Annotated in this window: 53 protein-coding genes (2 of these 53 running past the window's edge); 21 read left to right on the forward strand and 32 right to left on the reverse strand. The window is 66.6% G+C overall.

Going from position 1 to position 55,966, the window contains the following annotated elements; all coding sequences use genetic code 11:
* From SriyCCGPB3_RS13610 to SriyCCGPB3_RS13625, 4 genes are all read right to left on the reverse strand, one after another.
* Positions 1–232: the 5' portion of a type II toxin-antitoxin system HicB family antitoxin gene (locus SriyCCGPB3_RS13610; protein WP_134951390.1), read on the reverse strand. The gene continues 161 nt to the left of window position 1, outside the view; only the first 232 of its 393 coding nucleotides appear in the window; its start codon is at positions 230–232; its stop codon lies off the left edge, out of view.
* Positions 233–245: 13 nt separating this feature from the next.
* On the reverse strand, positions 246–425 hold the full coding sequence (locus SriyCCGPB3_RS13615; RefSeq protein ID WP_258011666.1) for a type II toxin-antitoxin system HicA family toxin: 180 nt from the start codon (positions 423–425) through the stop codon (positions 246–248).
* Between the two features lie 73 nt (positions 426–498).
* Positions 499–1,227: a histidine utilization repressor gene (gene hutC / locus SriyCCGPB3_RS13620; protein ID WP_350259416.1), complete on the reverse strand. Its 729-nt coding sequence runs from the start codon at positions 1,225–1,227 to the stop codon at positions 499–501.
* Between the two features lie 28 nt (positions 1,228–1,255).
* Positions 1,256–2,626 carry a formimidoylglutamate deiminase gene (locus SriyCCGPB3_RS13625; protein ID WP_350259417.1) on the reverse strand — a complete coding sequence of 457 codons (1,371 nt, stop codon included), beginning with the start codon at positions 2,624–2,626 and terminating at the stop codon, positions 1,256–1,258.
* Between the two features lie 67 nt (positions 2,627–2,693).
* Between SriyCCGPB3_RS13625 and hutI the strand changes: the two genes are divergently transcribed.
* The 6 genes from hutI (at position 2,694) to SriyCCGPB3_RS13655 (ending at position 11,794) form a co-directional block, all read left to right on the forward strand.
* Complete coding sequence (gene hutI / locus SriyCCGPB3_RS13630) at positions 2,694–3,917, forward strand: imidazolonepropionase (protein WP_180855554.1); 1,224 nt, start codon at positions 2,694–2,696, stop codon at positions 3,915–3,917.
* Positions 3,914–5,455, forward strand: a complete 1,542-nt coding sequence (hutH, locus tag SriyCCGPB3_RS13635; RefSeq protein ID WP_180855553.1) for a histidine ammonia-lyase — start codon at positions 3,914–3,916, stop codon at positions 5,453–5,455. Before hutI ends, hutH begins: the two co-directional genes overlap by 4 nt.
* Positions 5,452–6,306: an N-formylglutamate deformylase gene (gene hutG, locus SriyCCGPB3_RS13640; RefSeq protein WP_153856019.1), complete on the forward strand. Its 855-nt coding sequence runs from the start codon at positions 5,452–5,454 to the stop codon at positions 6,304–6,306. Before hutH ends, hutG begins: the two co-directional genes overlap by 4 nt.
* Positions 6,303–7,970 carry a urocanate hydratase gene (gene hutU / locus SriyCCGPB3_RS13645; RefSeq protein WP_350259418.1) on the forward strand — a complete coding sequence of 556 codons (1,668 nt, stop codon included), beginning with the start codon at positions 6,303–6,305 and terminating at the stop codon, positions 7,968–7,970. The genes hutG and hutU overlap by 4 nt, the downstream gene beginning before the upstream one ends.
* Before the next feature lie 149 nt (positions 7,971–8,119).
* Positions 8,120–9,556: a serine hydrolase domain-containing protein gene (locus tag SriyCCGPB3_RS13650; protein ID WP_350259419.1), complete on the forward strand. Its 1,437-nt coding sequence runs from the start codon at positions 8,120–8,122 to the stop codon at positions 9,554–9,556.
* Positions 9,557–9,682: 126 nt separating this feature from the next.
* Positions 9,683–11,794 carry a TonB-dependent receptor family protein gene (locus SriyCCGPB3_RS13655; protein WP_350259420.1) on the forward strand — a complete coding sequence of 704 codons (2,112 nt, stop codon included), beginning with the start codon at positions 9,683–9,685 and terminating at the stop codon, positions 11,792–11,794.
* 48 nt (positions 11,795–11,842) lie between these two features.
* Here SriyCCGPB3_RS13655 and SriyCCGPB3_RS13660 read toward each other — a convergent pair whose 3' ends face one another.
* From SriyCCGPB3_RS13660 to SriyCCGPB3_RS13680, 5 genes are all read right to left on the reverse strand, one after another.
* Complete coding sequence (locus tag SriyCCGPB3_RS13660) at positions 11,843–12,715, reverse strand: hypothetical protein (protein ID WP_180867141.1); 873 nt, start codon at positions 12,713–12,715, stop codon at positions 11,843–11,845.
* Positions 12,715–13,560: an energy transducer TonB gene (locus SriyCCGPB3_RS13665; protein ID WP_350259421.1), complete on the reverse strand. Its 846-nt coding sequence runs from the start codon at positions 13,558–13,560 to the stop codon at positions 12,715–12,717. The genes SriyCCGPB3_RS13660 and SriyCCGPB3_RS13665 overlap by 1 nt, the downstream gene beginning before the upstream one ends.
* A gap of 52 nt (positions 13,561–13,612) precedes the next feature.
* Positions 13,613–14,392: a hypothetical protein gene (locus SriyCCGPB3_RS13670; RefSeq protein ID WP_350259422.1), complete on the reverse strand. Its 780-nt coding sequence runs from the start codon at positions 14,390–14,392 to the stop codon at positions 13,613–13,615.
* Positions 14,393–14,545: 153 nt separating this feature from the next.
* Positions 14,546–14,929, reverse strand: coding sequence for a nuclear transport factor 2 family protein (locus SriyCCGPB3_RS13675; protein WP_153856014.1), 384 nt, complete (start codon positions 14,927–14,929; stop codon positions 14,546–14,548).
* Between the two features lie 52 nt (positions 14,930–14,981).
* Positions 14,982–15,557 carry a TetR/AcrR family transcriptional regulator gene (locus SriyCCGPB3_RS13680; RefSeq protein WP_110712785.1) on the reverse strand — a complete coding sequence of 192 codons (576 nt, stop codon included), beginning with the start codon at positions 15,555–15,557 and terminating at the stop codon, positions 14,982–14,984.
* Between the two features lie 69 nt (positions 15,558–15,626).
* On the opposite strand from SriyCCGPB3_RS13680, the gene SriyCCGPB3_RS13685 reads away from it, so the two are divergent.
* The gene (locus SriyCCGPB3_RS13685) at positions 15,627–16,172 is read left to right on the forward strand and encodes a thioesterase family protein (RefSeq protein ID WP_012511531.1); all 546 of its coding nucleotides are present in this window, start codon (positions 15,627–15,629) and stop codon (positions 16,170–16,172) included.
* 6 nt (positions 16,173–16,178) lie between these two features.
* On the opposite strand, the gene SriyCCGPB3_RS13690 is transcribed toward SriyCCGPB3_RS13685, so the two are convergent.
* The gene (locus SriyCCGPB3_RS13690) at positions 16,179–17,312 is read right to left on the reverse strand and encodes an agmatine deiminase family protein (protein ID WP_248858000.1); all 1,134 of its coding nucleotides are present in this window, start codon (positions 17,310–17,312) and stop codon (positions 16,179–16,181) included.
* Positions 17,313–17,416: 104 nt separating this feature from the next.
* Here SriyCCGPB3_RS13690 and SriyCCGPB3_RS13695 point away from each other — a divergent pair, with 104 nt between their 5' ends.
* Complete coding sequence (locus tag SriyCCGPB3_RS13695; protein ID WP_248858001.1) at positions 17,417–18,301, forward strand: LysR family transcriptional regulator; 885 nt, start codon at positions 17,417–17,419, stop codon at positions 18,299–18,301.
* Here the strand turns inward: SriyCCGPB3_RS13695 and SriyCCGPB3_RS13700 are convergent.
* Together SriyCCGPB3_RS13700 and SriyCCGPB3_RS13705 are read right to left on the reverse strand one after the other, a co-directional pair.
* The gene (locus SriyCCGPB3_RS13700; protein WP_248858002.1) at positions 18,276–19,058 is read right to left on the reverse strand and encodes an SGNH/GDSL hydrolase family protein; all 783 of its coding nucleotides are present in this window, start codon (positions 19,056–19,058) and stop codon (positions 18,276–18,278) included. The two genes, SriyCCGPB3_RS13695 and SriyCCGPB3_RS13700, sit on opposite strands and share 26 nt — an antisense overlap.
* 49 nt (positions 19,059–19,107) lie before the next feature.
* A complete protein-coding gene (locus tag SriyCCGPB3_RS13705) occupies positions 19,108–20,073 on the reverse strand; it encodes a DUF2268 domain-containing putative Zn-dependent protease (RefSeq protein ID WP_248858003.1) in 966 nt (321 codons plus the stop codon).
* A 138-nt stretch (positions 20,074–20,211) separates the two neighbouring features.
* Between SriyCCGPB3_RS13705 and SriyCCGPB3_RS13710 the strand changes: the two genes are divergently transcribed.
* Positions 20,212–21,195 (forward strand): hypothetical protein, encoded by a 984-nt coding sequence (locus SriyCCGPB3_RS13710; RefSeq protein WP_343236004.1) that lies wholly within the window; start codon positions 20,212–20,214, stop codon positions 21,193–21,195.
* Positions 21,196–21,208: 13 nt separating this feature from the next.
* Here the strand turns inward: SriyCCGPB3_RS13710 and SriyCCGPB3_RS13715 are convergent, their stop codons facing one another.
* The 3 genes from SriyCCGPB3_RS13715 to SriyCCGPB3_RS13725 all read right to left on the reverse strand — a co-directional run bounded on the left by SriyCCGPB3_RS13715 (position 21,209) and on the right by SriyCCGPB3_RS13725 (position 24,690).
* Entirely contained in the window at positions 21,209–21,529 is a 321-nt protein-coding gene (locus SriyCCGPB3_RS13715; protein ID WP_110712790.1) for a hypothetical protein, read from the reverse strand.
* A 199-nt stretch (positions 21,530–21,728) separates the two neighbouring features.
* Positions 21,729–24,191 (reverse strand): S9 family peptidase, encoded by a 2,463-nt coding sequence (locus SriyCCGPB3_RS13720; protein ID WP_153856007.1) that lies wholly within the window; start codon positions 24,189–24,191, stop codon positions 21,729–21,731.
* 169 nt (positions 24,192–24,360) lie between these two features.
* Positions 24,361–24,690, reverse strand: a complete 330-nt coding sequence (locus SriyCCGPB3_RS13725; RefSeq protein ID WP_153856006.1) for a hypothetical protein — start codon at positions 24,688–24,690, stop codon at positions 24,361–24,363.
* Positions 24,691–25,146: 456 nt separating this feature from the next.
* Here SriyCCGPB3_RS13725 and SriyCCGPB3_RS13730 point away from each other — a divergent pair, with 456 nt between their 5' ends.
* Complete coding sequence (locus SriyCCGPB3_RS13730) at positions 25,147–25,923, forward strand: HipA family kinase (RefSeq protein ID WP_180854831.1); 777 nt, start codon at positions 25,147–25,149, stop codon at positions 25,921–25,923.
* The gene (locus SriyCCGPB3_RS13735) at positions 25,901–26,293 is read left to right on the forward strand and encodes a DUF3037 domain-containing protein (protein WP_005417377.1); all 393 of its coding nucleotides are present in this window, start codon (positions 25,901–25,903) and stop codon (positions 26,291–26,293) included. Before SriyCCGPB3_RS13730 ends, SriyCCGPB3_RS13735 begins: the two co-directional genes overlap by 23 nt.
* 16 nt (positions 26,294–26,309) lie before the next feature.
* Here the strand turns inward: SriyCCGPB3_RS13735 and SriyCCGPB3_RS13740 are convergent, their stop codons facing one another.
* The 3 genes from SriyCCGPB3_RS13740 to SriyCCGPB3_RS13750 all read right to left on the reverse strand — a co-directional run bounded on the left by SriyCCGPB3_RS13740 (position 26,310) and on the right by SriyCCGPB3_RS13750 (position 29,271).
* The gene (locus SriyCCGPB3_RS13740) at positions 26,310–27,740 is read right to left on the reverse strand and encodes a serine hydrolase domain-containing protein (protein ID WP_197611382.1); all 1,431 of its coding nucleotides are present in this window, start codon (positions 27,738–27,740) and stop codon (positions 26,310–26,312) included.
* A 64-nt stretch (positions 27,741–27,804) separates the two neighbouring features.
* Complete coding sequence (locus SriyCCGPB3_RS13745) at positions 27,805–28,314, reverse strand: DUF4952 domain-containing protein (protein ID WP_350259423.1); 510 nt, start codon at positions 28,312–28,314, stop codon at positions 27,805–27,807.
* A 51-nt stretch (positions 28,315–28,365) separates the two neighbouring features.
* Entirely contained in the window at positions 28,366–29,271 is a 906-nt protein-coding gene (locus SriyCCGPB3_RS13750) for a LysR substrate-binding domain-containing protein (protein ID WP_350259424.1), read from the reverse strand.
* 118 nt (positions 29,272–29,389) lie between these two features.
* Between SriyCCGPB3_RS13750 and SriyCCGPB3_RS13755 the strand changes: the two genes are divergently transcribed.
* A complete protein-coding gene (locus SriyCCGPB3_RS13755) occupies positions 29,390–30,379 on the forward strand; it encodes a zinc-dependent alcohol dehydrogenase family protein (protein ID WP_350259425.1) in 990 nt (329 codons plus the stop codon).
* A 43-nt stretch (positions 30,380–30,422) separates the two neighbouring features.
* Here the strand turns inward: SriyCCGPB3_RS13755 and SriyCCGPB3_RS13760 are convergent, their stop codons facing one another.
* From SriyCCGPB3_RS13760 to ligA, 7 genes are all read right to left on the reverse strand, one after another.
* A complete protein-coding gene (locus tag SriyCCGPB3_RS13760; protein ID WP_248858007.1) occupies positions 30,423–32,951 on the reverse strand; it encodes a membrane-bound PQQ-dependent dehydrogenase, glucose/quinate/shikimate family in 2,529 nt (842 codons plus the stop codon).
* 131 nt (positions 32,952–33,082) lie between these two features.
* Entirely contained in the window at positions 33,083–35,797 is a 2,715-nt protein-coding gene (gene gyrA / locus SriyCCGPB3_RS13765; RefSeq protein WP_153856000.1) for a DNA gyrase subunit A, read from the reverse strand.
* A gap of 218 nt (positions 35,798–36,015) precedes the next feature.
* Positions 36,016–37,080, reverse strand: a complete 1,065-nt coding sequence (gene mtnA, locus SriyCCGPB3_RS13770) for an S-methyl-5-thioribose-1-phosphate isomerase (protein WP_088026485.1) — start codon at positions 37,078–37,080, stop codon at positions 36,016–36,018.
* Positions 37,081–37,127: 47 nt separating this feature from the next.
* A complete protein-coding gene (locus SriyCCGPB3_RS13775) occupies positions 37,128–37,856 on the reverse strand; it encodes a DUF3011 domain-containing protein (protein ID WP_110712801.1) in 729 nt (242 codons plus the stop codon).
* A gap of 139 nt (positions 37,857–37,995) precedes the next feature.
* A complete protein-coding gene (gene epmA, locus SriyCCGPB3_RS13780; protein ID WP_350259426.1) occupies positions 37,996–38,952 on the reverse strand; it encodes an EF-P lysine aminoacylase EpmA in 957 nt (318 codons plus the stop codon).
* Positions 38,949–39,434, reverse strand: coding sequence for a GNAT family N-acetyltransferase (locus SriyCCGPB3_RS13785; protein ID WP_153855999.1), 486 nt, complete (start codon positions 39,432–39,434; stop codon positions 38,949–38,951). The genes epmA and SriyCCGPB3_RS13785 overlap by 4 nt, the downstream gene beginning before the upstream one ends.
* A gap of 49 nt (positions 39,435–39,483) precedes the next feature.
* Entirely contained in the window at positions 39,484–41,955 is a 2,472-nt protein-coding gene (gene ligA / locus SriyCCGPB3_RS13790; RefSeq protein WP_180854843.1) for an NAD-dependent DNA ligase LigA, read from the reverse strand.
* 310 nt (positions 41,956–42,265) lie between these two features.
* On the opposite strand from ligA, the gene SriyCCGPB3_RS13795 reads away from it, so the two are divergent.
* The gene (locus SriyCCGPB3_RS13795) at positions 42,266–43,390 is read left to right on the forward strand and encodes a pyridoxal phosphate-dependent aminotransferase (protein WP_350259427.1); all 1,125 of its coding nucleotides are present in this window, start codon (positions 42,266–42,268) and stop codon (positions 43,388–43,390) included.
* 175 nt (positions 43,391–43,565) lie between these two features.
* Positions 43,566–44,012 (forward strand): REP-associated tyrosine transposase, encoded by a 447-nt coding sequence (locus SriyCCGPB3_RS13800; RefSeq protein WP_110712805.1) that lies wholly within the window; start codon positions 43,566–43,568, stop codon positions 44,010–44,012.
* Between the two features lie 187 nt (positions 44,013–44,199).
* Here the strand turns inward: SriyCCGPB3_RS13800 and zipA are convergent, their stop codons facing one another.
* The 7 genes from zipA to SriyCCGPB3_RS13835 form a co-directional block, all read right to left on the reverse strand.
* Entirely contained in the window at positions 44,200–44,937 is a 738-nt protein-coding gene (zipA, locus tag SriyCCGPB3_RS13805) for a cell division protein ZipA (RefSeq protein WP_197611386.1), read from the reverse strand.
* Between the two features lie 46 nt (positions 44,938–44,983).
* Positions 44,984–48,487: a chromosome segregation protein SMC gene (gene smc / locus SriyCCGPB3_RS13810; RefSeq protein WP_350259428.1), complete on the reverse strand. Its 3,504-nt coding sequence runs from the start codon at positions 48,485–48,487 to the stop codon at positions 44,984–44,986.
* 259 nt (positions 48,488–48,746) lie between these two features.
* Positions 48,747–49,196: a 50S ribosomal protein L9 gene (gene rplI / locus SriyCCGPB3_RS13815; protein ID WP_350259429.1), complete on the reverse strand. Its 450-nt coding sequence runs from the start codon at positions 49,194–49,196 to the stop codon at positions 48,747–48,749.
* A 104-nt stretch (positions 49,197–49,300) separates the two neighbouring features.
* On the reverse strand, positions 49,301–49,531 hold the full coding sequence (gene rpsR / locus SriyCCGPB3_RS13820; RefSeq protein WP_002804494.1) for a 30S ribosomal protein S18: 231 nt from the start codon (positions 49,529–49,531) through the stop codon (positions 49,301–49,303).
* Positions 49,532–49,542: 11 nt separating this feature from the next.
* Positions 49,543–49,980 carry a 30S ribosomal protein S6 gene (gene rpsF / locus SriyCCGPB3_RS13825; protein ID WP_049445625.1) on the reverse strand — a complete coding sequence of 146 codons (438 nt, stop codon included), beginning with the start codon at positions 49,978–49,980 and terminating at the stop codon, positions 49,543–49,545.
* A 160-nt stretch (positions 49,981–50,140) separates the two neighbouring features.
* Complete coding sequence (locus SriyCCGPB3_RS13830; RefSeq protein ID WP_350259430.1) at positions 50,141–50,683, reverse strand: CbrC family protein; 543 nt, start codon at positions 50,681–50,683, stop codon at positions 50,141–50,143.
* Positions 50,684–50,781: 98 nt separating this feature from the next.
* The gene (locus tag SriyCCGPB3_RS13835; protein ID WP_006376495.1) at positions 50,782–51,120 is read right to left on the reverse strand and encodes a HesB/IscA family protein; all 339 of its coding nucleotides are present in this window, start codon (positions 51,118–51,120) and stop codon (positions 50,782–50,784) included.
* A gap of 128 nt (positions 51,121–51,248) precedes the next feature.
* Here SriyCCGPB3_RS13835 and asnS point away from each other — a divergent pair, with 128 nt between their 5' ends.
* The 7 genes from asnS to kynU form a co-directional block, all read left to right on the forward strand.
* A complete protein-coding gene (asnS, locus tag SriyCCGPB3_RS13840; protein WP_153855995.1) occupies positions 51,249–52,643 on the forward strand; it encodes an asparagine--tRNA ligase in 1,395 nt (464 codons plus the stop codon).
* 30 nt (positions 52,644–52,673) lie between these two features.
* The gene (locus SriyCCGPB3_RS13845) at positions 52,674–52,973 is read left to right on the forward strand and encodes a hypothetical protein (RefSeq protein WP_005417403.1); all 300 of its coding nucleotides are present in this window, start codon (positions 52,674–52,676) and stop codon (positions 52,971–52,973) included.
* A 7-nt stretch (positions 52,974–52,980) separates the two neighbouring features.
* Entirely contained in the window at positions 52,981–53,295 is a 315-nt protein-coding gene (locus tag SriyCCGPB3_RS13850) for a hypothetical protein (RefSeq protein ID WP_006453002.1), read from the forward strand.
* 6 nt (positions 53,296–53,301) lie between these two features.
* Complete coding sequence (locus SriyCCGPB3_RS13855) at positions 53,302–53,940, forward strand: FMN-binding negative transcriptional regulator (protein WP_180854822.1); 639 nt, start codon at positions 53,302–53,304, stop codon at positions 53,938–53,940.
* A gap of 72 nt (positions 53,941–54,012) precedes the next feature.
* Positions 54,013–54,675, forward strand: coding sequence for a carbonate dehydratase (gene can / locus SriyCCGPB3_RS13860; RefSeq protein ID WP_014037740.1), 663 nt, complete (start codon positions 54,013–54,015; stop codon positions 54,673–54,675).
* A gap of 19 nt (positions 54,676–54,694) precedes the next feature.
* The gene (locus SriyCCGPB3_RS13865; protein WP_350259431.1) at positions 54,695–55,216 is read left to right on the forward strand and encodes a 3-hydroxyanthranilate 3,4-dioxygenase; all 522 of its coding nucleotides are present in this window, start codon (positions 54,695–54,697) and stop codon (positions 55,214–55,216) included.
* A gap of 162 nt (positions 55,217–55,378) precedes the next feature.
* A protein-coding gene (gene kynU, locus SriyCCGPB3_RS13870) for a kynureninase (protein ID WP_110712811.1) crosses the window boundary here: on the forward strand, positions 55,379–55,966 show its beginning. 687 nt of this gene lie beyond the right edge of the window; 588 of the gene's 1,275 nt are visible here — the first part of the coding sequence; it begins with the start codon at positions 55,379–55,381; its stop codon lies off the right edge, out of view.

The raw sequence follows: 55,966 nt of genomic DNA on the forward strand, positions 1-55,966 counted from the left end.
TCCAACGGATGTCCTTGGATGCCTCGGCGGCGATTTTCTGCGGTGCCGAAGGTGTCGGAATCGAGCGTCCCTCATCCAGGGCCGCATCAATCCAGGCGAGCGCGGCCTCTTCCGCCGCAGTGAGCGCATCATCAAGCGTGTCGGCCGCCGAGAAGCACCCCGGCAGATCCGGAACGACCACACCCCACGCGGTGCGCTCATCACCTGCCTCGATCAAGACTGGATATCGCATGGGCCCTCCTACGTCAGTCCTGCGAGCTTCCGCAACGCCTGCACCAGCCCCCTTTGCCCAGATCCTTCCTTGGGTGAGGCACGGTGATGATGTGAGGGTGCTGCGGGTGCACGAATACATGATGGGATCCGCGAATCCGGCGACAGGTCCAATCTGCTGCCTCCAGATCCCGGATGAGGTCCCTGCTCTTCATGCGGGGACGATACACATCGTACACACGCCCCGACAGAGTTCAAGGCGACAGCGTGTCCCGAGCGGGGTCGACCCTACCTTGCCCCAGGCGCGAAGCGCGCCACCAGGTCCCAGGCGTCGCCGAGGAACACCTGACGCACACGGGTGATCGGCTGCTCACCGCGCCAGGTCAGGCGCTCGATCACCAGACAGGCGGTGCCCGGCTTCACCTCCAGCAGCTTGGCGGTGGCGGTGTCCGCGCCCCAGGCACTGATGCGGTGCTGGGCACGGGTCCACGAGACGTTCTGCAGCAGCCAGCTGCCCGGTGCAGTGGTGCTGAAATCGACCTCCAGTACCTCGGGCACGCCCACCGGGCTGATCAGGCGGTGCTCCAGCGCCAACGGACGGCCATCGGCCAGGTGCAGGCAGCGCATCGCCAGCAGCGTCTTCTGGCCGGCCAGCTCCACTTCACCGGCATTGCCAGCGTCGGCCAGGCGCAGGTCGCGCTGCAGCAGACGATAGGCGTACTGATGGCCGCGCGAGCCGACCTCCATCGCGATATCGGGAATCTCCAGCGCCACCTGCTCCAGGTGCGGGGGCTGCCGCGCCACGAACGAACCGGCGCGGCGGCGCCGCTCGATCATGCCGCTCTCGGCCAGCGCGGTCAGCACCTTGTTCACCGTCATCCGCGAGCAGCCGTACTGCTCCATCAGCTCGTGCTCGTACGGAATACGGAAGCCCGGCGCCCACTCTCCGCTGAGGATGCGGCTTTCCAGATCGCTGCGGATACGCTGGTTGAGCGTGGCGGACTTGCTGGCCTTCACGTGATGGGATCTCGGTAGCGGGATGCGATCAGCCCAGCACGCCGCGCAGGGCGGCAGCGAAGGCGCTGGTGATCGCCTCGCGCTGCAGGTGGCGGCCGTCGGCCACGCACTGGCGGCCATGGCGCCAGACCGATCGCAGCGCGCCATTACGTGCGGCGAACACCCAGCTGTCAAGCCATGCGTCGTCCTGTCGCGCCTGCAACGCGGGGTGCGAAGCATCCAGCTCGACCAGGTCGGCACTGGCGCCGACCTGCAGGCCGGCGGCCACACCCAGGGCCTGTGCACCGCCGTGCAGTGCGCCCTCGAACAGGAAGCGGCCGGTGCTGCGGGTGGCATCCGATGCCAGCACATTGCGCCCGCGCAGGGTCAGGCGTTGGCCGTATTCAAGCAGGCGCAGTTCTTCGGCCGCATCAATCAGCACATTGGAATCGGAACCGACACCGAAGCGACCGCCCTCGCGTGCGAACGCCTGCATCGGGAACAGGCCATCGCCCAGATTGGCCTCGGTGATTGGGCACAGGCCGGCCACGGCCTGGCTGGCCACAATGGACGCACGCTCGTCGTCGGTGATGTGAGTGGCATGCACCAGGCACCAGCGCGCATCCACCGGCGCATGGTTATACAGCCACTGCACCGGGCGCTGGCCGCTCCAGGCCAGGCAGGCCTCCACTTCGCGTACCTGTTCGGCGATGTGGATGTGCACCGGGCCGTCGGTAAGCGGCAGCAACGCACTCAATTCCTCGCCGGTGACTGCACGCAGGCTGTGCGGGGCAATGCCGAGCACCGCATCGGGCAGCGCGGCCAAAGACGGCTTGGCGGCGTCCAGCAGCTGCGCAAATCCCTCTACGTCATGGATCAGGCGTCGCTGCGCGGGGTTCGGTGCCGCCCCGCCGAAATCGGCATGCGCATAGAACACCGGCAGCAGGGTCAGGCCGATGCCGGTCTGGTCGGCCGCCGCCGCAATCCGCGCGCTCATCTCGGCACGGTTGGCATACGGCCGGCCGTCAGCATCGTGGTGCAGGTAGTGGAATTCACCGACGCGAGTGAAGCCGCTTTCCAGCATTTCCATGTAGGCCTGGGCGGCGATGGCCTGCACCGCGTCCGGGCGCAGATGGGCCAGGAAGCGATACATCAGCTCGCGCCAGCTCCAGAAGCTGTCACCGTCGCCGCCGCCGATCTCGGTCAGCCCAGCCATGCCGCGCTGGAAGGCGTGGCTGTGCAGGTTGGGCAGGCCCGGCACCAGGATGCCGACGCGGGTGTCGCCGTGCTGGGCGCCCTGCCCCGTGTGGATCGCCGTGATGCGACCGTCCTGCACCTGCAGGCGGACATCACGGGCCCAACCCTCGACCAGCAGGGCGTGGGCGGCATGGAAACTGTGCGGGGAACGCGAATCGGACATGGCTGGACAACCCGAAATGGACACCTATATTGTATAGACATATAAGCACAGCCGCGTTGTGGATGCCATGCACGTCGATACCCTCTGGTCCAACGTTCACCTGATCACCCTCGATGGCGAGGGGCTGGGTGTCATCCGCGATGGCGTACTGGCCTGCGCCGACGGTCGCATCGTCCATGTGGGTACCACCGGCAGCGATGCCCAGCTGCAGCCGACCACCCGCATCGACGGTGAAGGCCGCTGGATCTCGCCGGGCCTGATCGACTGCCACACCCATCTGGTCTACGCCGGCAACCGCGCCAACGAATTCGAGCAGCGCCTGCAGGGCGTCAGCTATGCCGACATCGCCCGTGCCGGCGGCGGCATCGTCTCCACCGTGCGCGCCACCCGCGCCGCCACGCCGGAACAGCTGGCCAGCGAAAGCCGGCCACGCCTGCTGGCGATGCGCGCCGAAGGCGTGACCACCCTCGAGATCAAGTCCGGCTACGGCCTGACCCTGCCCGACGAACGCAAGCAGCTGCAGGTCGCGCGCGCGCTGGGCGAGGAATGCCGGGTCAACGTGGTGACCACCTTCCTCGGCGCGCACGCGATTCCGCCGGGCCGCGAAGCACAGGAGTACACCGACGAGGTGTGCAACGTGATGATCCCGGCCATCGCCGCCGAAGGCCTGGCCGAAGCTGTGGATGTGTTCTGCGAGAACATCGCCTTCTCGCCGGCGCAGGCGCGGCAGGTCTTCGAAGCAGCGCGCGCCAACGGGCTGGCGGTGAAGATCCACGCCGAGCAGCTGAGCAACCAGCATGGCGCCGAACTGGCCGCCAGCTTCGGCGCACTCTCGGCCGACCATATCGAACACCTGGACGATGCCGGCATCGCCGCGATGGCGGCGGCCGGCACCGTCGCCGTGCTGCTGCCCGGCGCCTTCTATTTCACCCGCGATACCACCCTGCCGCCGATCGCGGCGCTGCGTGCGGCCGGCGTGCCGCTGGCGCTGGCCACCGACAGCAACCCGGGCACCTCGCCGCTGACCAGTCCGCTGCTGGCGATGAACATGGGCGCCACCCTGTTCCGCCTGACCGTGGACGAGTGCATCGCCGGCTTCACCCGTGAAGCGGCGCGCGCGCTGGGCCATGGCAACCGCATCGGCCGCCTGGCCGTGGGCCTGGACTGCGACCTGGCGATCTGGGACATCGACGCCCCCGCCGACCTGGTCTATCGCATTGGATTCAACCCGCTGCACGCGCGCGTGGTGCGCGGACAGCCCGACCTGCCTGCCTCCTGGAGCAACACATGAGCAACACCCTGGTTCTTCGCCCCGGCCATGTCACTCTCGCCCAGTGGCGGCAGGTCTATCGCGGTGCGCCGCTTGCACTGGACCCGGCCGCGCTGCCGGTGGTGCGCGCCAGTGCGGCGGCCGTCGCCGCCATCGTCGCCAAGGGCGCGCCGGTGTATGGCATCAACACCGGCTTCGGCAAGCTGGCCAGCGTGCGCATCGAGCGCGAAGACCTGGCTACCCTGCAGCGGAACATCGTGCTTTCGCATGCGGCCGGTGTGGGCGAGCCGATGCCGGCCAGCGTGGTGCGTCTGATGATGGCGCTGAAGCTGGTAAGTCTTGCCCAGGGCGCTTCGGGCGTGCGCGAGGAAACCCTGCTGCTGCTGGAAGCGATGCTGGTCAAAGGCGTGCTGCCGGTGGTGCCCGCACAGGGCTCGGTGGGTGCCTCGGGTGACCTGGCACCGCTCTCGCACCTGGCCAGCGTGATGCTGGGCGTGGGTGAAGCCTTCGTCGGTGACGAACGCCTGCCGTCGGTCGATGCACTGGCACGCGCCGGTTTGCAGCCGATCGAACTGGGCGCGAAGGAAGGCCTGGCCCTGCTCAACGGCACCCAGTTCTCCACCGCCTATGCGCTGGCCGGCCTGTTCGAGATCGAGACCGTGTTCCAGGCCGCGCTGGTCACCGGCGCGCTGTCGGTGGAAGCGGCCAAGGGTTCCGACACGCCGTTCGACCCGCGCATCCATGCCATCCGCGGCCAGCGCGGACAGATCGCCACTGCGGCCACGCTGCGCACGCTGATGCAGGGCTCGGACATCCGCGAATCGCACCGCGACAACGACGTGCGCGTGCAGGACCCGTACTGCCTGCGCTGCCAGCCGCAGGTGATGGGCGCAGCGCTGGACATCCTGCGCCAGGCCGCAACCACGCTGGAAATCGAAGCCAACGGCGTGTCCGACAATCCGCTGGTGTTCACCGACACCGGCGAAGCACTGTCCGGCGGCAACTTCCACGCCGAGCCGGTCGCCTTCGCCGCCGACATGCTGGCGATGGCGGTGTGCGAGATCGGTTCGATCAGCGAGCGCCGCCTGGCGATGCTGGTCGACCCGGCGCTGTCCGGCCTGCCGGCGTTCCTGACCCCGCGCCCGGGCCTGAATTCCGGCTTCATGATTCCGCAGGTGACCGCCGCCGCGCTGGTATCGGAAAACAAGCAGCGCGCCTACCCGGCCAGCGTCGATTCGATCCCGACCTCCGCCAACCAGGAAGACCATGTGTCGATGGCCGCGCACGGTGCGCGCCGCCTGATGCAGATGGCCGAGAACGCCGCCAACGTGATCGGCATCGAGCTGCTGGCCGCTGCGCAGGGCTGCGACTTCCACGCGCCGCTGCGCTCCAGTGCCGCGCTGGAAAGCGTGCGTGCCACCCTGCGTGCGCAGGTGCCGACGCTGGAAGAAGACCGCTACTTCCACCCGGACATGGTGACCGCCACGAACCTGGTGCGCAGCGGCGCGCTGGCACAGGGCTTGGCGGAGCTGCTGCCGACCGTGGAACCGCAGGCATGAATGTCCATCCCGAATGGCTGACGGTGCACGAAGGCGATGCCCCGCTGATCGTCAGCTTCCCGCATACCGGCAGCGAGCTGCCGCACGACCTGATCGGCGACTACCACTCGCCGTGGCTGGCCCGTCGCGACGCCGACTGGTGGGTGCACGAACTGTACGACTTCGTGCGCGGCATGGGCGCAACCACGGTGCGCTCGGCGATCTCGCGTTCGGTGATCGACCTCAACCGCGATCCCAGCGGTGCGTCGCTGTACCCGGGTCAGAACACCACCGGCCTGTGTCCGCTGACCACCTTCGACAACCAGCCGCTGTACCACGCCGGGCGCGAACCGGATGACGCGGAAATCGCCCGTCGCCGCGACACGTATTTCCTGCCTTACCACGATGCGCTGGCCGCACAGATCACGCGCCTGCGTGCGAGGTTCGGCACTGTCGTGGTGTATGACGCACACTCGATCCGCTCACATATCCCGCACCTGTTCGAAGGCGAGCTGCCGCAGTTCAACCTCGGCACCGCCGGCCCGTCCGGCGCACCGGACACGTCCTGCGACAACGCCTTGAGCGATGTGGTGGAGAACCTGCTGAAGATCAGTGGCATGAGCCAGGTGCGCAACGGCCGCTTCAAGGGCGGCTGGATCACCCGCCACTACAGCAACATCGCCGGCGGCGTGCACAGCCTGCAGATGGAACTGGCCTGCCGCGGCTACATGCACGAACCCCTGCCGGACCAGGTGGACGAACACAGCTGGCCCACCCCGCTCGACCCCGATCACGCCGCACCGCTGCGCCACACCTTGGCGCAGGTGCTCAACGCCTGCCTTGAATTCGCTACGAACCGGAGCGCCGCATGACCCGCAACGACCCGACCCGCACCATTGCCGCGCCGACAGGCACCACGCTCAACGCCAAGAGCTGGCTGACCGAAGCGCCGCTGCGCATGCTGATGAACAACCTGCACCCGGACGTGGCCGAACGGCCACAGGAGCTGGTGGTGTACGGCGGCATCGGCCGCGCCGCGCGCGACTGGGAGAGCTTCGATGCGATCGTCGAGACGCTCAAGCGCCTGGACGACGACCAGACTCTGCTGGTGCAGTCGGGCAAGCCGGTGGGCGTGTTCCGCACCCACGCCGATGCGCCGCGCGTGCTGATCGCCAATTCCAACCTGGTGCCGCGCTGGGCCAACTGGGACCACTTCAACGAGCTGGATAAGAAAGGCCTGGCCATGTACGGCCAGATGACCGCCGGCAGCTGGATCTACATCGGCGCGCAGGGCATCGTACAGGGCACCTACGAGACCTTCGTGGAAATGGGACGCCAGCACTTCGGTGGCGACCTGACCGGGAAGTGGCTGTTCACCGGCGGCCTGGGCGGCATGGGTGGCGCGCAGCCGCTGGCTGCCGTAATGGCCGGCGCCTCCTGCCTGGCCGTCGAGTGCCGCAAGAGCAGCATCGACATGCGCCTGCGCACCGGCTACCTGGATACCTGGACCGACAACCTGGACGAAGCGCTGCGCCTGATCGACGAGTCGTGCAAGGCGGGCACGCCGAAGTCGGTGGGCCTGCTCGGCAATGTGGCCGACGTGCTGGCCGAACTGCTCAAGCGCGGCGTGAAGCCGGACCTGCTGACCGACCAGACCTCCGCGCACGACCCGGTGAACGGCTACCTGCCGCAGGGCTGGACGGTCGAGCAGTGGGATGAGAAGCGCGTTTCCGGCCCCAAGGAAGTGGAGAAGGCCGCGCGCGCATCGATGGCCAACCACATCCGCGCCATGCTCGGCTTCCACGCGCTGGGCGTGCCGACCGTGGACTACGGCAACAACCTGCGGCAGATGGCACTGGAAGAAGGTGTGGCCAATGCCTTCGACTTCCCGGGTTTCGTGCCGGCCTACATCCGCCCGCTGTTCTGCCGCGGCATCGGCCCGTTCCGCTGGGCCGCACTGAGCGGCGACCCGGAAGACATCGCCAAGACCGATGCCAAGGTGAAGGAACTGATTCCGGACAACCCGCACCTGCACCGCTGGCTGGACATGGCTGCCGAGAAGATCAAGTTCCAGGGCCTGCCGGCACGCATCTGCTGGGTGGGCCTGGGTGACCGCGATCGCCTCGGTCTGGCCTTCAACGAAATGGTCGCCAACGGTGAACTGAAGGCACCGGTGGTGATTGGTCGTGACCACCTGGACAGCGGCAGCGTGGCGTCGCCAAACCGCGAAACCGAAGCGATGGCCGACGGCTCCGATGCGGTGTCCGACTGGCCGCTGCTGAACGCCCTGCTCAACACCGCCAGCGGCGCGACCTGGGTATCGCTGCACCACGGCGGTGGCGTCGGCATGGGCTTCTCGCAGCACGCCGGCATGGTGATCGTCTGCGACGGCACCGAGGCCGCGGCCAAGCGGATTGGCCGCGTGCTGTGGAACGACCCGGCCACAGGCGTGATGCGCCATGCCGATGCAGGCTATGAGATCGCGATTGATTGCGCGAAGGAAAAGGGACTGGATCTGCCGGGCATCCTGGGCTGATCGCAGGGGTGCCGGCCAGCGGCCGGCACTACCGCAAACGTAGGGTAGTGCCGGCCGCTGGCCGGCTCTCCCTGATGCAGGAATCGGTGCCCTTGACCCGCTCTCCCGCCGTGACCAACATGCGCCATCACCGCTGACGGATCACCGCGATGTACCGCACCCTTGCTGCCGCATTGCTCTGTGCCCTCTTCGCCGTTCCGATCGCTTCTGCACGTGGCGCTCCCGGCACTCTCTCTGCTCAGCTCGACACCCAACTGCAGGCCAACCGCGAGCGCTACGGCATCGCCGGCCAGGCGGTACTGGTCGCACACAACGGCCAGGTGCTTTATCAGGGCGCCAGCGGCGAACGCGATCCCGCTGCCCATGCGCCTGCCACTGTCGATACCATCTTCGCCGCGCAATCGATGGCCAAGCTGCTGACCAGCACACTGGTGATGCAGCTGGTCGACCAGGGCAAGGTGGATCTGGACGCGCCGGCCAGCCGTTATGTTCCGGACCTTCCGGCTGCTTGGCAGGCAATCCGCATACGCGATTTCATCAACCACAGTTCCGGTATCGGCGAGTACTACGATCGGGTGGACAACCGCTGGGTGAGCAAAGGCTACACCGGTGTGGCGCCTAACCTTGGCGCTGCACTGAACGTGGCCGGCGCGGCGCCGATGCAGTTCGCCACCGGCAGCCGCGTGCAGTACACGCAGGCCAACTACCTGGTACTGACGGCGTTGCTGGAAGCACATTACCGCAAGCCCTACCCGGCCATCGCGCGCGAACGCATCCTGCAGCCGCTGAAGATGACCCGCACTTCATGGGGAGCAGCCAGCGTGCCGGCGCAGCGCGCAGCGGTGCCGTACATCGGCAAGGACGGTCAGCTGCAGCCAGCAAACGAAGACCCCTGGCCGGACTACGGTTGGGGCCACGCCGACCTGCAGACCACCGTGGGCGACATGAACCGATTCCTGCAGGCGCTGGCGACCGGCAAGCTGCTGCGCACGGCGACCCTGGAAAAACTCTGGCAGCCGCAGAAACTGGCCGGCGGCGGCAGCAATTTCTTCTCCACGGGCTGGGACACCACCCGCAGCGACGGCTACACCCAGGTCGGCCACGATGGCGGCACCCGTGTACGTGCGCGGCTGGCCTACAAGGGCACCCTGGCCAGCGGCTACTGGGTGTTCGTGTACCTGACCAACGGCAGCGCCCGCAATGTCTGGTCGAGCACGCTGGTCGAGAGCACGATGGCGGTGGCCGCGCCGGAGGAGTTTCCGCATGCGGTATTGTCCGAGCGACTGATCGCGTATGCGCTGGATGACAGCGCCGGCGCGGCCGAAGCAGTGCATCGCTGGCTGCGCGACAGCAACAAGGTTGCTGCCAGTGAATTGGAACGCGCGATCAATGCCGATGGTTACGCGATCCGCGAAAGCCTCGGTGCACGCAAGGCAGTGAAGGTGTTCGCGCTCAACACCGAGCTGTATCCGGATTCGGCCAATGCTTGGGACAGCCTGGCCGAGTGCCATGCGGCGCTGGGTGAGAAGGAAACGGCTGATCGGCTGTATGCAAAGGCCAAGGCGCTGGCGAAGCCTGCTCCGTAGAGAAAAGCAGTCGAGCATGGCTCGACTCTACATGGATGCCACGTCACCCATACGCGAGCGGTGGGTGACGCGGGGCCGCCGACCTGTTAACTTGCGCGCCACTTTCGTGGTTTACAGCATTTCCGCATGTCGCTCTCGTCGTACCGCCCCACCCCGTCGCTGTTGTTCCTGGCCGTTTCCCTTGGCCTCTCCACCACCGCCGCTGCTGCGCCGCAGGCCACCACGCTGGATGCCGTGCAGGTCACCGCTGCTGCCGATGCCAGCGCCCAGGCGCGCGAGGCGCTGAAGCGCGTACCCGGCGCGAGCAACGTCATCGACGTGGCCAAGGCCGACAGCCGACTGTCCAGCAGTGCCGATGTGCTGGCCTACCAACCGGGCATCAGCGCGCAGTCGCCGGGTAATGAGGGCACCAAGATTTCGATCCGTGGCTCGGGCATCAACCGGGGCCCCGGCGCGCATGCCTCGGGTATTGCGGTGTCGATCGACGGCCTGCCACTGACCGGCCCGGGCGGCACGCCCTACGAGCTGCTGGAACCTCTGTGGCTGTCCCGCGTGGAAGTACTGCGCGGCGCCAACGGCTTCGAGCGCGGCGCGCTGGCGCTGGGCGGTGCCATCGACTACGTCAGCCGCAGCGGTCGTGATTCGGCGGGCGTACAGCTGCACTACGAAGCCGGCAGCCGTGGCTACCAGAAGCGCGGCATCAGCTGGGGCGGCGTCAGTGGTGATGTCGACTACTTCCTGGCCTACACCGATACCGAATTCGACGGTTACCAGCGCCATGCGCGCGGCGATGGCAAGGGCGCGATGGCCAACATCGGCTGGCAGATCACCCCCGACCTGCAGACGCGCTTCTTCGTGCGTTACCGCGAAACCAATCACGAAACACCCGGTCGCCTGACCCGCGACCAGATCCGCAACGACCCGCATGCGGTCAACCCGGCCAATCTGGCCATCGATGCGCGTCGCCCGCAGCCGGGCAGCACGTGGCTGGGCAACGTCACCACGCTGCAGATCGATGAGGATTCCTCGCTGCAGGCCGGGCTGGTCTACCACACGTACCCGATGGACTTGAACGAGAGCCTGTACCGCCAGCAGCTGGACTACGCCAACCTCAACGCCACGCTGGACTATCGCCACCGCCATCGGCTGTTCGGCCTGGACAGCGAAACCACGGTGGGCCTTCGCGTCACCCACGATCTGGACGCCGATGTGCGCGAGTCGCTGCGCTTTGCCAGCAACGGCTACGCCGCCGGTACGCGCACGCGTGACTTCCGCCACCACGGCACCGACAGCACGCTGCACGTCGGCAATTCCCTCACCTTGAACGACCGCCTGCGCATGCAGACCGGGCTGGCACTGATCAACACCCGCCGCGATGTGCAGGTGACCTGGCCGAGCAGCGGCGGCCGCCTGCGCGACCGCGACTGGGACTACGCGCCGCGACTGGGCTTCACCTGGCAGCACAGCGCGCAGACCCAGTGGTTCGGCAACCTCAGCCGCTCGGTGGAAGCACCGCATCCGTGGTCGATGATCTGGGGTTCCAAGCAGTACTTCGGGCCGGGCAATGGCCCGTCCACCGGCCGCCAGCGCGCGCCGGTACCGATGCAGAACCAGACCGCCACCACGCTGGAACTGGGCGCGCGCGGTGACGCGGCGCTGGGCCGCTGGGAACTGACCGGTTACTACGCACACGTGAACCACGAACTGCTGAGCGTCGAGCTGCAGCCGGTGCCGAACCTGTTCATCGCCGAGAACAACGCCAGCCCCACCGTGCACCGCGGCATCGAAGCCGGATTGGACAGCACGCTGTGGCAGGCAGCACCGGGCCGCCTGTCCTTGCGCCAGGCGTACACCTTCAGCGACTTCCGCTATCGCCACGATGCGCGTTTCGGCAGCAACCGTCTGCCCGGCCTGCCGCGCCACGCCTACCAGGCCGAGCTGCGCTTCGATCACGCCTCCGGCCTGTACGCTGCGCTCAATACCGAATACGCCTCGCGCATCGCCGTCGACTACGCCAACAGCTACTGGGCCGACAGCCGTGTGATCTTCGGCAGCCGCATCGGCTACGACGCACCCGGTGGCCGCTGGCAGGCCTGGGCGGAGATGCGCAACATCGGCAACCGCCGCTACGCCGCCACGGTCACACCGGGCTACGACGATGCCGGCAAGGATGTCGCCCGCTCGACGCCGGGCGAAGGTCGTGGCGTCTATGCAGGCGTGCGCTTGCGCTTTGACTGATGACCGCAGGCGGCGCCGGGTGTGATCCGGCGCCCTCTGCCCCTCTCGTCAATGGGCGTACTTCCAGGGCCGCAGTACGCGGCCATCCCATACGCCGCCCAGACCTCGTTCCGGGGGTTCGCTCATCCAGCGTCCCTGTTCCCGATGCAGTACGACCAGCTCCCGGTAGACGAAATCGACGGAGCACGAATCCCAGGCGACGGCGATCATGGCCCACCGCCCATCGCCGCTGAAAACGGGCCGGGTCAGATGGACGAACTGATCATACGGATGGGACGGCTGCTGCGCCGTTGATGCGCAGCCGCGCTCCCGCAGCGCTCGAAGACCTTCGGCATCCATCCGCTGCGCACCGGCCAATGCGGCTGCGGGTACTGGCGCGGGACGGCGATTGGCAGGAACCAGATCCGCCTGCAGCTGCAACCGCAGCGCGTGGATCTGCGGCGGCCACCGGTCGTCCAGCGGCAGGACCAGATCATCCACCTCCTGGCAGGTGGAGGCACTGCTGCCCGGCCAGCAATAGGGCAACGTCTGCTCCATCACGTAGATGTCCTGCCCCACCGGGTCGGTCAACTGCGGCTGCTCCTGCGGGCGCCATCGATCGACGGGGGCGGACGGCGTCTGCGGTGCGGTGGGCACGCCGCTCGACGGCAATGGCAGAACCGGCGTCGGCTGCGGCACTGGCGGGGCTGGAAGACGGAATGGAGGACCCTGCCGAATCACCAGCGCCATCGCCTCAGCCTGCATCTGCGCGGTTCCCAGGTTGACCGGCGGCGGACCGGTTTCCTGCTGCCACCTCGGGCGCAGGCTGCAGATTCCGGCCATGAGAGCCAAAGCCGACAGCGCCGCCGCCAACGATGCAATGCGCCGCCAGGCGATCCGCTGTTGGCAGTCACGGTCTGGCTTGAACGAGGTATCTGTCATCACGACTCCGGTAACGCGGGCCACAGGCCGTGGCCAAAGCTCATATAGCGGACAGGCTCCACTCGAACACGCTCCCATCCGCCCTTGCTGCGGTGCAGAAGGTAGAGGACGCGCATCGCCGTTCCTCCACTGCACAGATCCGAGGCGATCGATGCCATTGCCCAGTTCCCGTCCAGGCTGAACACAGGACGCTGCAGATAGACAACGCCCAGATCCGGATTGCCCGGGCCACCCGTGCATCCCTCGACGCCGCGTGCGCGCCGTTGCTGAAGCTCGTCCCACGTCATCCGTTGCGCTCGCACATGCGCAAGCTCAAACGCGAGGTCGGGTACGCGTACAGCCCGGCGGTTCGCAACCTGCAGCATCGCCTCCAGATGCTGCTGAAGTTGAAAGGACGCCGCACTGTCATCATCGCGCCACTCGACGACGTTGTGACGAACCTGGCAGACCGGGGCGGGGTCTCCTTCACCGCAGGCAGGCGCAGTCCATTCCATCACAGCGAATGGCATGTCGGGCTCCCGGTCGCGCGGCTCGAAGTGTGCTGGCGCGACATCTGCCAGTGGCACCTCCGCGGTCGCGAACCCACTGTTGCCGGTCAGCATCGCGGAGGAGACTGCCTTCATTGGAATCGGCGGTACCGGCGGCGTTCCTGGCGGTGTCGGTCGCAGGTCGATGAGCTCTGCCATCACCTCGGCCTGCATCCGTGCCGTTCCCAGGTTGATCGGAGGCGGGCTGACATCCTGCCGCCACTGTGGGCGCACGCTGGCCATCAGCGCTGCGCCAGCAGCCACGAACAGGACGACCGCTGTCGTCAGGATGTGCTTCCGTGCAATGCGCTGTCGCATGAAGCTCCTCGAAGAAATGAAGCAGGTTGGGATATCAGCCGGGAACGTGGCGCTACAGCGCTTGAATGACCTGCAGCAGGTGGGTCGCTCCTGGCGCCAGCGCCTGCGCAAGCCAACCCAGCACAGCGAAGAACAGCAGCAGGCCGAGCAGCGGCCAGATCGTGTGCGTCACGCATACCCGCCACCATCCCTGCTCCTGCATGCCCTGCATGCGCCGGTACAGGCCACCGGCGATGGCGGCGTCCACCAGCAGCTCGGCCATCAGCACCGGCGCCGCCCACACCACCCACACGCTGGCCAGCAGGACGGTCGCCACCAGCGCGACGATGCCGAGGATCGCGAGCAACGGCAGGCCCGCTTCGTCTTCGGCCAGGCCGGTCAACGGCAGCTCACCGGCATCGCCGCCGCTGACCCGCGCCGACTCATTCCACGAAGCTGACGCGCCGCCACCTCCGGAACGGCCACCGATGCCGTTCCACGGTGATTCCACGGCACTTCCGCGAGGCGATGGGCTGCCACTACCCACATCCGGCGACAGGCCATCCAGCACGTTGTCCCAGCGCCAGCGGATCCAGATCCACATCAGCAGCAGGAACACGCCATAGGCCAACAGCACGGCCATCGGGTAGCGAAGCAGCATTGCGTCGATACCGGCCAGACGCAGCAGATGCGAGGCAAGGAAACCGGCCGCACCGGTCAGGGCCACGATCAATGCCATCTGCAGGCGCGGCCAGCCGCGTTGCTGCAGATGCTGCCGCGCGCGCACGACTTCACTGCCGCGGTTCATCGGCAACTTCAACGGGCTGCGTGAAAAGAAACGGGTGCGTTTCATCGGCGCCAACGGATGCCGCGGATCGTGCAGCGTGGAAGCTCGAAAACCTGATACTGCATGCGGACATCCTTGCCGGGCACGCGTAAGCGGTGGTGGGCGGATTCTACCGCGGGCAGGTCCGCTGTCCAGACGGCGGACCTGGGCGGCCGTTCCTCAGCTGCGGTCGATGATCCGCACGATGCGACCGTCCTCAAAAGCGAACTCGCTGCGTCCCTGCAGGGCCAGTTCCGTGCCCGCGCCCGGACCATCTGGAATGTCCTGCGCGAACACGCCACGCCAGCCGATGCTGGCCAGCGCCACATCATCCTCGAACGTCAGCTCAAGCAACCGCTGCTCGCGCTCGTGGAACATCTGGGCCGATTGCCGCGCCAGTTCGCCGAAGGCATCGATGCCTTCGGTGACCATCGTCAGCTGGCCACCGCTATGGTTTTCGAAGCGCACGTTGTGCGCCAGCACCGCCAGCATGGCATCGATGTCGAAGCGGTTGTAGGCCAGCAGGTAGTGCTCGATCAGGTAGCGGCAGTGCGATTCGTCCATGGCGGCGTCCAGTCAGGGCCTGCGCCGAGTCTCCCGCGACCGTGCAGCCGGATCAAGGCGGCGCAGCGGCTTTCAGCAACTGCGCGGCCACCTGGTCGAACGGGCCGATGTCCTGCAGCGCGCGGCACATCGCCACCGCACCTTCCACGCTGGCAATCACCAGGCTGGCCAGTCCGGCCGCCGCGGCCGGGTTGTGACCTTCGGCGACGAACGCCGCCGCCAGGTGGCCCTGCCAGCGCGCGAACACTTCGGCAGCAGCGGCACGCGGCTGGCTGGGCATGGCCTCCACCGGCTCCTCAACCGCAGCGGCCAGCACCGGGCAGCCAGCGCGGAAATCGGTGCGCAGCAGGCGCTCGCGCCACATCGCCAGGAACTGCTGCAGGCCCTGCACTGCGCCGCCCTTCAGCAGCTCCACCAGCAGCGCTTCGATCTTGTCGCCGGCCATATGAGTGGCGCGCGCCAGCAGCTCCTGCTTGCCGCCGGGAAAGTGGTGGTAGGTGGAACCCAGCGGCGCCTCGGCCAGCTTGGTCACCTCACGGATGCTGGTGGCATTGAGGCCCACACGCGCCAGCATCTGTGCCGCAGCATCAATCACGCGTTGTGGCGCATCAGAGGGGCGCGGGCTCACGGCAGGCTCCTTGCCAGGACAGTCGTCATAGATTAGCGTACCGGCGATTCTATAACAGTCGTCATAACCATGAATCTCTGGTTCCGCCTGCTCCATCTGCTGCTGTGCAGCCTGTTCCGGCCCAAGCTGGAGGCGCCGTTCGGGGTCTCGCGGCTGCAGTTCCGGGTACTGCCCAATGACCTGGACAGCAACCTGCACATGACCAACGGCCGCTACTGGAACATCTTCGACCTGGGCCGGCTGGACCTGATCCTGCGCATGGGCCTGGGCCGGGTGGCGCTACGCGAGAAGTGGGCACCGATCGTCGGTGCCGGCACCATCCAGTTCCGCCGCGAACTCAAGCCATTCCAGCGCTTCACCCTGGAAACGCGGCTGGTCGGCTGGGTCGGTTCGCGCGGCATCATGGAGCAACGCGTGCTGATCGGCGCCGAACAGAAGATCGCCACGCGCGCGCTGCTGGTCACCGGCATCTACGACCGCCGTGCGCGGCAGTTCCTCGGTATGCCGAAGATGATGGAAGCGATCGGCGTGGTCGCCCCGCCGTCGCCGCCGCTCAGTGCGGCCGCCGAGGCGCTGCTGGCGGCCGATGCCGCATTGAAGCAGGACGATGCCTGAGGCGCGTCAGCCCACCTTCGGCATGTTCTTGGTCACGCAATGGATACCGCCACCACCACCCGCGATGGCATCGATATCCACCTGTTCGATCACGCGGCCGGGATACATGTCTTCCAGTAGTTCACGGCAGAATCCATCGGCGTCGTCGTCTCCGAACTGCGGTGCGACCACGGCGCCGTTGATCGGCAGGTAGTTGATGTAGCCCATCGCCAGATCGTCGTTGTCGCGGGTATGCACGTTGTCGCGTCCGTCCAGCGGCGGCGGCAGCGTATGCACCTGCAGGCGACGGCCGTCGGCATCGGTGGCCCCGCGCAGGATCTGCAGGTGCTCGCGGGTCAGGTCGTAATCGTAGGACTCCGGATCGTTGTCCAGATTGGCGATCACCACGCCCGGGCGTACGAAGCGCGCATAGAAATCCACGTGCGCATCGGTGATGTCCTTGCCGGCGATACCGGGCAGCCAGATCACCTTGCGCAGGCCGAGGTGGTGCTTCAGCTCGGCCTCGATATCCGCGCGCGACCCGTCCGGATTGCGGTTGCGGTTGACCCAGCAGCTTTCGGTGAGGATGGCCGTGCCGTGGCCGTCGACTTCGATGCCACCGCCCTCGCCCACCAGATCGCTTTCCAGCAGCGTCGCACCGGTCACCTGTGCCAGCCACGGCGCCACCGCGCCATCGTTGCGCGCGCTCTGCTTGCCGCCCCAGCCGTTGAAGTTGAAGTCGACCAGGCCCAGCCCGCCCCGGTCATTGGTGACGAAGCAACCACCGTAATCGCGCACCCAGATGTCATCCAAGGGCACGTCCAGGAACTCGATGTTGTCGCGGCCGCAGCGGTCCTGCGCCTGCTTGAGCTGTGCAGGGCGGCACAGCACGCTGACCGGCTGGTGGCGTGCGATGGTGCGGGCCAGCCGCGCCACGGTGGTGTTCACCGCATCGGCCTGCGCGCCCCACACCCTCGGTTGCGCGGCGAAGGCCAGGAACACGCGTTCCTGCGGCCCGTGCTCGTCCGGCATGCGCCAAGTCCCCGCACCTGGCCCTGCTGCGGATACGCGACCCGGCAGCCCGGCCAGGCCCAGAGCGGCCAGGCCGCCAAGGCCGGCGGCGCCCGCCAGTTGGGTGAGGAAGTGACGACGGTTGCTCATGACGGGCTCCAGGGCCGGTGCGGGATGGGCGCTATGCTGCCCTTGCCGACACATAAGAACAAACGATAGATTCAGCCAACAATTGAACAGTTTTACTTATCAGAATGCTCAAGCACTGGCCACCGCTGAACGCCCTGCGGGGTTTCGAGGCCGCCGCCCGCCTGGGCAGCTTCCACCGTGCGGCTGAGGAACTGCACCTGACCCAGTCGGCCATCAGCCAGCAGATCCGGGGCCTGGAGGCATCGCTGCAACAACCACTGTTCTTCCGGCAAGGCCGCAGCGTCACCCTCACCGACGCCGGCATCGACCTGCTGGAAACAACGCAGGCACTGCTGCGGCAGCTGGCCAGCGGCATCCGCCGGCTCGATCAGTACCGCAAGCCCAATCAACTGATCGTCAACACCAGCCCGGCCTTCGCCCGCCATTGGCTGGTGCCGCGCCTGGCCGGGTTCCACTGCCTGCATCCCGACGCCGACCTCTGGCTGCTGACCAGCGAGGAAGCACCAGACATGACCACGCAGACGCTGGACGTGGCGGTACGCGATGACCTCGACTCACAGGCGCAGTGCCAGCATCGCGTGCTGCTGCAGGACCGCCTCTATCCGGCCTGCCATCCCGACCTGCTGGCCACGCCCGTGCACGAACGCCTCACCCTGCATGGCGAGCGCGAAATGGACTGGAGCCAGTGGCAGGTACAGGGCGGCGCCGATGTCGGACAGCGCCGCGAGGGCATGAACTTCTCCGAGCCCGGGCAACTGCTGGATGCCGCATGCCAGGGTCTCGGCATCGCCCTGGTCAGCGAACTGCTTGCCGCGCGCGCCTGCGAACAAGGCCTGCTGCAACCATTGGATGATGCAAGCGTGCGCGGCCCGCGCTGGAGCTGGCTGGTGCACGAGGACAGCACAGCCGATCCGCTGGTGATCAGCTTCTGTGACTGGCTGCTGGCGAGCCTGCCCGCTGACGCTACTTCTGCTGCAGCGCGCGCTTGACCGCCGCCTCGGCCAGCGGCGCCATCACCGCATAGCCCTTCGCCGTGGGATGCACGCCGTCGTCGGCCAGTTGCGGGTCGAGCCCGCCAGCCGCATTGGCCATCGGAGTGTAGTAGTCCAGATAGACCAGCTGCTTCGCATCGGCATAGCGCTTCAATGCCGTGTTCAATGCACGCACCTTGGGCGCAGGCATTGTGCCCGTCAGCCACGGGTAATCGCTGACCGGCAGCACCGATGCCAGCACCACACGAATGCCATGTGCGCGGGCCAGGTCCACCATCGCGTGCAGGTTGTCTTCGATCATCGACTGCGTGGAGGGGCCAGTGTTGCCGGCAATGTCGTTGGTGCCGGCCAGGATCACCACCACCTGTGGCTTCAGTGCCAGCACGTCCTGCGGGAAACGCACCAGCATCTGCGCCGTGGTCTGGCCGCTGATGCCGCGGTTGAGCCAACCCTTGCCGGGGAAAAACGCTTCGCTGCCTTCCCTACCCCAGCCTTCGGTGATCGAGTCACCGAAAAGCACCACGCGTGGTTGCCCCGGTACGGCGGCAGACAGTCGTGCGTTGGCGTCGCGGTAACGCTGCAGTTCCGGCCAATCGGCCAGGCGCTGCTGCATGAAGCGCACCTCATCCGGGCGCAGGCGATCGACAGGTTCCACCAACAACGGATTGATGGCGGGCGCATCGGCCGCCACCCCATGGGCGCTCAGCGCGATACCGAGGACAACCGCGGCCAGGCCGCCGGACACGGAACGCATCGGGTCTCTCCCTTGGATGTCCGGGCCAGTCTAGCGCGCGGCCCCGCGCTCAGCGTGCCGCCGACCGCGCCGCCACACCGGTCACCTTGGCCGGCATCCACATACCCGGCGTCCAGCCGCTGGCGGCCAGGATCGTCTTCGGGTTGTCCTGCTGGATCAGCGCGCGCACTGCGTCACGCTTGTCCTTGGCCTGCAGGTAATAGGCCTTGGCGATGCGGTAGCCCACCCAGTAGCCCAGATCATAGGGTTCCTGCGAACCGGGCTTGTAGTTGTACAGCCACGGCGACAGATCGGTGCTGTCCAGATCCAGTGCGAATGCGCTCTCGATATGCACTTCCCTGCCGCGCGTCCACGCCGCATGTCGCCCATTGCCGACGTTGCCGGAAATCAGTTCGGTGATGAACTCGGCGATGCCTTCGCCCAGCGACACGCGCAGCACTGTTGCCCGCGGTTCTCCCGGCTCGAAGTCGATCAGGCCGGTCTGCTGGATGTGCACGTACTCGTGTGCGATCACGTGCACGAAGCGGTCCTGCACATTGGGATTCATGAAGTCGGCCGCGCACAGCGCTTCCAGGCCGATGATCACGCCGCTTTTCGAGGTCAGCCCGACCGGCCGGCCGCGGCCCACCGCGATGGTCACCGGCGGGAACCGGGTCTGCGGGTAGATCGCCTGCAGGTTGGAAAACACCTGCGTCAGGCGTTGTTTCACCGCGGGCAGTTCGGCCAGGCAGTTTCGTCCCTGAGCATACAGCTCGGGCTGGCTGGCGATGGACTCGGCAATGCGTTCGGGCGTGACCCGGCGCGCCTTGGCCAACTCCGCCAGGCCAGCCGACCCTTCGGCCAGGTATCCACGCAGCTGCGCAACATTGGGCTTGCCGCCGGCGCTGTCATAAAGTGCATAGAAACGACTGACATCCTCGGTGAGGATCTGCGGCCCTGCCGGTACCGCCGCCGTGGCCACACCCACCGCCCCGGCACAGGCCAGGGCCAACAGGCCGCGCAGGATCGTGGACATCGCTCCGTCCTTGGTGGAGTGCATGCGAAGCGCGCAATCTATCACTCCACCCAGCCCGCCGCAGCAGTCGGATGCGGGCGCCCCGCCGCTGTGCCAGACTCGCTTCGGCACCTGCCATGGAAGATGGAGCACCGCACGATGATGATCGTTCCCGCATACTGGGCCGAAGCCCGTCTGCAGGCCCGCTTTCGCGGCCGGCCGGTGGTCGTGCGCCGCTTCGGCTGGTCCGACGAAAGCCCTGCCGAAGCTCAGGCGCACGCCGACCGCCGTGCCAACGAAGCGCTCAACGCCATCCTTGCAGGGCAGGCGCTGCCGCGCCGCGAAGTGCGCAGCAACTACGGCGTGGAGGGGGTGCCGATCCGCGAGCAGATCGTACGGCGCGACGGCGATGTCATCATCACCCGCAACAGCTACGGGGCGCTGTGCCTGAACACACCGGACGTACTGTTTGCCGACATCGACCATGCGCAACCACCCGCGGGTTGCGTGATGCCCGCTCTCATCGCCGCGGTGCTGCTGTTCGCTGGCGCCATCATCGGCACCCTGCTGTGGCACTGGCTGGCGGGACTGGTATTGGGTGTGGCGGCCGTGGTGCTGGTGAACATCGCGATGCTGATGCAGCGCAAGCGCCGCCTGGCCGCAGCCGGCGGCGCCGAAGGCGTGGCCCTGCAGCGGGTCGCGGCCTTCAGCGAACAGCATCCGGAGTGGCACCTGCGCACCTACCGCACGCCGGCTGGCCTGCGCGTGCTCGCCATGCATGCCACGTTCTCGCCCGAGGACGAGCAGTTGCAGGCGTTCTTCAAGGCACTGGGCACCGACCCCCTGTACGCACGCATGTGCCGGCTGCAGCACTGCTTCCGTGCGCGACTGACCCCGAAGCCGTGGCGCGTGGGCCTGAAGTACCGCATCCGCCCGCCGGTGGCCGCGTGGTCAGCCGAACAGGCCAACAACCCGGATCGACTGGCCTGGATTGCCGAGTACGAAAAGAAGAGCGCCGGCTTCGCGGCCTGCGCCTATCTGCGCAGTTTCGGTGATGCCACCCAGGTGCATGCCAAGGCCGAGCACGTGCGCGAGCTGCATGATCGTTTGGCGCACGCGCAGGACCGTTTACCGCTGGCGTGAGTGCGGCAGACGCTCAGTCAGCGCCCTGCACGAACGGCTGCCCTGCCAGGGTAGTGCCCAGCCGCACCGCGACCTGCTGTTCGCCCTTTTCAAACGTCGTTGCGCACTGCTTTCCGCCTTTCTGGCATCCGACTTCGGGAAAGCCTTCCAGTGACTCCGGCGCGCCCTGCGCCGGCTTCGCCTGCCAGCCGGCGGCGTCCAGCAGGCGCTTGGCCTTGGCGTAAGGCATGCCGGCGATGATCCCCAGCTGCGCCAGCTCGGCAGGCAGCGGCTGAGCACTTGCAGTTGAGACCAGGACCAACGACAACGCTGCAGCAAGAAGGATGGCTTTCATTGCATCGACCCGGGACGGACTTACACGATCAGACTAGACCATTTTCATGGCCCGCGAATGTGCCGGTAACACGTCGTTACCGAGTCTCCACAGTTGATTGCAGAGCACTTCAATCTGTTTACAGGCGAACAAGCAACCGAGCACGGGCTCGGCTCTACAGGATGCAGGAAGGCCGCCCTGAGGCGGCCTTCCTGTGCCCTTACTTTGCGTTCTTCACGTAGGTGTCGAACCAGTTAAGCATCTCCGACACCAGCTGCTCGTTGGACTCCAGCGCGGTGTACCAGTGCGGTTCGTTCGGCAGCATCACCAGGCGGGTGGTGCCGCCGTTGCCACGAATGGCCTGGTACAGCTTGCGTGACTGGAACGGCTCGGTGCCCGGGTTGGCGTCGTCCTCACCATGGACCAGCAGCAGCGGCAGCTTGATCTTGTCGGCGTAGAAGAACGGCGAGGCCTTCAGGTACACGTCCTGCGCCTGCCACACCGAGCGACGCTCGTTCTGGAAGCCGAACGGGGTGAAGGTCTTGTTGTACGAACCGCTGGTCGCCACGCCGGCCTTGAACAGGTTGGTGTGCGCGATCAGGTTGGCGGTCATCAGGCCGCCGTGGCTGTGACCGGTCACGCCAATGCGGTTGCGGTCGACCACGCCCATGTCCACGGCCTTGTCCACGGCCGCCTTGGCGTCGGCTTCCAGCTGCTCCAGGTAGGTGTCGTAGGCGTTCTTCGGGTCACCCACGATCGGGAACGAGGCGTTGTCGATGATCGCGTAGCCGGCCAGCAGCATCAGGCGGTACGGCTGCAGACGGGTGAAGGTCTGCTGCGAACCGGACACCTGCCCCGCCTGCGCGGCGTTGGCGAAGTCGGCCGGGTAGGCGTACAGGATCGCCGGCACGCGCTGGCCTTCCTTGTAGCCCGGCGGCGTGTACAGGGTGAACGACAGGTCCACGCCGTCGGCACGTTTGTAGGTCACCAACTGCTTCTTGATCTGGCGCACTTCCGGGGTCGGGTCGACCAGTTTGGTCAGCGCGGTCGTGGTCGACGCGAACTGCGCCTCGCCGGCCTTCGCATCGGCCACTGACTCACCCTGCTGACGGATGAAGGCGTTCGGCGGATCGATCACTGACTGGTGCCAGGTCAGGTAGCGGCCCGGCGTGTTGCTGAAACCGAGGAACTGTTCGTAGGCATCGGCACTGCTGCGGAACAGACGCTCGCTCTTCAGCGTGCCCAGGTCCAGGCGGTCCAGGAACGGGCGGTCGCCCTGCGGTGAGGCGCCACGGCCGCTGAGGAACACATGGTTGCCGTCCTGGCGCACGACCTGCGCGCCATTCGGCAAACGCGTGAAGACCAGATTGCCGGGGTTGCCGTACAGCTCATCGCTGGACATGTCCCACAGCAGGCGACCTTCCTTCTTCGGCTGGTCCACATCGACGACGCGGGTCTGCATCCAGTGACGGTTCTCGTCGTTCTCGTACTGGAAGGCCACGGCCGGATCGGCGGTCCACGCGAAACCCTCAAAACGCTGCGCGGTGCGCGTGATTTCGGTCGGCTTGCCGTTGAACGGTGCCTTCAGCATCAGCACGCGATCGCGATGCGGCACGCTGACCTTCCAGTCGCCCTTGTCCAGCGCTTCGGCATAGACCAGGGTGGCCGGATCGGTGGCACGCCAGTCGAAACCGCGCGGGCCTTCCGGCACGCCGTGCACCGGCACGCGGTCGGCCAGCGGCAGGCTGGCGATCGGTGTGCTGCGGCCGTTGCTGATATCCAGCACCGCCACATCATTGGCGAAGCGCTGGTAGGTCACGGCATGCGAGTACGGTGCCTTGATCGACTCGGTCAGCACATGCACGCCATCGGGCGCGGCGCTGACCTCGTTGAACAGCGCCGGCTGCCCCACCGGGCGCACGCTGCCCGCGGCGGTATCGACCACGGCCAGCTGCGAGGCACCGTAGTAGGCGAACAGCTTTTCGTCATGCACGCTGGTCAGCGTGTCGCGGGCCTCGTAGGTGCTGCTTTCGCCGCTGCTGCCCAGCGACTCCTGCGCATCCGGACCGGTCGGCACACCACCATTGGACGGCGCCGGGCCCTGGTTGGCCGGCACCAGTTTCACCAGCAGGTTGTGGCTGCCGCCCAGCCACTGCACGGTGTTGCCGAAGATCGGGTTCAGCTGCACGTTCGGCACCTGCTTCACCTGGCCGGTGGCGGCATCGCCGACCCACAGCTGCACGCTGGTATCGACCGCGTTCTGGAAGGCGAAATGGCTGCCGTCGGCCGACCACAGCGCGCCGGTGGCGCAGCCCTGCGGCAGGTTCACCTTGGTTTCCTTGCCGCTGCCGATATCAACCAGGGTGAAGTCGGCCACGCAGGCCGGAATGCCATAGCCACCGGGGGTGTCATGGCGGCTGCGGTTCTTCGGCTCCAGGCGCACGCCGGCCAGCTTCAGGTAGGGCTGGGCCACGCGGCTGATCGACGGGTAGGTCTGCGCGGTGGTCAGCAGCAGGCGTTGGCCGCCCGGGGCCACGTTCGGTGCCGGCGGCGGCGGTGCCTTCAGCACCTTGAGCAGGTGTTCCGGCGGCTTCGCGTAATCAGCGAAGGCCGGGCCAGCGGCCAGCAGGCCGACGGTGGCAACGGCAACAGCCGCCGCCAGAGAGGTTCGACGGATCAGCATCCTTATCCCCTGGGGTGTGAATGGGCGCCCGAGGACGGGCAAGGGCCCGAATCTAGCACCGCAGGAGGCAACGGGAATGGGCCGGAAGGACTAGTGGCCGGATGGGGCAAAGTGGGACGCACGCGGAGAGGCCGGCGATGGGCCGGCCCCTGCCAGGCGTGGCCTGTCATCACTGCTGGGCGTGCAGATCCCAGGCCGTCAGGTAATCGGGGTCGACCACGATCATGCCACTGTTGCGCATGCGGTACTCGCCGGGCTCGGCCCGCTGGTACTGGTCGAGCATGGGCGGCAGGTAACGCTCATGACCATCGCCTTCGTCGGCCAGTACCACGCCTTCGTCGGCACTGATGCGCAGCACGGTGCCCGCGTACTGCTCCAGACCCTGCACCTGGCCGTCGCCACCATAGCGGGTGACACCGACCAGCACGACCTTGCCGATCATTTCCTCGGCCTTGGCATCGTCCAGTGGGGGCAGCATGGGATTGAATTCGTCGCTCATCGGTGCACCTCCAAAGCCTGTGGGGATAGCGTGGATTCGGCGGCCCCACGTTGCCAGCGTCGATGGCAACGCAGGGATCTCTCTTGGGGCGCAAGTCCCTGGATCGCAGGACCAACCGGGCAACGCCGGGGCGCGATGGGTGAAAGGTGTCTGGGACTGCGGGGGACGGCCATCCGTACCGATGGCGTGACCGTGTCAGGTCAAGGTCAACACCACGCGTTGCGTTGCATACACGGTGAAGCGTGACAGCTGCACTGTAGCGGCATGAGGGCCTCCTGTTGAAGGTCACACGCGGGTGTGTTGCTCCGTTGGAACGAATGCTGCCACTCTGCGCGGAAGGAACAAGTGAAGATTGCGGGCGACCTGTAAAAGGTGGTTCGCGTGGTACCCGTTCATTAAGCTGGCGCCCCGCTCTGCTGAGGCACGCCTGCCCCGGCGCCACGCTAGAATGCGCCCATGCGCACCGTACATGCCCTCCGCTACATCACCCCCTTGCGGGAAGGTGGCTCTCTGCCCGCCGTGGTCGAGACCGATGACGACGGCATGGCCGTGCTGAAGTTCCGTGGCGCCGGCCAGGGCCCGAAGGCACTGATCGCCGAGCTGATTGCCGGCGAAATGGCACGTGCGCTGGGCCTGCCGATTCCGGAAATCCTGTTCGTCGAACTGGACCGCGAGTTCGCCCGCACCGAGCCGGACCCGGAAATCCAGGAACTGATCCGCGCCAGCGAAGGCCTGAACCTGGGCCTGGACTACCTGCCCGGTGCGATCAACTACGACCCGGCAGCAATGCCGGTGGACGCCGACCTGGCCTCGCGCATCGTCTGGTTCGATGCATTCACCAGTAATGTCGATCGCACCACGCGCAATCCCAATCTGATGGTGTGGCACCGCAGGCTGTACCTGATCGATCACGGCGCGGCGATGTACTTCCATCACGACTGGGCCAACGCCGGAGATGCCTGCGAGAAGCCCTTCGTACTGATCCGTGACCATGTGCTGCTGTCGTTCGCCAGCCGCATCGCCGAGGTGGATGCCGAACTGGCCGCCCGCCTGACCGATGCCGAGATCGAGCGGATCGTCGGCCTGGTGCCGGACAGCTGGCTGGTCAACGAGCCGGCATTCGACAGCCCGCAGGCCTATCGCCAAGGCTACATCGATTATCTCAAGCACCGCCTGAAGGTTCGTGCGGTGTTCGTGCAGGAGGCCATCCGTGCCCACGCTGCACACGTATGACTATGCAGTCATCCGCGTGGTACCGCGGGTGGAACGCGAAGAGTTCATCAACGTCGGGGTGATCGTCTCCTGCCCTGGCGCGCGTCATCTGGAGGCGGCCATCGAAATCGATCCGGCACGCCTGCACGCGTTCGCGCCGGCGCTGGACCAGGACGCGCTGCAACCGTGGCTGGATGCGATCGTGGCAATCTGCCGCGGCGATGCCAGCGCCGGGCCGATCGCGCAGCTGCCGGCGCGCGCGCGCTTCCATTTCCTCACCGCCAAGCGCAGCTCGGTCGTGCAGATGTCGAGCACGCATGTCGGTCGCACGGCAGACCCGGCGGGTGTGGTGGAACACCTGATGACGAAGATGGTGCGTGTGCCGGAATGACCGGCACGCATCGCGATCAAAGCGGCAGCCGTCGCGCGATGTAGTTGACCACGTTACCGATCGCATCCGGATCGACATTGGCCAGCCCAACGATCACATAGCCCTGTGCAGGCAGCACCACGATGGCACTGTTGGAGCCGGGCGCACCGCCTTCATGGCCGTACTGGTGCTCCCTGCCCTCGCCCTGCACCACGAAACCATAGCCGTACCAACGCTTGTGGTTCTGCGCCGTGGTGGCCTGCTGCAGCAATGCAGGTGAAACCAGCGTTCCGCTGCGCAGCGCCTCGGCGAACTTCAGCATGTCGGTGGCCGTGCTGTAACCGCCACCGGCGGACATGCCGCGCCAGGGCAGCGACTTCGTTTCACGGACCCATTGCCCATCCTTCTTCGTATAGGCGACGGCGCGCTGTGGCACCGTCACTGTTTCCGGTTCGAAGCCGGTGCCGGTCATGCCTGCCGGGCGCAGGATGTGTTGCTCCACATAGGCGTAGTACGACTGCCCGGAGACGGCCTCGATGATCCGCCCAAGCACGATGAAGCCATAGTTGGAATAGCTGTCCTGGCTGCCAGGCGTGAACTGCGGCGCATCCCTGGCGAAGCGCTGCACGTAGTCATCCAGCGTCTTCAGCGAGGCCGAATACTGATCGAAATCATCACCGAAGAAATCGCCCAGTCCGCTGGTGTGGGTCAACAGCTGGCGAACGGTCACCTCATCGGCAACGGCCTTGTTCGGATAGTCCGGCAGGTGCCTGCCGATCGTATCGTCCAGCCCCACCGTGCCGGCCTGCACCAGCTGCAGGAGGGCCACGGCGGTGAACATCTTGTTGGACGAGGCCAACCGGAAGCGTGTGCCCGCATCCACCGGAATCCCGCCTTCGCGATCCGCCTCGCCACCGCGCCAGTCCAGCAGCACCTCGCCGTTACGTGCCACCAGCAATGCGCCCGACAGCGCGTCCTGTACACGCAGTGCTTCCAGCTTCGTTTCGGCATCCGCCATCAGGGCAGGCAACGCAACACGCCCTGGCTTGTACTTGTCCGGCGTTTCAGTACCTTCGATCTGGAACTGCTTCAGGTGCGCCGGATTGTCCGGGTCCATGCTGGCCGTCACCCACATCGTGCGTTCGTTCAGCTGGCCCAGCACCAGCAGCTTCGCCTGGCCCGGCGTGCTTTCGATTGTTTCCAGCACGCGCAGTGGGCCGGTACTCCCGCGGAACTCGAGATAGTCATCGGGGCCGCTGCCTTCCTTCTTCGCATAGGCATCGGCGAACGCCTGCAGTTCCGCGAGGCTGCCAGCGTTGAAGGCTGCCAGCCAGTCGTCGATGGCGTCCTGCGCACGTGGATGTGCATGCTCGGAAGAGGTTGCGCCGACTGCCGGAAAAACCGGGGTAGCCAGCAGAACCGAACAGACCAGCGCATTGCAGAGAAACAGGCGTCCGACAACCCTCATTGCAGTTCCTTTGCGGGGATCCCAGGACGCATCCTAGACCAAGGATGCGCCCGCCGCATCGACGCTAGGGACTCTGCCGCAACACCTCAACCGTTACGTTGAATGCCTCGATGCGATGCCATTCGCTCCGCGCGTGCGGCAGCGATTCCACACCCATGCCAATCTGGTACCTCACCGCGTCCGGACCTTCGCGCCAGTAAAAAGGTTCACCGCTGCTCCAGCCACAGCAGACGTAACGCAACGCCGGCAGGCCGAACGTTGCGTGCAGGAAGGCTTCGATCTTCGCTGCCCCGGCACCCGCAACCCGGTAGTGGGCTTCCATCGGCTTGATGTAGGACGCATCGTCCTGACTGCAGCCGATGTATTCCAGTCCCTCTGGTTTCCGTCCCATTGCCTGCAGGAAGTCCTGACAGACCGTGTCAGGTCGGGCCAGGCCTTCAGTACGACCGCGTGCTTCCCACTCCGCCAGCGCCTGTGCTGGATGCTCGGCAGCTGGTAATCCGGTGGTGAGCAGCAATGCGGGCAGCACCAGGGGCAGAACGCGCGCGGCACGTTGTGGCCAATGAAACGACATGAGGGCGCGATCCTTCGCAGTTGATGGCAACCATGCTACCCGATGGCCTCGCTATCGCCGCGCCATGCTCTGTTCACTGAATCGCGCCACGCAGAAGTCCAGGAAGCTGCGCAGCTTGGGCGTCAGCTGGCGGTCGCGCGGATACACCAGGTTGATCCACGTCGATACCGGCACATGGTGCGGCAGCACTTCCACCAGTTCACCACGCGCCAGTGCGGCGGCAAGCATTTCGTAGGGCTGCAGGATCAATCCCAGCCCTCCCACGGCCGCAGTCAGCAGCGGCTCGGCCTGGTTGACCATGAAGCGGCTGGACACCGGCACGGTCAGCACGCTGCCATCGGCATCGCGGAAACTCCAGCGCGTGCGGATGACCGAATGCGCGAAGCCCAGGCACTCGTGCCGGCTCAGGTCATCGGGATGGGTAATGGCCGGGCGCGAGGCCAGATAGTCCGGCGAGGCACACAGGACCAGTGGATACGGCCCCAGCCGTCGTGCCACCAGCCCGCTGTCGGCCAGGTCACCGGTACGGAACACCAGGTCGTAGCCGTCCTCGACGATGTCCACCAGGCTGTTGGACAGGTTCAGATCGACCTGCACGTCCGGGTACTGTTGCATGTAAGCCACCACCGCCGGGCCCAGCGCGTGCACGCCGAAGGTGACCGGCGCACTGATGCGCAGGCGCCCCATCGGCCGCCCGCGCGCCACTTCAGCCAGCTGCTCGGCCCCCTCCACTTCCTCCAGGATCACCCGCGCCCGCGCCAGGTAGGCCTGGCCGAAGTCGGTCAGGCTCTGCTTGCGCGTGGTGCGGTTGAGCAGGCGCACGCCCAGGTGGAGTTCCAGCGACTGCACGTGTTTGCCGACCAGCTGCGGCGACAGGTCCAGCGCGTCGGCAGCAGCGGCGAAGGAGCCGACCTCGGCCACTTTCACGAAGGTACGCAGGGGAGCGATCAGGTCCATTGCAAACAATTGTTTTTCAATGAAACCCAAGATTACCCCTTATTCTGGATGCAGGCCACGCGCACAGTAGGCCTCACCTTTCCGCCGGCCTCAGCGCTGGCCTTGTCCAGGAGCCCCCATGAGCCAGATTGTCCGCATCCACGAATACGGTAACGCCGATGTACTGCGCATCGACAACATCGACGTTCCCGCCCCCGCCGCCGACGAAGTCCAGATCCGGGTCAAGGCCATCGGCCTGAACCGCGCCGAGGTGATGTTCCGCAACGGCGCCTACCTGCAGGAAGCGCAGTTCCCCAGTCGCCTCGGCTACGAAGCGGCCGGTGTGGTCGAAGCCGTCGGCAGTGCCGTGAGCGGATTCACCGCGGGCGATGCGGTCAGCGTGGTGCCGCCACTGGATATCGCGCGCTGGGGCACCTACGGCGAACTGGCCAACGTGCCGGCACGACTGGTGGTCAAGCATCCGCAGGCATTGGACTTTGAAACGGCCGCCGCAGTGTGGATGCAGTACGTCACCGCCTGGGGGGCGCTGTTGGAGCAGGCGCACTTGTCCGCCGGAGATTTCGTCATCATCACCGCTGCCAGCAGCAGCGTCGGACTGGCCGCGATCCAGATCGCCAACGCGGTGGGCGCCACGCCGATCGCGGTAACGCGAGGCCCGGGCAAGCGCCAGGCCCTGCTCGACGCCGGTGCCGCCCATGTCATCGCCACCCAGGAACAGGATCTGGTGGCCGAAGTCGCGCGCATCACCGGCGGTGCCGGCGCCCGCGTGGTGTTCGATCCGATCGGTGGCCCGCAGTTCGTACCGCTGACCGAAGCCATGGCGCGTGGCGGCATCCTGCTGGAGTACGGCGCGCTGAGCAGTGAACCCACCCCATTCCCGTTGTTCAACGTGCTGGGCAAGTCACTGACGCTGAAGGGTTACCTGTACTCGGAAATCGTCTCCGACGATGCCGCGCTGGCACGTGCCAAGGCCTTCATCGTCAACGGCCTGGACCAGGGCACGCTGGCGCCGAAGATCGCCAAGGTATTCCCGTTCACGCAGATCCAGGACGCACACCGTTACCTGGAATCGAACGAGCAGATCGGCAAGGTGGTAGTGACGGTGTGATCCAGCGTCATGCAACGGGGGCGGCCCACCGCCTCCCTTGCGGTTACCTCGGCAACGCAAACGCCATCACGTAATCGCCGTTCGGGGTTTCCATGAAATGGTGGCCGCCGGCCATGATCACCACGTACTGGCGCCCGCCCTGCTCGTACACCATCGGGTTGGCCTGGCCACCGGCAGGCAGCTTGGCGTGCCACAGTTCCTTGCCGGTCTTCAGGTCGATGGCACGCAGCAGATCATCGGTGGCGGCGGCGATGAAGATCAGGCCGCTGGCGGTCACCACCGAGCCGCCATTGTTCGGCGTGCCGATCTCGATCGGCAGGCCGGAGCGGATGCCGAAGGGTCCATTGCCACGTGCACTGCCGAACGGGCGGTCCCACAGCAGTTTGCCGGTGCGCAGGTCGATGGCACGGATGCCACCATAGGGCGGCTGCTTGCACAGCAGACCGGTGAACGGCAGGCGCCAACCGGCATTGACCTGGATGGCATAGGGCGTGCCCACCTGTGGGTCGCCCGCGCCCTCAGCGCCGCCCTTGTCGAACCGGATCTTTTCGCGCGGCAGCCAACCCAGGCGATCGGCCTCGGCACGCGGCACCAGCCGGTTGTAGTTGGGCATGTCGTTGTAGTTGGCCACGATCACGCCACGACGCGTATCGATGGACACGCTGCCCCAGTCCGAGCCGCCGTTGTAGCCGGGGTACTCGATGGAATGGCGGTCACTGCTCGGCGGCGTGTAGAAACCTTCGTAGTAGGCCTTGCGGAACTGGATGCGGCAGACCAGCTGGTCGATCGGGGTGATGCCCCACATGTCGCGCTCGGTCAGCTCATGCTCGCGGCGCAGTGTGTGGTACAGCGAGAACAGTTGCGTGGGCGAGCGCTGCTCGGGTTCAACACCACCGATGGGCACCTTGCGCTCCTCGGCAGCACTCAGCAACTGGCCGTTGCGGCGGTCGAGGATGTAGATGTCGCCCTGCTTGGTCGGCAACAGGATCGCCGGCACTTTGCCGGCAGCGGTCGGGTAGTCGATCAGGCTGGCCTGCGAACCCAGGTCGTAATCCCACACGTCCTTGCGCACCGCCTGGAAATGCCAGGCCGGCTTGCCGGTGGCCACGTCGATCGCCACCAGCGAGGTCGAGTAGCGATTCTGGTTTTCCGTGCGCGAGCCGCTCCAGTAGTCGCCTGCGGAGTTGCCCAGCGGCAGGTAGACCAGGCCCAGCGCCTCATCACCGGTGGCCGTGGTCCACATGTTCGGCGTGCCGCGCGTGTAGGTCTGCTCGCGCGGCGGCAGGCCGTTGCGCTCGGGCTGGTCCATGTCCCACGCCCAGCGTAGCTTGCCGGTGATCGCGTCGTAGGCCTGGATCACGCCCGACGGCGCGTCGCGGCGCTGACCATCCAGCACCTGGTGACCGGTGACGATCACCCCGCGCACGATCGCCGGTGGCGAGGTGATCGACACGTAGCCGGGCGGTACCTCCCCCATGCCCAGGGTGATGTCGACCTGGCCGTTGTTGCCGAAGTTGGCGCAGGGACGGCCGCTGTCCGCATCCACCGCGATGATGCGGCCGTCCAGCGTGCCTTCGATGATGCGCGCCCAGCAGGCCGGACGGGTGCCCGGCGCAGCACTGCGGGTGACGCTGGGCGGCGGTTCCGGCAACGCCAGATCGGCCGCGGCATCGGCCAGCGTGGCATCGGCAAGGACCGGCATGCTGGGCTGCTCGTAGTAGCTCACCCCACGGCAGGCGGCGGTGTACGGGATCGAAGCGTCCTTCACCTTGGGGTCGAAGCGCCACAGCTCCTTGCCACTGGCGGCATCGAGCGCGATCAGGCGGTTGCGCGCGGTGCACAGGTACAGGCGGTCGCCGATCTTCAGCGGCGTGGTTTCCGCGCCCCAGCGCTTCTTCGGCATATCCCCGGTGCGGAACTGCCAGGCCGGTTGCAACGTGGCCACATTGGCTGGCGTGATCTGCTGCAACGGCGAGTAGCGGGTGCCCGCATTGCTGCGTCCCCACGCAGGCCAGTCGCCATCCGCGGGCTGGTCGGCCGGCTGCAGGCCCGTGGTATCGCGCGTAGGTTCCAGTCCGGCACTGACTGCGCCTTCCGGGAACGGCTGGTGCCCGTCCACTTCGCCGTGCGGCGCGAACGCCAATCCGAAGGCGGCCACGAACACCAGCATCAGCACGCCCGCCGTGCTGCGCGACAGGCGTTTTGAAACCGGCTCGCGCAGGGTCGGCGCCAGCAGCGCCAGCACGATGCCGAGCGCGGTCACCAGCCCGAGCCGCGGTACCCAGCGCCAGTAGTCGCTGCCCGATTCCCACCAGGTCCACAGCAGCGTGCCGATGAACACCAGCGCGTACAGCAGCGCGCCGCTGCGGCGGTTGCCGAACAACAGGATGCCACTGACCAGCAGGCCGAGCCCGGCAATGGCGTAGTACGCCGATCCCCCCAGGCTGAGCAGCCACGCACCCAGGCCGCCGATGGCCAGGCCGAGCACGACCAGCAGCAGCGACAGCACGGTAACGAGGGGATGCCGGGAAGCGCGGACGGGGGCAGTAGCGGACTGCGGCGTGGCGGACATCGTCGATCTCCGGGGGCAGCATGCGCCGTTATCCCACCGCCGACGTGAAGCGCGCGCGTATGTGCGGCACCCGGATACGACGACGCCGGCACAGGGCCGGCGTCGTCGGGTACCTCAACCTGATGGCAGGATCACTCCTGCGCGGCGTCCTCGCTGCTGGCAGCAGCCGGGGTGCCGTCGGTCGCGGCCGGGGTGGCGACAGCCACCTCGTCCTCGTCCTCGTCGATCGAGGCATCCATGCGCTCCACCGCCTGCAGCTTCTCGTCCTTGGACAGGCGGATCAGGGTCACGCCCTGGGTGTTGCGGCCGACGCGGCTGATTTCCGAGCCACGCGTACGCACCAGGGTGCCGCCATCGGAGATCAGCAGGACTTCGTCGCCGGAGCCCATCAGCACCGCGGCGACCAGCTTGCCGTTGCGCTCGGTGGTCTGGATGCCGATCACGCCCTGCGTACCACGGCCCTTGCGCGGGTAGTCCGGCAGCGGGGTGCGCTTGCCGTAGCCGTTCTCGGTGGCGGTGAGGATGTACTGCACGCTGGCGTCATCGGCGCCGTCGATCACCGCATCGCCATTGGCGGCGGCTTCCTCGACACCGTTGTCGTCCTCGTTGTCGTCCTCGATGCCACCGGCACTTTCGGCCACGATCAGGCTGACCACTTCCTCGCCGGCCGGCATCTTGATGCCGCGCACGCCGGTGGCGGTACGGCCCATCGAGCGGACCTTGTCTTCACCGAAGCGCACGGTCTTGCCGTTGGAGGCAAACAGCAGGATGTCACGCTCGCCATCGGTCAGGCCGACGCCGACCAGGGCATCGCCCTCGTCCAGGTTGATCGCGATCTTGCCGCGGGCCAGACGGAAGGCAAACTCGCCCAGCGGGGTCTTCTTGACCGTACCGTTCTTGGTGGCGAAGAACACGAACTGGCCATCGGCGTATTCACGTACCGGCAGCACAGCCTGCACGCGTTCGCCCGGCTCCAGCGGGATCCAGTTGATGATCGGACGGCCGCGGGCATTCGAACCGGCTTCGGGCAGCTGGTACACCGGCAGCCAGAACACCTTGCCCGAGCTGGTGAAGGTCAGCAGCGTATCGTGCGTGTTGACCAGCCACAGCTGTTCGATGAAATCCTCTTCCTTGGTCGCTGCCGCACTGCGGCCACGGCCACCACGACGCTGTGCGCGGTACACGCTCACCGGCTGCCGCTTCACGTAACCGGCATGCGACACGGTGACCACCACGTCTTCCGGCGCGATCAGGTCGAGGATGTCCAGGTCTTCTTCGCTGTGGCGGATTTCGGTACGACGCTCGTCGCCGAACTCGGCCTTGACGTTGACCAGCTCCTCGCGGATCACCTGCAGCAGGCGGTCGGGATCTTCCAGGATGTGGATCAGCCCGGCGATCACTTCCAGCAGCTGCTTGTACTCGTCGGTCAGGCGGTCCTGCTCCAGCCCGGTCAGGCGGTGCAGGCGCATTTCCAGGATCTGGGTGGCCTGGATCTCGGTCAGCTGGTAGCCGCCCTCGATCAGGCCCACGCCCTTGGGCAGGTCTTCCGGACGCGAGGCTTCGGCACCGGCGGCACCCAGCATCGCACCGACCAGGCCCGGCTCCCACACGCGCGCCAGCATGCGCTCGCGTGCTTCATTCGGGTTCGGCGAGGTCTTGATCAGCTCGATCATCTCGTCGATGTTGGCCAGCGCAACGGTCAGGCCTTCCAGCACGTGGGCACGGGCGCGCGCCTTGCGCAGCTCGAACACGGTGCGGCGGGTGACCACTTCGCGACGGTGGCGGACGAACGCCTCGAGCATCTGCTTGAGGTTCATCAACTGCGGGCGGCCATCGACCAGCGCCACCATGTTGATGCCGAACACCGATTCCATCTGCGTCTGCTGGTACAGGTTGTTCAGCACAACCTCGGCAGATTCACCGCGCTTGATCTCGATGTAGATGCGCATGCCGTCCTTGTCGGACTCATCGCGCAGCTCGCTGATGCCTTCGATCTTCTTTTCCTTGACCAGCTCGGCGATCTTTTCGATCAGACGCGCCTTGTTCACCTGGTAAGGAATTTCAGTGACGATGATCGATTCGCGACCGTTGTCGGCCACTTCGATATCGGCCTTGGCACGGATGCGCACGCGGCCACGGCCGGTGCGGTAGCCGGCGACGATGCCGGCGGTACCATTGATGATGCCGGCGGTCGGGAAATCCGGGCCCGGGATGTACTCCATCAGGCCGTCGACATCGATTTCCGGGTTATCGATCAGCGCGATGCAGGCGTTGATCGATTCGCTCAGGTTGTGCGGCGGGATGTTGGTGGCCATGCCCACCGCGATACCGGCCGAACCATTGACCAGCAGGTTCGGGAACCGGGTCGGCATGACCGTCGGCTCCAGTTCCTTCTCGTCGTAGTTGGGCTGGAAATCGACGGTTTCCTTGTCGATGTCGGCCATCAGCTCATGCGCGAGGCGCGACATGCGCGCTTCGGTGTATCGCATCGCCGCGGCGGAGTCGCCATCGATCGAGCCGAAGTTACCCTGGCCATCGACCAGCATGTAACGCAGCGAGAACGGCTGTGCCAGGCGCACCAGCGTGTCGTACACCGACTGATCGCCATGCGGGTGGTACTTACCGATGACGTCACCGACGATACGCGCCGACTTGAAGTAGGGCTTGTTGCTGTGCGCGTTGAGTTCGTTCATCGCGAACAGCACGCGGCGATGCACCGGCTTGAGGCCATCGCGCGCATCCGGGAGCGCGCGGCCCACGATCACGCTCATCGCGTAATCGAGGTAGCTCTTGCGCATCTCGTCTTCCAGGTTGACCTGGATGATTTCCTTGGCGTTTTCTGCCATTCGGGTTCCGTTGTCTGGTAGCGGTCCAGTCCGGCGCAGCCCTCTGCGGGAGGGGGTCGTGCCGGAACCTCGATTCAACCTGTGGATACTACCACAACAGGCCGTTTCCCGCCTCCCTTTACGGAGATTTTACCGGCACAAATCAGGAACTTAGGGGGTTGCCGGCCAGCGGCCGGCACTACCGGGGGCGGAGGTCACGCTGCCCCTTCCCCTGTGCCTCAACCGCCGAAGGCGGCGCGCATGTTCTCGGTGGTCGGGTTCAGGATCACCCCGCGCTCGGTCACGATGGCGTCGATCAGCTCGCCCGGGGTGACGTCGAACACCGGGTTCCAGGCGGCAATGCCCTCGGCCACGGTGCGGGTACCGCCCACGCCGTAGAGTTCGCCCGGATCACGCTGCTCGATCTCGATCTGGCTGCCATCCACGGTCTCCATGTCCACGGTCGAGGACGGCGCCACCACCATGAATTTGACACCGTGGTGGCGGGCGGCGATGGCCAGCTGGTAGGTACCGATCTTGTTGGCGGTATCGCCGTTGGCGCAGATGCGGTCTGCACCGACGATCACCCATTGCACCGCACCGGTCTTCATCAGGTGCGAGGCGGCGGAATCGGCGATCAGGGTGGCGTCGATGCCATCCTGCTGCAGTTCCCATACGGTCAGGCGTGCGCCCTGCAGCCACGGACGGGTCTCGCCGGCGAACACGCGGGCGATGCGGTGCTGGGCCATGCCGGCACGGATCACACCCAGTGCGGTGCCGAAGCCGGCGGTGGCCAGCGAGCCGGTGTTGCAGTGGGTCAGCACGCCGCTGCCGGCCTCGATCAGGCCCGCGCCCAGCGCGCCCATGTGGCGGTTGGCGGCCAGGTCTTCCTCGGCGATGGCCTGCGCTTCCGCTTCCAGCAATGCCTTCCAGTCGGCGCCGGCGGCGTTCAGGCAGCGGCGCATGCGCGCCAGCGCCCAGGCCAGGTTGACGGCGGTCGGGCGCGACGCGTTGAGGCGCTGCAGCGCCGGTTCCAGCTGCTGCAATGCATGCGCCCCATCGGCGGCCTGCACGTCACGTGCGGCCAGCACCACGCCCCAGGCCGCGGCAATGCCGATCGCCGGCGCACCGCGCACGGTCAGTGCGTGGATGGCGGCGGCAACCTCGTCACTGTCATGGCAGACCACATGCTCGACCACGAACGGCAGCTTGCGCTGGTCCAGCAGTTGCAGGGCATCGCCGGTCCACAGGATCGGGCGGATGTGGTCGTAACGGGCGTAGTCGATGTCAGAGGCAGTGTTCATGGGCCCATTGTAGGGCCACGCCCCACGTGGTTGGAGCCCGCCCGGACTCAATTCACCGAGAATTCGGCGCGGCAGCCGCCATCCACCCAGATCCCGTTGCGGTTCCAGCCCCAGGTGCTGCCTTCCTCGCACGGCGTGCTGGACAGCTGCTCGGAGACGACGGCACCGACCGAGATGCTGGCCCCGCAGAACCGGCGCTTCTTCGACTTCGATTCGCAGGTCAGCCGGCGTGGCACATCGACGAAGCGGCCGTCATCGTCGGCCACCTCGAAATCTCCCTGGCAGCCGCGGCTGGTCCAGACTTCGTTGCGCTTGTAGCCCCAGCCCTGCCCTTCCCGGCATGGCAGTGCCGACAGCTGCCGCAACAGACGCACGGGGGCACCGTCGAGGCGCACCGGGCAGCTCTGCGGACGACCATTGGATTCGCAGCGCACCACGCGGCGGACCAGGCGCTTGCCTTCGTTCGCGGCCGCTGCGGCACCCGCGGCACGGCGCGCGCGGAACTCGGCGCGGCAGCCCAGGGTGACCCACACGCCACTACGGTCGGTGCCCCACTCACTGCCACGGATGCAGCTGCTGTTGGAGAGCTGGCGCACAAGATCGACGCCGTTGCTGACATCGATATCGCAATGCACCCAGCCCATGTCGCGCGATTCGCAGGTCACCACTTCGCCGTCATAACCCACCTGCTGGGCAGACGCCGACGACGGCAGCCAGGCACCCCACAACGCAATGGAGTAGACCGGTACCGCGACGACCGCAAACCACTTGACCAATGCCTTCCCCAACAGGAGTGGACGAATTCCGATGCCAGTGTCCCGCATCTGCCGTGATAAGAGCATCATCCTGCTTACCGAAGCAAGCACGGAAACGCGGCAATCCGTTCAGTCTTCGATATTCAGAAAACCGCGAAGATCAGGCGTGGGCGAAGTCATAGGCCAACACGTCGGCGATGCGCGGCGTGCGATTCATCGCCATCAGCAGCCGGTCCACGCCCACCGCCACGCCGGCGCAGGCCGGCATCGAGGGCAGCGCAGCCAGCAACGCTTCGTCCAGCGCCGGCTGCACCTGGCCGCGTTCGTGGCGGCGCTGCAGGTCACGCTGGAAGCGCGTGCGCTGCTCCTGCGCGTCGTTCAGTTCGTGATAGCCGTTGGCCAGCTCCACCGCGCCCAGATACAGCTCGAAACGCTCGGCCAGCGGCGGCGTGCCGGCACGGATGCGGGCCAGCGCCGCCTGGCTGGCCGGCCAGTCGTGGACCACGGTCATCACCGCGTCATCGAAGTGCGGCTGGATGCGGTGGGTCATCAGCAGATCCAGCCAATCGTCGCGGGTCAGCCCGACGGGGTCGATGTGCACCTCGCCCAGCGCGTTACGCAGCGCGGTCTCATCGACCTCGAACGGGTCCACGCCCACATGCTGCTGGAACAGCTCGCGGTAGCTGAGCACGCGCAGGGCCGCACTGCGCCCGACCAGGGCCAGCGCCTGGCCGACCAGCTCGGCGGTCTCCTGCACCAACCTGTGGTGGTCCCAGCCGACCCGATACCACTCCAGCATGGTGAATTCCGGGTTGTGGCGGCCGCCGGCCTCGCCGTTGCGGAACACCCTGCCCAGTTCGTAGCAGTCGCCCACGCCTGCCGCCAGCAGTCGCTTGAGCGGATACTCCGGCGACGTGCGCAGCCAACGGCGACGGCCACCGGCATCGACATGCCCGGTGAAATCGGTATGGAAGCTGTCGATGTTCGGCTCGGTGTTGCCTGCCACCGACAGGATCGGTGTTTCCACCTCCAGCACATCGCGCTCGGCGAAGAAGCGACGCACCAGCGCATTGAGTGCGGCACGCTGCTGCAGCGCGCGCAGCAGGGCCTCGCTCACAGGATGCCCTCCGGGCGCGGATGATCCAGCGGCAGGGTCAGCAGATCGCGGGTGTCATCGATGTAGCCACTGGCCAGGTACAGGCGTCGGGCCAGTTCGTTGTGGTGGTTCACTTCCAGCCGCAGACGGCTGACGCCACGCCCGCGAGCGCGCTGTTCGCAGATGGCCAGCGCCTGCTTGCCGCGGCCGCGGCCGCGCGCGCGGTGGCTCAGGTACAGCTCATCCAGCAGCATGAAGTGGCCGCCCTGCTCCAGGCTGAAGCCCATCGCGATCACCGCGTAGCCGACCACCTCGCCTGCCTCGTCCAGCCACAGCAGCACTTCGCCATTGCGCGGGTCGGCCAGCAGCGCATCCACGCCGCGACGCACGCGCGCATCATCGAAGTCGATCCTGTCTTCGGCGTAGAACTCGCGCATCAACGCGATCAACAGGTCCTCGTCGGCACGGGTGGCCAGGCGGAAATCCAGCGGGGCGGTCTGCATCGGTGTTCCTTTGTCTTTCATGCCGGGCGCGAGGCACCCGGCGGGGTCATCATTCGTGTTCAGCGAGATAGGCCAGCAGGCGGTCTTCGTCCCACACCGGCACGCCCAGCGATTGCGCCTTGTCCAGCTTGGAGCCGGCCTCGGTACCGGCCACCACGAAGCTGGTCTTCTTCGACACGCTGCCGGAAACCTTGGCACCCAGCGCTTCCAGGCGTTCCTTGGCGGCATCGCGGGTGAGCTGGGCCAGGGTGCCGGTCAGCACCACGGTCTGCCCGTCCAATGGGCCGGCCACGATCTCGGCCAGCGCCGGCGCCTTGGCCAGGATCTGCTGCATCGCCTTCTCGGCCGCCAGCAGCATCACACCATGGCCATCGGCATCGAGCCACTCAGCCAGGCCGCGTGCAGTGTCGTCCGGCAGGCCGGCGTTGACGAACTGGCCATGCTCGGCGTCGAGCACGGCCTGCGCGCCCGGAAGCACAGCCACCAGCTTTTCGGCACGCAGGCGGGTGATGCCAGGGATCTCCGACTCGACCAGCAGCTGCGCCAGATCCAGGCCCTCGCGCAGCTTGGCGCTGGGCGCATGCACATCACTGATGCGCACCTGGCCGACCTGCAGCAGGTCATCGATGGCCTGCTGGTTGCCCTGCTGCTCGAAGAAATGGCCAAGCGAACGCGCCACTTCGCCGCCGATGTCCGGCACACGCTTGAACAACGGCCATGGCAGGTGGCGGATCAGCTCCAGGTCACCGAACCACTGCGCCAGCACCTTGGCAGTGCTCTCGCCCACGTGCTCGATGCCAAGCGCGAACAGCAGGCGCTCCAGCGTGGCCGCACGGCTGGCGTCGATTGCAGCGATCAGGTTGTCGGCCCACTTGGTGGCGATCTTCTTCGTGTTCCATTCGAAGCTGGCCGGCTGTGCCAGCGCCTGTGCGCGCCAGCCCGGATCGTTGCCATCCAGCCTGAGCACCGCATTGAGCACCGCACCACTGCCTTCGGCGGGCAGGTGCAGCTTCAGCGCAGCGGCCAGTGCCGACGGATCCTCGGCATCCAGCACCAGCTTCAGGTGCAGCAGCTGGTCGCGGTTGAGGCGATACAGATCAGCCACGCTCCTGACGATGCCGGCGTCGACCAGGGTTTCGATGTACTTGTCGCCGAGGCCGTCGATATCCATTGCACGACGCGAAGCGAAATGGGCAATGGCCTCCTTGCGCTGCGCCGGGCAGGACAGCTCGCCCGAGCAACGCCACGCAGCGGCACCTTCCTCGCGCACGATCTCCGAGCCGCACACCGGGCAGCGCGTCGGCATCTGCCACGGCGTGGTGCCCTGCGGGCGGCGGTCGAGAATGACGCTGACCACTTCCGGAATCACGTCACCGGCGCGGCGCACGATCACGCTGTCGCCCACGCGCACATCCAGGCGTGCGATCTGGTCGGCGTTGTGCAGCGTGGCATTGGACACGATCACGCCGGCCACCGCCACCGGCGCCAGTCGCGCGACCGGTGTGGCGGCACCGGTGCGGCCGATCTGGATCTCGATCGCCTCCACCGTGGTGCTCTGTTCCTGCGCGGGGAATTTGTGCGCGATGGCCCAGCGCGGCGCGCGCGAAACGAAGCCCATCGCCTGCTGGCCGGCACGGTCATCCAGCTTGTACACCACGCCATCGATATCAAACGGCAGGCCATCGCGGCGCTCACCGATGTCGCGGTAGTAGCCCAGCAGGCCGTCGGTGCCTTCCACCACCTTGCACAGCTCACTGACCGGGAAGCCCCAGGCACCAAGCTGGGCCAGTGTGCCCGAATGAGTATCCGGCAGCTCGCCGCCCTGCACTTCGCCAGTGCCGTAGGCGAAGAAACTCAGCCTGCGCTGCGCACTGATCTTCGGGTCGAGCTGGCGCAGCGAACCGGCGGCGGCATTGCGCGGGTTGGCCAACACCTTGCCGCCCTGCAGCCGCGCACGTTCGTTGTAGGCCTCGAAGTCGGCGCGGGCCATGTAGACCTCGCCGCGCACCTCCAGCACATCCGGCCAGTCCTTGCCGTGCAGGCGCTTGGGAATGTCACCGATCTCGCGCAGGTTGGCGGTCACGTCCTCGCCGGTACTGCCATCGCCACGGGTCGCGCCCAACACGAAATGCCCGTCTTCGTAGCGCAGGCTGATCGCCAGGCCGTCCATCTTCGGCTCGGCCGAGAACCGCAGGCTGCGACGGCCCAGGCGCTCATCGATGCGGCGCACGAAATCGGCCACCTCCTCATCGCTGAAAGCATTGGACAGCGACAGCATCGGCACCGCGTGGCGCACTTCCGGGAAGCGGCCGGAGGGGCGCGCACCGACCTGCTGGGTCGGGCTGTCGGCACGGGCCAGTTCCGGGTGCTCGCGCTCCAGCGCTTCCAGCTCGCGCACCATGCGGTCGTAGTCGACGTCGGGGATCTCCGGCGCGTCCAGCTCGTGATAGGCGCGGTTGGCCTGGGCGATCTGCCGGCGAAGGTCTTCGGCGCGTTCGGCGGGGCTGGGGCTCATCGGGATCCGGTGGTTCTGGGATGGCCGGGGATTCTACCGCGCCCGGCTGTCAGCCCCTGTAACGCCGCCGCCCTTTGTAGAGCCGAGCCAAGCTCGACGGGTCCTCCCTCGCTCTGGCAGGCGCCATCCACTCCCCCGCTCTGGTACGTGCCAACCACTCCCCCGCTCTGGTACGTGCCAACCACTCCCCGCTCTGGTAGGTGCCAACCTTGGTTGGCACATCTGCAGTCAAGCATGGTTCGACTCCACAAAAAGCAGCTTGCCGCACATGCCCACCGGCGCTAGCGTGCGACGGTCGCCCTTCGGAATCCTACCCGTGACCCTGCCCGCTTCCCGTCGACGCTTCCTGCAACTGGCCGGTGCCGGCCTCGCCGTCGCCGGCAGCGGGCTGCCGCAGTTTGGCCAGGCCCAACCCGCGACAGCCGCCGCCCCCGCCCCTGCCGAAGGCGCCGTACTACTGAACTTCAATGAATGCCCGTACGGCCCCTCGCCCGCAGCACAGCAGGCGGCGCGCGACAGCATCGCCAGCTGCGGCCGCTACCGCTTCGAACTGGCGGGCCAGGTGCGCGATGCCTTTATTGAACAGGCACGCATTCCGGCTGATCACGTGCGGCTGTATCCAGGTTCCAGCGAGCCGCTGAACCGCGCCGCCGTGCTATGGACCGGCCCGCAGGCGGGGCTGGTAGTGGCCGACCCGACCTTCGAGACGCTGGGCGAGGTCGCCGCCGCACACGGTGCACACGTGCAGAAAGTGCCGCTGCGCGAGGACGGTGCACACGACCTGCGTGCGATGGCCGCCGCCGCACACGCACGCCCGACCGGGCTGCTGTATGTGTGCAACCCCAACAACCCGACCGGCTCGATCAGCCCGCCGGATGAGCTCGCCTGGCTGCTGGCCCACAAACCCGCTTCCACCCGCGTGCTGGTCGACGAGGCCTACCTGCAGTACAGCGAGCAACCCAGCCTGATCACGCAGGTAGCGCAGCGCGATGACCTGATCGTGCTGCGCACGTTCTCCAAGCTGTACGGCATGGCCGGCCTGCGCCTGGGCGCGGCGGCCGCACATCCCGACCGTCTGCGCGAACTGGCCAGCCTGGGCGACAACCCGCTACCCGTGCCGGCACTGGCCGCTGCACTGGCCAGCCTGCGCGATCCGCAGTTGATTCCGCGGCGCCGCCTGCAGAATGCCAAGGTGCGGCAGTCCACCATCGCGTGGCTGGGCAAGCGTGGTTTCAGCTGCCTGCCGTCGGAAGCGAACTGCTTCGTGGTCGACGTGCAACGCGATGGCAGCGCGTTCGCCAAGGCGATGGCGGACAACGGCGTGGTGATCGGACGCAGCTGGCCGATCTGGCCACAGCGCGTGCGCGTGACCGTCGGCACCGAGGAGGAAATGGCTGCGTTCCGCAGGGCATTCGCAAAGGTGGCCGGCGTACCGGCCTGACCCTGTTGGTGGGGGCGAACCTTGGTTCACCCTATCCACGCATGGCGTGGATCTACTGTTGTGGGTGCCGACCTGGGCCCCTGTAGAGTCGAGCCATGCTCGACTGGGGCCTTCCCTACAAGCCTGACCGCACTCAAGCGATATCCAAGCTGCCTCGGCCAGCCAATGCTGAGGCATGCCCAGTCCACGTCTCCTGAGAGGCCGTTGGTCGCAACTGCGGAACGTCTACGCGATCACCACCGTCACTCACCAGCGCCATCCGCACTTTGATGATCCACACCAGGCCGCCGTCGTTGTCGCGGGCCTGCAGTGGATTCAGCAGGAGGGCCGATGCCTTAACCTCGCATGGGCGGTCATGCCAGATCACGTGCATTGGTTGATGCAACTGCGCTCAGGAACCCTTGCCGCGTCGGTGCAGATGATGAAATCCCGCTGCAGCCGACTCATAGGCATCAACGGGCCACTCTGGCAGCGCGGTTACCATGATCACGCTGTGCGATGTGATGAGTCCCTGAGAAACCAAGCTCTGTACATCGCAGCGAATCCTGTGCGCGCCGGGCTGGCGGCACAGCTCGGCGATCATCCGTTTGCCTGGTGCCGGTGGTTAGATCGATCGCCCTAGAGGCGAGTCAGGGATGGCCGACCCTGTAGAGTCGAGCCATGCTCGACTGGGGCTTACCCGGGGATCCGCAAGTCGAGCATGGCTCGACTCTACAGAAAGGCATTTATCAACAAAGGGCCCGGTCACGATGGCTTGGTCGGTCGCTCCAAGCTTGAGTCGAGCATGGCTCGACTCTACAGTTGGGGGCTTACCAGCGCGGGGTCTTGGTCAGCGGCGGGGCCTGGTGCTGGCGGTCGTAGGCGCGCAGCTCGTCACGGATGTGCGCGATGCGCTGGCGGCCCAGGGCATTGCGGCTGTCATCCAGCACCACGCCATCCAGCAGTTCAGCCATGCGCTGCACGGTCGGCAGCATCTTCTCCCAGGCGTCCAGCGCGGTCAGCGGCGCCGGCAATGTCAGGAAGAAGGCGATCGCCGGCGTTTCCATGGCACGGATGTTGGCCATGTCGAAGCTGCCCGGCTTCATGATGCTGGCCATCGAGAAGATCGGGCCGCGCTCGGGATGGCCTTCCACCAGGCGGTGGAACACGTTCATGTGGCCGAACACCAGGCCGGTCTTCTCGGCCGCCACCACGATGTCTTCGCCACGCAGCTGTTCGCCGGCCCGGGCGGCCACAAACAAGGAGACGATCTTGTCGAAGTCCTGGGTGGCGCGCTTGCCAAGGTCGCTCGCGCCCGGGTCGGTTTCGCCCAGGCCCAGTTCCGCCTGCTCGCCTTCGCCAGGCATGCCCGGTTCGACGCGGCCATCGGCCACGGCGACGCCGTCTTCGCCCAGTACCGGCTCGCGGCGCTCGCCGCTGGTCGGTTCCGCGCCTTCCACGCGACGCCCCTGGGGCTTCTTTTTCGGACGGCCAAACAGGAAGATCGCGGCGATCAACAGCAGGCCGGCGGCCAGGATGCCGATGCGCAACAGTGCCGTGTCGGACATTCGATAGGTTCTCCGGCTAGTTCATTCAGGTAACTAGGATGGCACGTCAGGCCGCGCCCGCCAATCGCGCGGCTTCTTCCAGGTCCACGCTGACCAGGCGGCTGACGCCCGGCTCGCGCATGGTCACGCCCGACAGCTGATGCGCGGCCTCCATCGTCGCCTTGTTGTGGCTGACGAACAGGAACTGCACCTTTTCGCTCATTTCCTTGACCATGTTGGCCAGGCGGCCGACGTTGGCCTCGTCCAGCGGCGCGTCCACCTCGTCCAGCAGGCAGAACGGTGCGGGGTTCAGCTGGAAGATGGCGAACACCAGCGCCACCGCGGTCATCGCCTTCTCGCCGCCGGACAGCAGCGAGATGCTGGACACGCGCTTGCCCGGCGGACGCGCCATGATGGTCACACCGGTGTCGAGCAGGTCTTCACCGGTCAGTTCCAGGTAGGCGTGGCCGCCACCGAACAGGCGCGGGTACAGCGCCTGCACGCCAGCGTTGACACGATCGAAGGTGTCCTTGAAACGACCGCGGGTCTCGCGGTCGATCTTGCGGATCGCATCTTCCAGGGTTTCCAGCGCCGTGGTCAGGTCGGCGTGCTGCGAATCCAGGTAATCCGAGCGCTGCGAAGCCTCGCCGTACTCGTGGATGGCGGCCAGGTTGACCGGCTCCAGCCGGCGCATGCGGCCATCGATCTGGTGCACGGCCTGCTCCCAGTCACCCAGGCGGGCGTCCTCGGGCAATGCGTTGAGCACGTCCTGCAGTACGAACCCGGCCTTCTCCACCGCGCCCTGCAGGGTGTCCGCGCTGAGCACCAGCGCCTGCTGGTCCAGCTTGCGCTGCGAGATACGCTCGCGCTGGGCCAGCGCCTGTTCGTCGCGCTGGTGGCGGGTCTGTTCGTAATTGCGCAGCTCGGCGTCGATGCCGTCCAGCAGCGTGCGCGCCTCGGTCAGCACGCGATCGGCCCGCACGCGCTCTTCCAGTGCATTCTGGTGCTCGGCCTGCAGCGATTCGACCGGCGAATCACCTTCATCCAGCTGCGAATGCAGTTCGCCCAGTCGCGAATCCAGCTGCCCGCGCTGGGTACCCATGCGTTCCAGCGCCTGGCTCAGTGAAGCCAGCTGCGCCCGCTGCGATTCCAGGGTCAGCGCCAGCGAATGCGAGCGCTCACGCACCGCGCGTGCAGCATCGCGCGCCAGGTCGCGAGCCTCGGTCAGCTGGCGGCGCTCGCCCTCCAGCCGCTGCCGGGTCGATTCCAGGTCGCCCATGCTGCTGACCGCGTTCTCCAGCCGCGAGCGCGCTTCACGCGCCTGCTCGTTGTTGGCTTCCAGCGTTTCCTGCAACTGCTTCAGTTCGCCTTCGATGCGGTCGATGCGCGTGCGCGCCGCTTCCACCTTGCCCTGCTGGCCCTGCAGCTGGCCAGCCAGTTCAGAGACCGCACGATGGGCCTGGTACAGCCCACGCTGCGCGTCTTCGCGCTGCTGCTCGGCGGCCTGCAACTGCTCACGGAAACCACTCAGCTGTTCTTCCAGCTCGGCTTCGCGATCCTGCAGTTGCTCGATCTGCTCGCGCAGCTCGTTGATCTCACGTTCGCGCAGCAGCGCGCCCTGCTGGGCCGCACCGGAGCGCGATACTCGCAGCCAGCCCTGGCCCAGGCGCTCGCCGCTCTGGGTGATGATCGAATCGCCTTCCGGAAGACTGGCCTGCAACACCTTCGCCTCGGACAGGTCCTTGGCTGCGTGCAGGTGCGCCAGCAGGCGACGGATCGCGGCCGGGCCACGCACGTGGGCCGCCAGCGAGGTCGGCGCGACCTTCAGGTCCGCGCCATCGTTGGCAACCAGTGCGATGTGGCCCTCGCCCAATTCGCCGAGGGCATCGACCAGGCTGGCCGGATCATCAACCAGCACGCCTTCGATCAATTGGCCGAGCGCGCTTTCCACCGCGTTTTCCCAGCCGGCGTCAACGTCCAGGCGTTCGCCGACACGCGCTGCCGAATCCAGTCCACGCGCCTTCAGCCAGGCCACGGCCGCGCCCTGCTCCTGGCCCAGCGCGGCCTGCTGCAGGGTTTCCAGCGAAGCCAGGCGACCGCGCAGGCCGTTGGCCTGCTTGCGCAGTTCGGCCAGTTCGTTCTGGCCATTGCGCTGCTGTTCCTGCACCGTCGCCACGCCCTGCTTGCGCAGCTCGACGTCTTCGCTCAATTCATCCAGCGCGGTCTTCTGCGTGTCGTGCTGCAGGTGCAGCTGCTCGAAGGCTTCTTCCAGCGCGTCCACGTCCAGCCCGGCGCGCTCGGCGGCCAGGGCCTCGCGACGCCGGTCAGCGTCGAGGATCTGCTTGTCCAGGTAGTCCACGCGCGTGCGCTCGACATCGCCGGCGCGCGACGCCTCCGAACTCTGCGAGGTGTGCTGCTCCCAGCGCTGCTGCCAGCTGGCCAGCCGGTCCTCGGCCTCGCGCAGGCTTTCCTGCTTGATCTCGTTCTCTTCCTGCAGTTCTTCCAGCTGCGGGGTGGCGGCCTCCACCGCCTCGCGCAGCACCATCAGCTTGGCCTCGTCACCACTGATGTGCTGGCCCAGTTCGGCCAACGCCTGGCGGGTCTCGTCGCGCGCCTTGTGCAGGCGCTGCGACAGCTCGCGCTGGTGTTGGATCTGCTGTTCCAGGCGCGCCAGCGTGCTGCCGACCTGGTAGACCGCAGCCTGCGCGGTGTTGAGCGCGTCGGCGGCCTCTTCGCGTCGAACGCGCGAGGTCTCGATGCGGGCCTCGGCGTCACGCTGATCGGCGATCAGCTGCTGCAGTTTGGTCTCTTCCTGCGACAGCCCTTCGCGCAGCTTCGACAGGCGACCGTCCAACCCGCGGAACTCCAGCGCCTTCCACTCGGCATCCTTGACCCTGCGCTCTTCCTGCAGGGCCTGGTACTGCTCGGCCTGCTTGGCCTGGCGCTTGAGGTGTTCGAGCTGCTTGCTGATCTCGTCGCGCAGGTCGCCCAGCCGGTCCAGATTCTCGCGGGTGTGGCGGATGCGGGTCTCGGTTTCCTTGCGGCGCTCCTTGTACTTGGAGATGCCGGCCGCCTCTTCCAGGTACACGCGCAGGTCTTCCGGGCGCGCCTCGATGATCTGGCTGATCATGCCCTGTTCGATGATCGAGTAGCTGCGCGGGCCCAGACCGGTGCCGAGGAACAGGTCGGTGATGTCGCGCCGGCGGCATTTGGTGCCGTTGAGGTAATAGTTGCTGGTGCCGTCGCGGCTGACCGTGCGCTTGACCGAGATTTCGTTGAACGAGGCGTACTCGCCCGAGATCGTGTGGTCCGAGTTGTCGAAGATCAGCTCGACGGTGGCCTGCGAAACCGGCTTGCGGGCATTGGATCCGGAGAAGATCACGTCGGTCAGCGAGTCGCCGCGCAGGCGGCTGGCCGAGCTCTCGCCCATGACCCAGCGCACGGCGTCGATGATGTTCGACTTGCCGCAGCCATTGGGCCCCACCACGCCGGTCATGTTGGTCGGCAGGTGCAGGGTGGTCGGATCGACGAACGACTTGAAGCCGGACAGCTTGATCGTGGAAAGACGCATAGGGGTTCCGGACTGGGGCCGGCAAGCGGCCTGCGTTTACCCTCCAAGTCATTGATCCTGCTGGGATCGATGCCCGTGGAACGGGTGTGACGCCCTGAGTATACCGATGTGGCCGTGTTCTACGAATGGGCGTGGAACATTGTCCAGCCCCGCCCCGCCGGCCGAGCGTGGCCCGACACCACGAAACGGGGCCATAAAACAAAACGGGCACCCTTGCGGGCGCCCGTTCTGCGGTGATGCCAGGCCTTGCGGCGTGGGATCAGGCTTCGGCGACGACGACGACCTTGACGGTGGTCTCGACGTCGGCGTGCAGGTGGACCAGCACGTCGTATTCGCCGATGTTGCGGAAGGCGCCTTCGCCCAGGATGACTTCGCTCTTGCTGACCGGCAGGCCGGCAGCGGTGAAGGCATCGGCGATTTCGCGGGCGCCGACCGAGCCGTACAGCTTGCCTTCGGTCGAAGCGTTGGCGGCGATGGTCACGCTCGCGCCTTCCAGCTTGGCCTTGCGGCCTTCGGCGTCAGCGTGGATGGCCTGGGCCTTGGCTTCGTATTCGGCGCGCTTGGCTTCGAACTCGGCCTTGTTGCTCTCGGTGGCCGGAACGGCCTTGCCCTGCGGCACGAGGAAGTTACGGCCGTAGCCCGGCTTCACGTCGACCAGGTCGCCCAGGTTGCCGAGGTTGGTGACTTTCTGCAGGAGGATCAGCTGCATGGTATTGCTCCAGATGAGTTATTCGTTAGCGAGGCGATGCCCCGCAACAAAGGCTGTCCGAATAGCTGGCACAGCGGGGCGGCACCGGGCCGCCCCGCCGGGCATCAGACGTCGTGGTTGTCGGTGTACGGGATCAGGGCCAGGAAGCGAGCGCGCTTGACGGCGGTCGCCAGCTGACGCTGGTACTTCGACTTGGTACCGGTGACGCGGCTCGGCACGATCTTGCCGTTCTCGGTCAGGTACTGGCGCAGGGTGTTGAGATCCTTGTAGTCGATCTCCTTCACACCTTCAGCCGTGAACTTGCAGAACTTGCGGCGACGGAAGAACTTGGACATGGGAAGGCTCCTTAGGCGGCGGAAGCGGCGTCGTCGCCGGCTTCGTTGTCAGCGGTGGTGGTGGACTCGCCTTCTTCGTCGTCACGACGACGGCGCTCACCGCGCTCCGGCTTGTCACCCTTCTCGTCCTTGCTCTTCATGATCAGCGACTGCTCGGTGTCAGCCTCGTCACGCTTGATGACCAGGTTGCGCAGCACGGCGTCGTTGAAGCGGAAGCTTTCGGTCAGCTCGTTCAGCACGGCCTGGTCGGCTTCGATGTTCAGCAGCACGTAGTGGGCCTTCACCAGGTTCTGGATCGGGTATGCCAGCTGGCGGCGGCCCCAGTCTTCCAGACGGTGGATGGTGCCGTTGCCGTTCTCGACCAGCGACTTGTAGCGCTCGATCATGGCCGGGACCTGCTCGCTCTGGTCCGGGTGGACCATGAACACGATTTCGTAATGACGACTCATGTTTTTTCTACCTTTCGGATGTGGCCTCGCGGCCGGACAGCCCCCCGCCGTTGAGACCGCGGTGGGGCAAGGATTCCCGCCAGGAAGGCAGGAAGCCGCGCATTATGGCGCAGATGGGGTGGCCGGGCAACCGGCGGGCCACAGGGCAACCTGAACCGGGCTACCCCAGATCCACATGAAGGCGGTGCTGGCCGCATTCCAGGCACTGGAACAGGCAGCCAATCATCTCCCCGTCCCGGCTCAGGTGTTCCAGCACCCAGTCGGCGTCGCGCGGGTTGACCTCAACCACGTCGGGCCGGACCTGGTCGAGGATGGACTGGAGGTCCTCGCTACCGGCGTAACCGAGGAAGGCGCAGGGCCGCTCACAATGGCTCAGCCAGACCGATTGCTGCCAGGACGAGTAGCCCGGGGTGCGCTCGCAGATCTCCAGCAGCAGCTCACGGGCGATGGTCGGCGGCGGATCGGCCGGATCCGGGGATACCCCTTCGATATCGCTCCAGCCGGTGAATTCACCCTCGTAACTGGCCGCTGCCCTGCCATCGGCGATACACCAGGGGCACAGGTAATCGGGGCTCAGAACGGAGTAGAACGGCCCCCGGTAGCGCAGTGTGCGCGGCTGACCACAGCAGTCGCAGACCCCGTCGACCTCTTCGAAGGAGAGGGCGTAGGCGTTGGGGTGATAAATGAAAAGCGGTCGTTCCATCCGTGGATCCCTTCCCTGCCGAGCCCAGCATGCCGACCAAGGTCGGCACCTACAAGAGCCCGCCTTGGCAGCGCAGGGCTATGCCCGGCAGCCGGCCCTCAGGCCTTGTCGGCGTCGGTGGTGAAGCTCTCGCCGCAGCCGCACTCGGCCGTGGCATTGGGGTTGCTGAACGTGAAGGTCTCGCTCAGGCCGTGCTTGCCAAAGTCGATCACGGTGCCGTCCACCAGCGCCAGGCTCTTGGCATCGACGTAGATCTTCACGCCATCCTGGTCGAACACGGTATCGCCCTCGCGCTCGTCGCGGGCCAGGTCGGTGATGTGCCCCCAGCCCGAGCAACCGGTCTTGGTCACGCCGAAACGCAGGCCCAGCGCGCCGGGGGTCTGGGCGACAAAGCGCTGCACGCGCTCGAAGGCAATGGGGGTCAGGCTGACGGCCATGGGGCTACTCCAGAGGTACGGGGACATTATAAGGAGCCGTTGCCACGAAAAATGCCTCGCAAGCAGAACGCTGCAACCGGTAAACTCCCGTGTTCACAGATCGAGTCGATCAGCAGAGGATTCAAGTCATGACGGTGGTCAGCGTTGAACATGCGCTTGCCGGGAAGATCCCGGAAGGCGGCGAAGTCACGGTACGCGGATGGGTGCGCACGGTGCGCGGTTCAGCGAATCTGGCTTTCGTGAATGTGAGCGACGGCTCCTGCTTCGCGCCGATCCAGGTCGTGGCCGGCGACAGCCTGGCCAACTTCGATGAGATCAAGCGCCTGACCAGCGGCTGCTCGGTCATCGCCACCGGCACCCTGGTGAAGTCGCAGGGCAAGGGCCAGTCATTCGAGATCCAGGCCAGCACGCTGGACGTGGTCGGCTGGGTCGAAGACCCGCTCACCTACCCGATCCAGCCCAAGCCGATGTCGCCGGAGTTCCTGCGCGAAGTGGCGCACCTGCGCCCTCGCACCAACCTGTTCGGCGCGGTCACCCGCATCCGCAACTGCCTGGCCCAGGCCGTGCACCGTTTCTTCCACGAGAACGGCTTCAACTGGATCAGCACCCCGATCATCACCACCTCCGACGCCGAGGGCGCCGGCCAGATGTTCCGCGTGTCCACCCTGGACATGGTGAACCTGCCGCGTGACGAAAAGGGCGCGATCGACTTCAGCCGCGACTTCTTCGGCAAGGAAACCTTCCTGACCGTGTCCGGCCAGCTGAACGTCGAGGCCTACTGCCTGGCGCTGAGCAAGGTCTACACCTTCGGCCCGACCTTCCGCGCCGAGAACAGCCACACCACCCGCCACCTGGCGGAGTTCTGGATGATCGAGCCGGAAATCGCCTTCGCCGACCTGGCCGAAGACGCGCGCCTGGCCGAAGAGTTCCTGAAGTACCTGTTCCGCGCGGTGCTGAACGAGCGTGGCGACGACCTTGCCTTCATCGCCGAGCGCGTGGACAAGAACGCGATCACCAAGCTGGAAGACTTCATCAATGCGCCGTTCGAGCGCATCGACTACACCGATGCGGTCAGCCTGCTGCAGAAGTCCGGCAGGAAGTTCGACTTCCCGGTCGAATGGGGCCTGGACCTGCAGACCGAGCACGAGCGCTGGCTGACCGAAGAACACGTCGGCCGCCCGGTGGTGGTAACCAACTATCCGGAGCACATCAAGGCCTTCTACATGCGCCTGAACGACGACGGCAAGACCGTTGCCGCGATGGACGTGCTGGCCCCGGGCATCGGCGAGATCATCGGCGGCAGCCAGCGCGAAGAGCGCCTGGACGTGCTGGACGCGCGCATGGCCCAGTTCGGCCTGGATCGTGAGCACTACAGCTGGTATCGCGATTTCCGCCGCTATGGTTCGGTGCCGCACGCCGGCTTCGGCCTGGGCTTCGAACGCCTGGTGGTGTACGTCTGCGGGCTGTCCAACATCCGCGATGCGATCCCCTACCCGCGCGCCCCGGGCAGCGCGGACTTCTAAGCCCCACACGACCACGGAGGTACCGCTCCCATGACCCTGTTCTTCGCCCTCTGTTTCGTCGGCGTTGCAGTGGCCGGGTTCAGTGCCTTCGTGATCTTCTGGCCGCTGACCCTGGTGCACGTACGCGATCGCCATCCGGCGCTCGCCGAGCGCTTCGGCAGCGGTGCCTTCCTCAAGCCCGATGCCCTGGCCTGGCTGCTGCGCCGTGACTATCGCCAGCAGCCGGACCGCTCGCTGTCCGGGCTGGCGACGCCGGCCTGGGTATCGCTGCTGACCCTGCTGGCCGGACTGGGCATGGCCGCCCTGCTCTGGCTGGCCTCGCTCTGGTAACACATCCATGAATGACATCACCGCCTCGCGCGACAGCTGGTGGCTGGCCAGCCTCGGCAACACCCTGATATGGGCGCGCCTGCGCGTGCGCCCGGCCGGCACTGCCGAAGTGCTCGACAGCGATGGCAACACGCTGAGCTATGACAGCGAAGACACCGCGCGTTCGCAGCTGTTCGACGCCGAATTCGTCGAGTACGACGGCCTGGACGAGGAAGACGCGCTGGTGCGCGGCTTCAGCCTGCACGAAGTGCAGCCGCCGCAGGCCGACAGCGATGAGGGCTTGCGCGGCCGCATGATCCAGTCGCTGGGCGGGCGCGCCTGACCCTGCATGTTCACCCCGCGCGCCTTCGCCGAGACCGACCTGCTCTGGCTGGACCGCCTGCTGGCGCGCGACCCGTTCGTTACCGTGCTTACGCCCGGCAGCGATGGCCTGCCGGAGCTGACCCGGATGCCGGTGCTGTACCGGCGTGACGGCGACCAGATCGAACTGCGCGGCCACTGGGCGCGCGCCAACCCGCAGTCGCGCCACCGCGGCGCGGCCAAGGTACTGATCGATGGTCCGCATGGCTACGTCTCGGCCAGCTGGTATCCGGACAAGGAACCCGCTGCGCGGGTACCCACCTGGAACTACGCCGCCGCCGAGCTGCGTGGCCAGCTGCAGGCCTTCGACGATACCGAGGCGCTGGCCGAACTGGTCGGCGCGATCAGCGACCGCTTCGAAGCCAGTGTCGGACAGGCCTGGCATTTCGATCCCACGCGTGCCGAGCATGGCCCGGAGCTGCGCGCCATCGTCGGCTTCCGTTTCCAGGTCGAACAGGTGCAGCTGAAGCTCAAGCTGAGCCAGAACCATCCCGATGCGAACCAGCGCGCCGTGATCGCCGAGCTGGAACAGCTGGGCACCCCCGCTTCCACCGAGTTGGCGCAGTGGATGCGCTGGCACCGCGAACAGGCCGCCCGCAGCGACTGAACGCCCCAGATTCCCGCAGCGCCGCAGCCGGATGGTTGCGGCGCGCCCCCACCCGACGCCAGGGACCCATACATGAAAGACATCCACAAACTGCTGCAGAACAACCGCGACTGGGCCGACCGCATCGAGAAGGAAGACCCCGAGTTCTTCCACCAGCTCGCCAAGCAGCAGCACCCCGAATACCTGTGGATCGGCTGTTCCGATTCGCGCGTACCGGCCAACCAGATCATCGGCATGGCCCCGGGTGAAGTGTTCGTGCACCGCAACGTCGCCAACGTGGTCGCCCACACCGATCTGAACTGCCTGAGCGTGGTGCAGTACGCGGTGGACCAGCTGAAGGTGAAGCACATCCTGATCGTCGGCCACTACGGCTGCGGCGGCGTGCATGCCTGCCTGCACAACACCCGCGTCGGCCTGGCCGACAACTGGCTGCGCCACGTTGGCGACGTGATGCAGAAGCACACCGGCATCCTCGATGCGATCGAGACCGACGAGCTCAAGCACGCACGCCTGTGCGAACTGAACGTGATCGAGCAGGTGGCCAACCTGTGCCGCTCGACCATCGTGCAGGACGCCTGGGCCCGCGGCCAGAAGCTGATGGTGCACGGCTGGGTCTACAGCCTGAAGGACGGACGCGTGCGCGAGATGGGCATCGACGTCGGTTCGCAGGAAGAGCTGCAGCCCGCCTATGAAAAGGCCCTGTCCTACGTCCCGCGCAAGGGCAAGCGCGACTGATCCCTGACGGATGACCACCATGCTCGCTTCGCCGATCAACCTGCACGCCTGGATCGAAGAAAACCGCCACCTGCTGAAGCCGCCGGTGGGCAACAAGATGATCGACAACGGCGACTTCATCGTGATGGTGGTGGGCGGGCCGAACTCGCGTACCGACTTCCACTACGACGAAGGCCCGGAGTGGTTCTACCAGCTCGAAGGCGAGATGGTGCTGAAGGTGCAGGAAGACGGCGCGGTGCGCGACATTCCGATCCGCGCCGGCGAGATCTTCCTGCTGCCGGCAAAGGTGCCGCACTCGCCGCGGCGCCCGCCCGGCGGTGTCGGCCTGGTGGTCGAGCGCAAGCGCCTGCCGCATGAGATGGACGGCGTGATCTGGCACTGCGAGCGCTGCAACCACAAGCTGCACGAAGAATTCTTCCCGCTGCAGAACATCGAAACCGACCTGCCCAAGGTGTTTGCGCGCTATCACGCCAGCCTGGAACTGCGTACCTGCAGCGAGTGCGGGCACGTGGATCCACTGCCGGTGCCAGCGGTGGGCTGAGCCATCGAACGGTAGTTGCCCACCTTGGTGGGCGCTTGCTTGTACGTGCGCCAACCAAGGTTGGCGACTACCGGGTCATGCAGCACCGGCGTTGGGTTGGCAGCTACCGGGCCATGCCCCAGGCGCTACACTGGCGATCCCGTTGCAGCCTGTTGCCCGACCATGTCCGACCTGCTCAGCCGCACCCACGCCATTGCCTTGGACGCCGCCGATCCGCTGCGCCCGCTGCGCAATGAATTCCTGATTCCGCGCCACGGTGGTGGCGAGCAGACCTACTTCGTCGGCAACTCGCTGGGCCTGCAGCCGCGTGGCGCGCAGGCGGCCGTGCAGGAAGTGATGAAGCAGTGGGGCGAGCTGGCAGTGGAAGGCCACTTCACCGGCCCGACGCAGTGGCTGTCCTACCACCGTCTGGTGAGCGCGCAGCTGGCCCGCGTGGTCGGTGCGCTGCCCAGCGAGGTGGTGGCGATGAACACGCTGAGCGTGAACCTGCACCTGATGATGGTCAGCTTCTACCGGCCGACGGCCGAGCGTCCGGTGATCCTGATGGAAGCCGGCGCATTCCCGACCGACCGCCACGCAGTGGAAGCACAGATCCGCTTCCATGGCTTCGACCCGGCCGAATGCCTGGTGGAAGTGCAGCCGGACGAAGCCAATGGCACGATCTCGCTGAACGCCATCGAGGGCGCCATCACCGAATACGGCCCGCGCTTGGCGCTGGTGTTGTGGCCCGGCGTGCAGTACCGCACCGGC

The organism is Stenotrophomonas riyadhensis, assembly GCF_040256885.1.
In the GTDB taxonomy this organism is placed as follows: Bacteria; Pseudomonadota; Gammaproteobacteria; order Xanthomonadales; family Xanthomonadaceae; genus Stenotrophomonas; species Stenotrophomonas riyadhensis.

Coding starts and splice junctions, on each gene's coding strand:
- SriyCCGPB3_RS13700 (WP_248858002.1), bottom strand. CDS start 19,058: ATGCGTTCCGTGTCCGGCGGCCTGGCCGCGGTTGTCCTCGGTATCGCG.
- rpsF (WP_049445625.1), bottom strand. CDS start 49,980: ATGAGTCGTCATTACGAAATCGTGTTCATGGTCCACCCGGACCAGAGC.
- SriyCCGPB3_RS13800 (WP_110712805.1), top strand. CDS start 43,566: ATGCCCAGTCCACGTCTCCTGAGAGGCCGTTGGTCGCAACTGCGGAAC.
- SriyCCGPB3_RS13715 (WP_110712790.1), bottom strand. CDS start 21,529: ATGAAAGCCATCCTTCTTGCTGCAGCGTTGTCGTTGGTCCTGGTCTCA.
- SriyCCGPB3_RS13725 (WP_153856006.1), bottom strand. CDS start 24,690: ATGAGCGACGAATTCAATCCCATGCTGCCCCCACTGGACGATGCCAAG.
- can (WP_014037740.1), top strand. CDS start 54,013: ATGAAAGACATCCACAAACTGCTGCAGAACAACCGCGACTGGGCCGAC.
- rpsR (WP_002804494.1), bottom strand. CDS start 49,531: ATGTCCAAGTTCTTCCGTCGCCGCAAGTTCTGCAAGTTCACGGCTGAA.
- SriyCCGPB3_RS13690 (WP_248858000.1), bottom strand. CDS start 17,312: ATGAGCAACCGTCGTCACTTCCTCACCCAACTGGCGGGCGCCGCCGGC.
- hutU (WP_350259418.1), top strand. CDS start 6,303: ATGACCCGCAACGACCCGACCCGCACCATTGCCGCGCCGACAGGCACC.
- SriyCCGPB3_RS13835 (WP_006376495.1), bottom strand. CDS start 51,120: ATGGCCGTCAGCCTGACCCCCATTGCCTTCGAGCGCGTGCAGCGCTTT.
- asnS (WP_153855995.1), top strand. CDS start 51,249: ATGACGGTGGTCAGCGTTGAACATGCGCTTGCCGGGAAGATCCCGGAA.
- hutH (WP_180855553.1), top strand. CDS start 3,914: ATGAGCAACACCCTGGTTCTTCGCCCCGGCCATGTCACTCTCGCCCAG.
- SriyCCGPB3_RS13660 (WP_180867141.1), bottom strand. CDS start 12,715: ATGACAGATACCTCGTTCAAGCCAGACCGTGACTGCCAACAGCGGATC.
- SriyCCGPB3_RS13745 (WP_350259423.1), bottom strand. CDS start 28,314: ATGTCGTTTCATTGGCCACAACGTGCCGCGCGCGTTCTGCCCCTGGTG.
- SriyCCGPB3_RS13695 (WP_248858001.1), top strand. CDS start 17,417: ATGCTCAAGCACTGGCCACCGCTGAACGCCCTGCGGGGTTTCGAGGCC.
- SriyCCGPB3_RS13740 (WP_197611382.1), bottom strand. CDS start 27,740: ATGAGGGTTGTCGGACGCCTGTTTCTCTGCAATGCGCTGGTCTGTTCG.
- SriyCCGPB3_RS13845 (WP_005417403.1), top strand. CDS start 52,674: ATGACCCTGTTCTTCGCCCTCTGTTTCGTCGGCGTTGCAGTGGCCGGG.
- smc (WP_350259428.1), bottom strand. CDS start 48,487: ATGCGTCTTTCCACGATCAAGCTGTCCGGCTTCAAGTCGTTCGTCGAT.
- SriyCCGPB3_RS13670 (WP_350259422.1), bottom strand. CDS start 14,392: ATGAAACGCACCCGTTTCTTTTCACGCAGCCCGTTGAAGTTGCCGATG.
- hutI (WP_180855554.1), top strand. CDS start 2,694: ATGCACGTCGATACCCTCTGGTCCAACGTTCACCTGATCACCCTCGAT.
- SriyCCGPB3_RS13650 (WP_350259419.1), top strand. CDS start 8,120: ATGTACCGCACCCTTGCTGCCGCATTGCTCTGTGCCCTCTTCGCCGTT.
- SriyCCGPB3_RS13705 (WP_248858003.1), bottom strand. CDS start 20,073: ATGTCCACGATCCTGCGCGGCCTGTTGGCCCTGGCCTGTGCCGGGGCG.
- hutG (WP_153856019.1), top strand. CDS start 5,452: ATGAATGTCCATCCCGAATGGCTGACGGTGCACGAAGGCGATGCCCCG.
- SriyCCGPB3_RS13830 (WP_350259430.1), bottom strand. CDS start 50,683: ATGGAACGACCGCTTTTCATTTATCACCCCAACGCCTACGCCCTCTCC.
- SriyCCGPB3_RS13850 (WP_006453002.1), top strand. CDS start 52,981: ATGAATGACATCACCGCCTCGCGCGACAGCTGGTGGCTGGCCAGCCTC.
- SriyCCGPB3_RS13720 (WP_153856007.1), bottom strand. CDS start 24,191: ATGCTGATCCGTCGAACCTCTCTGGCGGCGGCTGTTGCCGTTGCCACC.
- SriyCCGPB3_RS13615 (WP_258011666.1), bottom strand. CDS start 425: ATGAAGAGCAGGGACCTCATCCGGGATCTGGAGGCAGCAGATTGGACC.
- SriyCCGPB3_RS13625 (WP_350259417.1), bottom strand. CDS start 2,626: ATGTCCGATTCGCGTTCCCCGCACAGTTTCCATGCCGCCCACGCCCTG.
- SriyCCGPB3_RS13730 (WP_180854831.1), top strand. CDS start 25,147: ATGCGCACCGTACATGCCCTCCGCTACATCACCCCCTTGCGGGAAGGT.
- SriyCCGPB3_RS13675 (WP_153856014.1), bottom strand. CDS start 14,929: ATGGACGAATCGCACTGCCGCTACCTGATCGAGCACTACCTGCTGGCC.
- SriyCCGPB3_RS13655 (WP_350259420.1), top strand. CDS start 9,683: ATGTCGCTCTCGTCGTACCGCCCCACCCCGTCGCTGTTGTTCCTGGCC.
- mtnA (WP_088026485.1), bottom strand. CDS start 37,080: ATGAACACTGCCTCTGACATCGACTACGCCCGTTACGACCACATCCGC.
- zipA (WP_197611386.1), bottom strand. CDS start 44,937: ATGTCCGACACGGCACTGTTGCGCATCGGCATCCTGGCCGCCGGCCTG.
- SriyCCGPB3_RS13755 (WP_350259425.1), top strand. CDS start 29,390: ATGAGCCAGATTGTCCGCATCCACGAATACGGTAACGCCGATGTACTG.
- SriyCCGPB3_RS13785 (WP_153855999.1), bottom strand. CDS start 39,434: ATGCAGACCGCCCCGCTGGATTTCCGCCTGGCCACCCGTGCCGACGAG.
- SriyCCGPB3_RS13865 (WP_350259431.1), top strand. CDS start 54,695: ATGCTCGCTTCGCCGATCAACCTGCACGCCTGGATCGAAGAAAACCGC.
- SriyCCGPB3_RS13855 (WP_180854822.1), top strand. CDS start 53,302: ATGTTCACCCCGCGCGCCTTCGCCGAGACCGACCTGCTCTGGCTGGAC.
- gyrA (WP_153856000.1), bottom strand. CDS start 35,797: ATGGCAGAAAACGCCAAGGAAATCATCCAGGTCAACCTGGAAGACGAG.
- SriyCCGPB3_RS13710 (WP_343236004.1), top strand. CDS start 20,212: ATGATGATCGTTCCCGCATACTGGGCCGAAGCCCGTCTGCAGGCCCGC.
- SriyCCGPB3_RS13685 (WP_012511531.1), top strand. CDS start 15,627: ATGAATCTCTGGTTCCGCCTGCTCCATCTGCTGCTGTGCAGCCTGTTC.
- rplI (WP_350259429.1), bottom strand. CDS start 49,196: ATGCAGCTGATCCTCCTGCAGAAAGTCACCAACCTCGGCAACCTGGGC.
- SriyCCGPB3_RS13750 (WP_350259424.1), bottom strand. CDS start 29,271: ATGGACCTGATCGCTCCCCTGCGTACCTTCGTGAAAGTGGCCGAGGTC.
- SriyCCGPB3_RS13665 (WP_350259421.1), bottom strand. CDS start 13,560: ATGCGACAGCGCATTGCACGGAAGCACATCCTGACGACAGCGGTCGTC.
- SriyCCGPB3_RS13760 (WP_248858007.1), bottom strand. CDS start 32,951: ATGTCCGCCACGCCGCAGTCCGCTACTGCCCCCGTCCGCGCTTCCCGG.